The 55,214-nt window shown below is 72.2% G+C and carries 58 protein-coding genes and 1 pseudogene (2 of these 59 only partly in view); 34 read left to right on the top strand and 25 right to left on the bottom strand.

The window, feature by feature from the left end; all coding sequences use genetic code 11:
* The 3 genes from MUY22_RS37440 to MUY22_RS37430 form a co-directional block, all read right to left on the bottom strand.
* Positions 1-255, bottom strand: partial view of a ParA family protein gene (locus tag MUY22_RS37440; RefSeq protein WP_247051905.1) — the start only. 681 nt of this gene lie to the left of the window's left edge; the window shows 255 of its 936 coding nt (coding positions 1-255); the start codon lies at positions 253-255; its stop codon lies beyond the left edge, outside the window.
* A gap of 64 nt (positions 256-319) precedes the next feature.
* Entirely contained in the window at positions 320-1,111 is a 792-nt protein-coding gene (locus MUY22_RS37435) for a thioesterase family protein (protein ID WP_247051904.1), read from the bottom strand.
* A complete protein-coding gene (locus MUY22_RS37430) occupies positions 1,111-2,028 on the bottom strand; it encodes a RecB family exonuclease (RefSeq protein ID WP_247051903.1) in 918 nt (305 codons plus the stop codon). The genes MUY22_RS37435 and MUY22_RS37430 overlap by 1 nt, the downstream gene beginning before the upstream one ends.
* 202 nt (positions 2,029-2,230) lie before the next feature.
* Here MUY22_RS37430 and MUY22_RS37425 point away from each other — a divergent pair, with 202 nt between their 5' ends.
* The gene (locus MUY22_RS37425; RefSeq protein ID WP_247051902.1) at positions 2,231-3,385 is read left to right on the top strand and encodes a site-2 protease family protein; all 1,155 of its coding nucleotides are present in this window, start codon (positions 2,231-2,233) and stop codon (positions 3,383-3,385) included.
* A gap of 77 nt (positions 3,386-3,462) precedes the next feature.
* Positions 3,463-4,293 (top strand): tRNA (adenine-N1)-methyltransferase, encoded by an 831-nt coding sequence (locus MUY22_RS37420; protein ID WP_247051901.1) that lies wholly within the window; start codon positions 3,463-3,465, stop codon positions 4,291-4,293.
* Between the two features lies 1 nt (position 4,294).
* Here MUY22_RS37420 and MUY22_RS37415 read toward each other — a convergent pair whose 3' ends face one another.
* Together MUY22_RS37415 and MUY22_RS37410 are read right to left on the bottom strand one after the other, a co-directional pair.
* Positions 4,295-4,744, bottom strand: coding sequence for a hypothetical protein (locus MUY22_RS37415; RefSeq protein WP_247051900.1), 450 nt, complete (start codon positions 4,742-4,744; stop codon positions 4,295-4,297).
* A 13-nt stretch (positions 4,745-4,757) separates the two neighbouring features.
* Positions 4,758-5,627, bottom strand: a complete 870-nt coding sequence (locus tag MUY22_RS37410; protein WP_247051899.1) for a hypothetical protein — start codon at positions 5,625-5,627, stop codon at positions 4,758-4,760.
* Positions 5,628-5,988: 361 nt separating this feature from the next.
* On the opposite strand from MUY22_RS37410, the gene arc reads away from it, so the two are divergent.
* A complete protein-coding gene (gene arc / locus MUY22_RS37405) occupies positions 5,989-7,791 on the top strand; it encodes a proteasome ATPase (RefSeq protein WP_247051898.1) in 1,803 nt (600 codons plus the stop codon).
* 58 nt (positions 7,792-7,849) lie between these two features.
* Here arc and MUY22_RS37400 read toward each other — a convergent pair whose 3' ends face one another.
* Positions 7,850-8,776, bottom strand: a complete 927-nt coding sequence (locus MUY22_RS37400) for a DMT family transporter (protein WP_247051897.1) — start codon at positions 8,774-8,776, stop codon at positions 7,850-7,852.
* Between the two features lie 97 nt (positions 8,777-8,873).
* On the opposite strand from MUY22_RS37400, the pseudogene MUY22_RS37395 reads away from it, so the two are divergent.
* Positions 8,874-9,733: pseudogene (locus MUY22_RS37395) on the top strand (DUF3626 domain-containing protein).
* On the opposite strand, the gene MUY22_RS37390 reads toward MUY22_RS37395, so the two are convergent.
* A complete protein-coding gene (locus MUY22_RS37390; protein WP_247051896.1) occupies positions 9,710-10,606 on the bottom strand; it encodes a TIGR03620 family F420-dependent LLM class oxidoreductase in 897 nt (298 codons plus the stop codon). The pseudogene MUY22_RS37395 and the gene MUY22_RS37390 sit on opposite strands and share 24 nt — an antisense overlap.
* A gap of 66 nt (positions 10,607-10,672) precedes the next feature.
* Complete coding sequence (locus MUY22_RS37385; RefSeq protein WP_247051895.1) at positions 10,673-11,008, bottom strand: helix-turn-helix transcriptional regulator; 336 nt, start codon at positions 11,006-11,008, stop codon at positions 10,673-10,675.
* 91 nt (positions 11,009-11,099) lie between these two features.
* On the opposite strand from MUY22_RS37385, the gene MUY22_RS37380 reads away from it, so the two are divergent.
* From MUY22_RS37380 to MUY22_RS37370, 3 genes are all read left to right on the top strand, one after another.
* On the top strand, positions 11,100-11,438 hold the full coding sequence (locus MUY22_RS37380; protein WP_247051894.1) for a hypothetical protein: 339 nt from the start codon (positions 11,100-11,102) through the stop codon (positions 11,436-11,438).
* Entirely contained in the window at positions 11,435-12,385 is a 951-nt protein-coding gene (locus MUY22_RS37375) for an aldo/keto reductase (RefSeq protein ID WP_247051893.1), read from the top strand. The genes MUY22_RS37380 and MUY22_RS37375 overlap by 4 nt, the downstream gene beginning before the upstream one ends.
* A 68-nt stretch (positions 12,386-12,453) precedes the next feature.
* A complete protein-coding gene (locus MUY22_RS37370) occupies positions 12,454-13,062 on the top strand; it encodes a hypothetical protein (RefSeq protein ID WP_247051892.1) in 609 nt (202 codons plus the stop codon).
* Here MUY22_RS37370 and MUY22_RS37365 read toward each other — a convergent pair.
* A complete protein-coding gene (locus tag MUY22_RS37365) occupies positions 13,053-13,571 on the bottom strand; it encodes an NUDIX hydrolase (RefSeq protein ID WP_247051891.1) in 519 nt (172 codons plus the stop codon). The two genes, MUY22_RS37370 and MUY22_RS37365, sit on opposite strands and share 10 nt — an antisense overlap.
* 42 nt (positions 13,572-13,613) lie before the next feature.
* On the opposite strand from MUY22_RS37365, the gene dop reads away from it, so the two are divergent.
* The 4 genes from dop to prcA all read left to right on the top strand — a co-directional run bounded on the left by dop (position 13,614) and on the right by prcA (position 17,265).
* On the top strand, positions 13,614-15,116 hold the full coding sequence (dop, locus tag MUY22_RS37360) for a depupylase/deamidase Dop (protein WP_247051890.1): 1,503 nt from the start codon (positions 13,614-13,616) through the stop codon (positions 15,114-15,116).
* A gap of 86 nt (positions 15,117-15,202) precedes the next feature.
* Entirely contained in the window at positions 15,203-15,397 is a 195-nt protein-coding gene (locus MUY22_RS37355; RefSeq protein ID WP_013226725.1) for a ubiquitin-like protein Pup, read from the top strand.
* A 145-nt stretch (positions 15,398-15,542) separates the two neighbouring features.
* Entirely contained in the window at positions 15,543-16,397 is an 855-nt protein-coding gene (gene prcB, locus MUY22_RS37350; RefSeq protein ID WP_247051889.1) for a proteasome subunit beta, read from the top strand.
* 58 nt (positions 16,398-16,455) lie between these two features.
* Complete coding sequence (gene prcA, locus MUY22_RS37345; RefSeq protein ID WP_247051888.1) at positions 16,456-17,265, top strand: proteasome subunit alpha; 810 nt, start codon at positions 16,456-16,458, stop codon at positions 17,263-17,265.
* Between the two features lie 88 nt (positions 17,266-17,353).
* On the opposite strand, the gene MUY22_RS37340 is transcribed toward prcA, so the two are convergent.
* Positions 17,354-18,538 (bottom strand): esterase family protein, encoded by a 1,185-nt coding sequence (locus MUY22_RS37340; RefSeq protein WP_247064302.1) that lies wholly within the window; start codon positions 18,536-18,538, stop codon positions 17,354-17,356.
* 129 nt (positions 18,539-18,667) lie between these two features.
* Positions 18,668-20,149: a bifunctional phosphatase PAP2/diacylglycerol kinase family protein gene (locus MUY22_RS37335; RefSeq protein ID WP_247051887.1), complete on the bottom strand. Its 1,482-nt coding sequence runs from the start codon at positions 20,147-20,149 to the stop codon at positions 18,668-18,670.
* Between the two features lie 143 nt (positions 20,150-20,292).
* Between MUY22_RS37335 and pafA the strand changes: the two genes are divergently transcribed.
* Positions 20,293-21,651: a Pup--protein ligase gene (gene pafA, locus MUY22_RS37330; protein WP_247051886.1), complete on the top strand. Its 1,359-nt coding sequence runs from the start codon at positions 20,293-20,295 to the stop codon at positions 21,649-21,651.
* A gap of 114 nt (positions 21,652-21,765) precedes the next feature.
* Entirely contained in the window at positions 21,766-22,791 is a 1,026-nt protein-coding gene (locus tag MUY22_RS37325; protein ID WP_247064300.1) for an oxidoreductase, read from the top strand.
* On the opposite strand, the gene MUY22_RS37320 is transcribed toward MUY22_RS37325, so the two are convergent.
* Both MUY22_RS37320 and MUY22_RS37315 read right to left on the bottom strand, forming a co-directional pair.
* Positions 22,788-23,486 carry an SDR family oxidoreductase gene (locus MUY22_RS37320; protein WP_247051885.1) on the bottom strand — a complete coding sequence of 233 codons (699 nt, stop codon included), beginning with the start codon at positions 23,484-23,486 and terminating at the stop codon, positions 22,788-22,790. The two genes, MUY22_RS37325 and MUY22_RS37320, sit on opposite strands and share 4 nt — an antisense overlap.
* A gap of 20 nt (positions 23,487-23,506) precedes the next feature.
* The gene (locus tag MUY22_RS37315) at positions 23,507-24,433 is read right to left on the bottom strand and encodes an NADP-dependent oxidoreductase (protein ID WP_247051884.1); all 927 of its coding nucleotides are present in this window, start codon (positions 24,431-24,433) and stop codon (positions 23,507-23,509) included.
* Between the two features lie 106 nt (positions 24,434-24,539).
* Between MUY22_RS37315 and MUY22_RS37310 the strand changes: the two genes are divergently transcribed.
* The 7 genes from MUY22_RS37310 to MUY22_RS37280 all read left to right on the top strand — a co-directional run bounded on the left by MUY22_RS37310 (position 24,540) and on the right by MUY22_RS37280 (position 29,485).
* Entirely contained in the window at positions 24,540-24,971 is a 432-nt protein-coding gene (locus tag MUY22_RS37310) for a helix-turn-helix domain-containing protein (RefSeq protein WP_247051883.1), read from the top strand.
* A gap of 10 nt (positions 24,972-24,981) precedes the next feature.
* Positions 24,982-25,974: a YafY family protein gene (locus MUY22_RS37305; protein WP_247051882.1), complete on the top strand. Its 993-nt coding sequence runs from the start codon at positions 24,982-24,984 to the stop codon at positions 25,972-25,974.
* Positions 25,971-26,951 (top strand): YafY family protein, encoded by a 981-nt coding sequence (locus tag MUY22_RS37300; protein WP_247051881.1) that lies wholly within the window; start codon positions 25,971-25,973, stop codon positions 26,949-26,951. Before MUY22_RS37305 ends, MUY22_RS37300 begins: the two co-directional genes overlap by 4 nt.
* A 9-nt stretch (positions 26,952-26,960) precedes the next feature.
* Positions 26,961-27,173: a bacteriophage holin gene (locus tag MUY22_RS37295; protein WP_247051880.1), complete on the top strand. Its 213-nt coding sequence runs from the start codon at positions 26,961-26,963 to the stop codon at positions 27,171-27,173.
* A gap of 31 nt (positions 27,174-27,204) precedes the next feature.
* Positions 27,205-27,543 (top strand): Sec-independent protein translocase subunit TatA, encoded by a 339-nt coding sequence (gene tatA / locus MUY22_RS37290; RefSeq protein ID WP_247051879.1) that lies wholly within the window; start codon positions 27,205-27,207, stop codon positions 27,541-27,543.
* A gap of 86 nt (positions 27,544-27,629) precedes the next feature.
* Positions 27,630-28,604 (top strand): twin-arginine translocase subunit TatC, encoded by a 975-nt coding sequence (gene tatC, locus MUY22_RS37285; RefSeq protein WP_247051878.1) that lies wholly within the window; start codon positions 27,630-27,632, stop codon positions 28,602-28,604.
* On the top strand, positions 28,604-29,485 hold the full coding sequence (locus tag MUY22_RS37280) for a diacylglycerol kinase family protein (RefSeq protein WP_247051877.1): 882 nt from the start codon (positions 28,604-28,606) through the stop codon (positions 29,483-29,485). Before tatC ends, MUY22_RS37280 begins: the two co-directional genes overlap by 1 nt.
* A 12-nt stretch (positions 29,486-29,497) precedes the next feature.
* Here MUY22_RS37280 and MUY22_RS37275 read toward each other — a convergent pair whose 3' ends face one another.
* A complete protein-coding gene (locus MUY22_RS37275; protein WP_247051876.1) occupies positions 29,498-30,064 on the bottom strand; it encodes a hypothetical protein in 567 nt (188 codons plus the stop codon).
* A gap of 226 nt (positions 30,065-30,290) precedes the next feature.
* Between MUY22_RS37275 and MUY22_RS37270 the strand changes: the two genes are divergently transcribed.
* From MUY22_RS37270 to MUY22_RS37250, 5 genes are all read left to right on the top strand, one after another.
* Entirely contained in the window at positions 30,291-33,068 is a 2,778-nt protein-coding gene (locus MUY22_RS37270) for an RNA helicase (protein ID WP_247051875.1), read from the top strand.
* 158 nt (positions 33,069-33,226) lie between these two features.
* On the top strand, positions 33,227-34,030 hold the full coding sequence (locus tag MUY22_RS37265) for a DUF4333 domain-containing protein (protein ID WP_247051874.1): 804 nt from the start codon (positions 33,227-33,229) through the stop codon (positions 34,028-34,030).
* A 76-nt stretch (positions 34,031-34,106) separates the two neighbouring features.
* Positions 34,107-35,309 carry a GNAT family N-acetyltransferase gene (locus MUY22_RS37260; protein WP_247051873.1) on the top strand — a complete coding sequence of 401 codons (1,203 nt, stop codon included), beginning with the start codon at positions 34,107-34,109 and terminating at the stop codon, positions 35,307-35,309.
* A gap of 25 nt (positions 35,310-35,334) precedes the next feature.
* On the top strand, positions 35,335-35,673 hold the full coding sequence (locus MUY22_RS37255) for a DUF4333 domain-containing protein (RefSeq protein ID WP_247051872.1): 339 nt from the start codon (positions 35,335-35,337) through the stop codon (positions 35,671-35,673).
* Between the two features lie 55 nt (positions 35,674-35,728).
* Positions 35,729-36,946 (top strand): GNAT family N-acetyltransferase, encoded by a 1,218-nt coding sequence (locus MUY22_RS37250; protein ID WP_247051871.1) that lies wholly within the window; start codon positions 35,729-35,731, stop codon positions 36,944-36,946.
* Here MUY22_RS37250 and MUY22_RS37245 read toward each other — a convergent pair.
* Positions 36,943-37,890 carry a 5'-3' exonuclease H3TH domain-containing protein gene (locus MUY22_RS37245; protein WP_247051870.1) on the bottom strand — a complete coding sequence of 316 codons (948 nt, stop codon included), beginning with the start codon at positions 37,888-37,890 and terminating at the stop codon, positions 36,943-36,945. The two genes, MUY22_RS37250 and MUY22_RS37245, sit on opposite strands and share 4 nt — an antisense overlap.
* Before the next feature lie 131 nt (positions 37,891-38,021).
* Between MUY22_RS37245 and MUY22_RS37240 the strand changes: the two genes are divergently transcribed.
* Genes MUY22_RS37240 through MUY22_RS37225 form a run of 4 tightly spaced genes read left to right on the top strand, consistent with a single transcriptional unit; the run spans position 38,022 to position 40,173 of the window.
* On the top strand, positions 38,022-39,164 hold the full coding sequence (locus MUY22_RS37240; protein ID WP_247051869.1) for a Xaa-Pro peptidase family protein: 1,143 nt from the start codon (positions 38,022-38,024) through the stop codon (positions 39,162-39,164).
* Positions 39,161-39,616, top strand: coding sequence for an Lrp/AsnC family transcriptional regulator (locus MUY22_RS37235; protein WP_247051868.1), 456 nt, complete (start codon positions 39,161-39,163; stop codon positions 39,614-39,616). The genes MUY22_RS37240 and MUY22_RS37235 overlap by 4 nt, the downstream gene beginning before the upstream one ends.
* Before the next feature lie 46 nt (positions 39,617-39,662).
* Positions 39,663-39,887, top strand: a complete 225-nt coding sequence (locus MUY22_RS37230) for a hypothetical protein (protein ID WP_247051867.1) — start codon at positions 39,663-39,665, stop codon at positions 39,885-39,887.
* Entirely contained in the window at positions 39,874-40,173 is a 300-nt protein-coding gene (locus MUY22_RS37225; RefSeq protein WP_247051866.1) for a hypothetical protein, read from the top strand. The genes MUY22_RS37230 and MUY22_RS37225 overlap by 14 nt, the downstream gene beginning before the upstream one ends.
* Positions 40,174-40,269: 96 nt before the next feature.
* On the opposite strand, the gene MUY22_RS37220 is transcribed toward MUY22_RS37225, so the two are convergent.
* Both MUY22_RS37220 and MUY22_RS37215 read right to left on the bottom strand, forming a co-directional pair.
* Positions 40,270-41,349, bottom strand: coding sequence for a GDSL-type esterase/lipase family protein (locus MUY22_RS37220; protein WP_247051865.1), 1,080 nt, complete (start codon positions 41,347-41,349; stop codon positions 40,270-40,272).
* Between the two features lie 59 nt (positions 41,350-41,408).
* On the bottom strand, positions 41,409-42,044 hold the full coding sequence (locus MUY22_RS37215; protein ID WP_247051864.1) for a TetR/AcrR family transcriptional regulator: 636 nt from the start codon (positions 42,042-42,044) through the stop codon (positions 41,409-41,411).
* 62 nt (positions 42,045-42,106) lie between these two features.
* Between MUY22_RS37215 and MUY22_RS37210 the strand changes: the two genes are divergently transcribed.
* Positions 42,107-42,736, top strand: a complete 630-nt coding sequence (locus tag MUY22_RS37210; RefSeq protein WP_247051863.1) for an FMN-dependent NADH-azoreductase — start codon at positions 42,107-42,109, stop codon at positions 42,734-42,736.
* On the opposite strand, the gene MUY22_RS37205 is transcribed toward MUY22_RS37210, so the two are convergent.
* On the bottom strand, positions 42,733-43,635 hold the full coding sequence (locus MUY22_RS37205; RefSeq protein WP_247051862.1) for a LysR family transcriptional regulator: 903 nt from the start codon (positions 43,633-43,635) through the stop codon (positions 42,733-42,735). The two genes, MUY22_RS37210 and MUY22_RS37205, sit on opposite strands and share 4 nt — an antisense overlap.
* Before the next feature lie 98 nt (positions 43,636-43,733).
* Here MUY22_RS37205 and MUY22_RS37200 point away from each other — a divergent pair, with 98 nt between their 5' ends.
* Complete coding sequence (locus tag MUY22_RS37200; protein ID WP_247051861.1) at positions 43,734-44,573, top strand: oxidoreductase; 840 nt, start codon at positions 43,734-43,736, stop codon at positions 44,571-44,573.
* On the opposite strand, the gene MUY22_RS37195 is transcribed toward MUY22_RS37200, so the two are convergent.
* The 3 genes from MUY22_RS37195 to MUY22_RS37185 are packed head-to-tail and all read right to left on the bottom strand — an operon-like array spanning position 44,570 to position 48,514.
* Complete coding sequence (locus MUY22_RS37195; protein WP_247064298.1) at positions 44,570-45,232, bottom strand: ABC transporter ATP-binding protein; 663 nt, start codon at positions 45,230-45,232, stop codon at positions 44,570-44,572. The genes MUY22_RS37200 and MUY22_RS37195 overlap by 4 nt on opposite strands.
* A 20-nt stretch (positions 45,233-45,252) precedes the next feature.
* Entirely contained in the window at positions 45,253-45,945 is a 693-nt protein-coding gene (locus MUY22_RS37190; RefSeq protein WP_247051860.1) for an ABC transporter ATP-binding protein, read from the bottom strand.
* Complete coding sequence (locus tag MUY22_RS37185) at positions 45,938-48,514, bottom strand: FtsX-like permease family protein (protein ID WP_247051859.1); 2,577 nt, start codon at positions 48,512-48,514, stop codon at positions 45,938-45,940. Before MUY22_RS37185 ends, MUY22_RS37190 begins: the two co-directional genes overlap by 8 nt.
* 293 nt (positions 48,515-48,807) lie before the next feature.
* On the opposite strand from MUY22_RS37185, the gene MUY22_RS37180 reads away from it, so the two are divergent.
* Positions 48,808-50,523, top strand: a complete 1,716-nt coding sequence (locus tag MUY22_RS37180; protein WP_247051858.1) for a glycosyl hydrolase family 18 protein — start codon at positions 48,808-48,810, stop codon at positions 50,521-50,523.
* Positions 50,524-50,666: 143 nt separating this feature from the next.
* Positions 50,667-51,200 (top strand): carboxymuconolactone decarboxylase family protein, encoded by a 534-nt coding sequence (locus tag MUY22_RS37175; protein WP_247051857.1) that lies wholly within the window; start codon positions 50,667-50,669, stop codon positions 51,198-51,200.
* A gap of 60 nt (positions 51,201-51,260) precedes the next feature.
* On the opposite strand, the gene MUY22_RS37170 is transcribed toward MUY22_RS37175, so the two are convergent.
* From MUY22_RS37170 to MUY22_RS37155, 4 genes are all read right to left on the bottom strand, one after another.
* Positions 51,261-52,121: a dioxygenase gene (locus MUY22_RS37170; RefSeq protein ID WP_247051856.1), complete on the bottom strand. Its 861-nt coding sequence runs from the start codon at positions 52,119-52,121 to the stop codon at positions 51,261-51,263.
* A gap of 11 nt (positions 52,122-52,132) precedes the next feature.
* Positions 52,133-52,930: a citryl-CoA lyase gene (locus tag MUY22_RS37165; protein ID WP_247051855.1), complete on the bottom strand. Its 798-nt coding sequence runs from the start codon at positions 52,928-52,930 to the stop codon at positions 52,133-52,135.
* A complete protein-coding gene (locus tag MUY22_RS37160) occupies positions 52,923-54,092 on the bottom strand; it encodes a CaiB/BaiF CoA-transferase family protein (RefSeq protein ID WP_247051854.1) in 1,170 nt (389 codons plus the stop codon). The genes MUY22_RS37165 and MUY22_RS37160 overlap by 8 nt, the downstream gene beginning before the upstream one ends.
* Positions 54,093-54,161: 69 nt before the next feature.
* Entirely contained in the window at positions 54,162-54,968 is an 807-nt protein-coding gene (locus MUY22_RS37155) for an IclR family transcriptional regulator C-terminal domain-containing protein (protein ID WP_247051853.1), read from the bottom strand.
* Between the two features lie 146 nt (positions 54,969-55,114).
* Between MUY22_RS37155 and MUY22_RS37150 the strand changes: the two genes are divergently transcribed.
* On the top strand, positions 55,115-55,214 hold the beginning of the coding sequence (locus MUY22_RS37150) for an amidohydrolase family protein (RefSeq protein WP_247051852.1). Its footprint extends 1,334 nt past the window's final position; 100 of the gene's 1,434 nt are visible here — the first part of the coding sequence; the start codon lies at positions 55,115-55,117; its stop codon lies beyond the right edge, outside the window.

Here is a 55,214-nt window from a genome sequence, read left to right as displayed (position 1 = left end):
CAGGTTGCTGCGCGGGTGCGGCACGACGAGGTCTTCGATCGGCCCCTTCCACTTCTTGGCCAGGGCTTTCGCCAGGGTCGGCGCGTCCCCGCGGACCTCGGCCAGGCCGAGCATCTCGGTCGTCGCGTGGCCCTGCGGGTCGAGGTCGACCAGCAGCACCCGCCGGCCGCGCTCGGCCAAGGCCGCCGCGGTGCCGACGCTCAGCGAGGTCTTGCCGACCCCGCCCTTCTGGTTGACCACCGAGGTGATCTGCATGCCGGAGCGCTCCTCATGTCGGTCGTTCCGCGAAGGTTATTGGATGCGGGCCCGTTGTGGTTGGCTATCCGCCCCCGGCCTGTCGCGGACGCACCATCAGCGCCTGCGCGCCGGTGGCCACCGGACCGTCGCCGTCGTGCAGGATGCTCGTCGCCGTGCCGACGCCGTGCTTGCCGACCAGCGTGACGGCGTCGAGGCCGATCCACTCGCCCGCAGGCGGCCGGCGCAGGTGCACGGTGAGCTCGGAGTTGATGAACCACCACTGCCGCGGGTCGAGGTAGTTGGACACGCCGTTGCCGGAGTCGGCGACCGCGAACAGTCGCTGCAGCCCGCTCGGCTCCTCGCCGTCGACCAGCGGGACGCGCTGGCGGGCCCACACCGCGGCCGAGCCGGGCACGTCCATGCCGCCGCGGACCGCGCGCCACTCCAGCGCGTCGAGGTAGCCGCCGTTCCAGCCCTCCGGCCAGGCCGACTCCGCCACGGTGTCCGGCGCCGGCAGCAGCGGGCCGCCGTCGGTGCTCACCGCCGCGGTGTCGGACGTCGCGATGCGCCACGCCGACGCGCGCGCGACGACCCGCTCGCTCGTCGCCAGCTCGGCCTGCAGCAGCTCCACCGACCGGCCGGGCCGCTCCACCCGGGCGCGCACCAGCAGCTCGGTCACCGGCGCCGGGCCGAGGATCTCGACGGTCACCCGCGCGAGCTCCGCGGGGTGGTGCGGTTCGACGTTTTCGAGCGCCCGCACCAGCAGCGCCGACGGCGGCCCGAAGTGCTGGGAGTCCGGGGTCCACGGCCCGGCCGTGTGCGCGGTCGCGGTGAACCGGCCCTCGCCGTGGGGGACGTAGAACGCGTCGGCCATCAGTCGGCCCGGTCCAGCGGCGTCTCTTCGCCGGCGTCGGGTTCCGGCCAGCCGGGGTACGCCGGTGGGGTGCCGCCGTACTCGGGGCAGTGCGCCTGGTGGTCGCACCAGTTGCACAGCTTGCTCTTGTTCGGCCGGAAGTCGCCGGTCTTGCCCGCCTTGAGGATGGCCTGCCAGATGGCTTCCAGGGTCCGCTCGAAGCGGATCAGCTCGGCCTCGTCCGGGGTGTAGGCCAGCGACTGGCCGTCGGTCAGGTACATCAGCTTCAGCTGGCGCGGCACGATCCCGCGCAGCCGCCACAGCACCACGGCGTAGAACTTCATCTGGAACATCGCCTTGGCTTCGCCGATTTCCCGCGGCGCGGCCCCGGTCTTGTAGTCGACGACCCGGATCTCGCCGGTGGGAGCGACGTCGACGCGGTCGATGTAGCCGCGCAGCAGCACCCCCGAGCCGAGCTCGATCTCGACGTGCAGCTCGCACGCCTCCGGTTCGAGCCGCCGCGGGTCTTCGAGGCCGAAGTAGGCGTCCAGGAGCTTCTCGGCCGACCGCAGCCAGTCGGCGTGGTCGTCCGGCTTCGCGGCGTCGAACAGCTCGGTCCACTCCGGACGGTCCTCGGACAGCTCGGTCCACGCCGGGCCCAGCAGTTCGCGGGCCTTCGGCGGCACCCGTTCGCCGGCGGGCAGCGCGAAGAGCCGTTCCAGTACCGAGTGGACGAGCGTGCCGCGCAGCTGGGCCTTCGTCGGGACCTCCGGCAGCCGGTCGACCGCGCGGAACCGGTAGAGCAGCGGGCACTGCTTGAAGTCACTGGCCCGGGACGGCGACAACGCGGGCCGCCGCCGCACCCGCGTGGCGACGGCGGAGTCCGCGGCGTCCATGGGGGTGAGCGGGTCCGTGGTGACAGTGTCGGCGTCGGGCATGGGCAGAGCGTAACGCCGGGGTCCGACAGTTCCGGCGACCGCAACGCCCGGCACCGGTACCCGTGCGGCGAACTCGCGTGCCCGGACGGTCGGTTCGCGTGCCTGGCGGGTCGGGCCGGCGGTCGGGTGGGGGTGACACGACCCGGTCGCGGGCGGGGCCGGATCACCCGCTCCTGACACCGGGGGCTCTAGGCTCTGCGGCATGGCCGCGACCAGTGAGCAGGGCACCGGGGGCTCCCGGCAGGCCGTCCTCGGCGACGGCGGCGGCCTCGTGCTGTTCCGCGTCGCCGGTGTCCCGGTGCTGCTGGCGCCGTCCTGGTGGATCGGCTCGCTGATCGTCGTCGTCCTGTACGCGCCGCTGGTCGAGCGGCTGCTCCCGGACGTCTCCACGCTGATGTCGTGGCTGCTGGCCGCGGCGTTCGCGTTGCTGCTGGGGTTGTCGGTGCTCGCCCACGAGCTCGGCCACTGCCTCGTCGCGCTGAGATTGGGCATCCCGGTGCGGCGCCTGCGGCTGTTCCTCCTCGGCGGCCTGTCCGAGGTCGCCCGCACCCCGAAACGGCCGAGCGACGAAGGCCTGGTGGCCGCGGCCGGCCCGGCGGTGTCGCTGGTGCTGGGCGGGTTCTGCGGGCTGCTGATGTTCGCCGTGCCGCCGGGCGGCGCGGTCTGGTTGCTGATCGCCGAATGCTCCGTGGCGAACCTCGCCGTCGGCGTCTTCAACCTCCTGCCCGGTCTCCCGCTCGACGGCGGGCGGCTGGTCCGCGCCGGCGTCTGGGCGGCCACCGGCATCCGCGCCAAGGGCACCCGCGCCGCGGTGGGCGGCGGCGCGGTCGTGGCGGCGGGACTGCTCGTGTGGGCCCTGTGGGGCCTCGCGACGGCGAGCCCCGACCGCTGGCTGCGCCTGGGTGTCTGCGTCGTCACGGCGTGGTTCGTCGTCCTCGGCGCGCGGTCCGAGCTGGCCGCCGAACGGCGGCGCGGCTGGCCCGAGGGCTTGGTGCTGGGCGAGCTGGTCCGGCCCGTGCTGCAGCTGCCGGCGGAGAGCCCGGTGTCGGACGCGCTGGCCGCGTCGGCGGGCCGGGGCGTAGTGCTGGTCCGCGCGGACGGCGTCGCGGCCGGGCTGCTGGACGAGGGCGCGGCGGAGCGGCTGGCGAGCACGTCGCCGCACGCGCCGGCCGAGCTGGCGGCCGAGCCGATCCGCGCCGAGACCGTCCTGCTGGCCTCCGAGCCGGGGGAGGAGATCGTCGAGCGGGTCCGCGAGACCCCGGCGTGGCAGTTCCTCGTCGTCGACGACGAAGGCCGGCCGGCGGGCGTGCTGCGCCGGGACGACCTGCGCGCCGCGCTGCACCGCCGTACCCGCTGACCCCGCGGCCCGGGCGGCCTGCGAAGATCTGTCGTCGGTCAAACGGCAAGAGGCCATTCGGGGTACTGGAGGAAGTGTTGTCGGTCAGCGGACCGTTTCGTGCGGGTGATCGGGTGCAGTTGACCGACTCGAAGGGGCGGCACTACACCCTGACGCTGGCCGACGGCGGTGAGTACCACACCCACCGCGGCGGCCTCGCCCACGACGACCTCATCGGCCGTCCCGAAGGCTCGGTCGTGACCTCGGTGGGCGGCTCGACGTACCTGGCGCTGCGCCCGCTGCTGCCGGACTACGTGCTCTCGATGCCCCGCGGCGCGCAGGTGATCTACCCGAAGGACGCCGCCCAGATCGTCATGTGGGGCGACATCTTCCCGGGCGCGCGGGTGCTCGAGGCGGGCGCCGGTTCCGGCGCGCTGACGTGCTCGCTGCTGCGCGCGGTCGGCCCGGCCGGGCAGGTGAGCTCGTACGAGATCCGCGACGACCACGCGGTGCACGCCGAGCACAACGTCGTGAAGTTCTTCGGCGAGAAGCCGGCGAACTGGACGCTGACGGTCGCGGACCTGGCCACGCACGAGGGCGAGGTCGACCGGGTCGTGCTGGACATGCTGGCCCCGTGGGACCAGCTCCCGAACGTCGCCGCGCACCTCGTCCCCGGCGGCGTGCTGACGGTCTACGTCGCGACGGTCACGCAGCTTTCGCGCGTCACGGAGTCGTTGCGCGAGCAGCAGTGCTGGACCGAGCCGGAGTCGTGGGAGACGCTGATGCGGCCGTGGCACGTGGTCAGCCTGGCGGTCCGCCCCGACCACCGCATGGTGGCGCACACGGCGTTCCTGCTGACGGCGCGCCGGCTGGCGGACGGCACGGTCTCCCCGCGCGTGTCGCGGCGCCCGGCCAAGGGCAAGGGCTGAGCTAGCCCGGCACGCACCACTTCCCGCTCTCCTTGTGCAGCGGGAACGGGGTGTCCTTCGTGCCGCCCGCGGCCTCGACGTGCACCACCGCCGTCGCCGACTCGCCGCGCAGTTCCGGGGGCTTCGGCAGGCTCGCCTTCACCTCGCCCGCCGCGTCCCACGTCCGCTGCAGCCCGGCCAGGGCCTCGGTGGTCTGCGGGCGGCAGGTGAGCTCGCCGAACGCCGCCGAGTCGTGCCGGGAGATCGCGGCGACGATCGCGTCGGCCAGCACCTTCACCGCCGCCGCGTCGACGGCGTCCGGGGGCGGGGCCGTGGACGTGCGGGCCGGCGCTGGCGGCGTGGCCGACGGCGGGGGCGTGCTGCCGGACGGTGCCACGAGCAGCAGTCCCAGCACGACACCCACGACCGCCACGCCGGCCAGGACGAGCCCGGCGGTGAGCGCGCGGTTCACCGCCGGCGCGGCCTCACGAGCCGTCCGCCTTGACGTTGGACAGGCACCAGAGACCGGACTCCTTGGCCGCCGACATCGTGCCGACCTTGGTCGCCGCGCCGTCGGTGGCCGAGTAGCGGACCGTGGACTTGTCGCCGACGTCCTTCGGGTCTTCGGTGAGCTTCACCGTCACCTTGGGGATCTGGCCGGTCGTGCCTTCGTAGACGCTGCGGCAGATGACGTCGCCGAGCGCCTTCTCGTCACCCGCGTTGTACGCGTCGATCGTCGAGGCGAACAGCTCCTGCGAGCTGGGCTTGCCGCCGGGAGCGGGGCCGCCGACCGGCTTCGTGGTCTTCGTCGACGGGCTGCTCGGCGTGGTGCTCTTCTTCGGGGTGGTCTTCGGCGCCGACGTCGGCGCCGGGGAGCTGCTGCTCGCCGGCGGCGCGGCCGTGGTGCTGTCGTCCCCGTTGAGGGCCAGCACCAGCGCCGTCACGCCACCGCCGACGACGATGACCGCGCCCACGGCGATGCCGATGATGAGCCCGGTTTTCTTCTTCTTGGGCGGCGGCCCGTCACCGAAGCCGCCACCGCCGCCGCCGTACGGGTCGTAGCCGCCGTAGTTCTGCTGGTTCGGGTCGTACCCGCCCGGCTGCTGCTGGCCCCACTGGTCCTGCTGCCCGCCGTACGGGGGCTGAGCGCCCGGCTGCGGCGGGTAACCGCCCTGCTGCGGCTGCTGGCCGTAGGGATCCGGCTGGCCGAACTGCTGCGTGCCGCCGTAGCCCGGCTGGGACTGGGGTCCGCTCTGGGGGTAGCCGCCCGGCTGCTGACCGTAGGGCCCGGGCTGCTGCCCGTAGCCGCCGGGCTGCTGGCCGTAGCCGCCCGGTTGCTGCGGCGGGTAGGTCATGTGTGATGCCCCCTAGCGTTCCCACGACGAGATTCGGCCATCCGGTGGCCGCGTCGGCCCGATGCTAGTCACCGCGCGTGCTCGCCGCGCGGTTAGGGCGCAACTGGCCGGAAATGCCCGGCTTCGGCACGGTTGGGCGTCCCGGGGACGGGGTACTCCCTGCGTGCTTGGTTCGTCCAGCTCCGGAAGACCTCGTTCCGACCCCGTGTCACGGCACACAAATGGCCCCTTGTGCTGCAGGAATGTCCGTGCTGGACCAGGTGAAGAAACCGCGACGCGCCGATCTTGTGATGCGGAAAGGCCTTTTCTTGTCGGTGATCGCCGGTACCGTGGAATGAAAAGCACTCCGAGGAGGTGCCCGATGCATCATGACCTTCCCGGAGGTCGGCGCGAGGAGGCCGACCCTTCAGCAACATCCGGAGCTGGGACGACGGCGGACGAGCAGGCAAGGCAGATCCGCTTTCTCGAAGAGGAAGTGGCGCTGCTGCGCCGCAAGCTGACCGACTCGCCGAGGCAGAACCGCGTTCTCGAACAGCGGCTCGCCGAGGCGTCGGAAAGGGTGAGCCAGCTCACCGAGCGGAACACCAAACTGGTCGAAACCCTGCGCGAAGCGCGAGGACAGCTCCTCGCTCTCCGTGAAGAGGTCGACCGGCTGGCCCAGCCACCGTCCGGGTACGGCGTGTTCGTCACGTCGTACGAGGACAACACGGTGGACGTGTTCACGGCCGGCCGGAAGATGCGGGTGTCGGTTTCGCCCGCGGTGGAGATCTCGTCGTTGCGACGCGGCCAGGCGCTGCGCCTCAACGAAGCCCTGACCGTGGTCGAGGGCGGCGACTTCGAGCGCACCGGCGAGGTGTGCGCGTTGCGCGAGGTGCTCGCACCGGACGTCGAGGGCGCCAGCCCTCGTGCGCTCGTGGTCGGGCACGCGGACGAAGAGCGGGTTGTCCTGCTCTCCGATCTGCTGGCGGAGCAGCCGCTGAAGCCCGGCGACTCGCTCCTGGTCGACTCCAAGGCCGGTTACGCGTACGAGCGCGTGCCGAAGGCGGAAGTCGAAGACCTGGTGCTGGAGGAGGTGCCCGACGTCCGCTACGAGGACATCGGTGGCCTCACCCGGCAGATCGAGCAGATCAGGGACGCGGTCGAACTGCCGTTCCTGCACGCCGACCTCTACCAGGAGTACCAGCTGCGCCCGCCGAAGGGCGTCCTGCTCTACGGCCCGCCGGGCTGCGGCAAGACGCTCATCGCCAAGGCGGTCGCGAACTCGCTGGCCAAGAAGGTGGCGGCGGCGCGGGGCGACAACGAGGACGGGAAGTCCTACTTCCTGAACATCAAGGGTCCCGAGCTGCTCAACAAGTTCGTCGGGGAGACCGAGCGGCACATCCGCTTGATCTTCCAGCGGGCGCGGGAGAAGGCCTCCGAGGGCACCCCGGTGATCGTGTTCTTCGACGAGATGGACTCGATCTTCCGGACCCGTGGATCGGGCGTTTCGTCCGATGTGGAGACCACGATCGTCCCGCAGCTGCTCTCCGAGATCGACGGTGTCGAAGGCTTGGAAAACGTCATCGTCATCGGTGCCTCGAACCGTGAGGACATGATCGACCCGGCGATCCTGCGGCCGGGCCGGCTCGACGTCAAGATCAAGATCGAGCGTCCGGACGCCGAAGGCGCGAAGGACATCTTCTCCAAGTACCTGGCCGAAGGCCTGCCGATCCACGCGGACGACCTCGCCGAGTTCGGCGGCGACGCCAAGGCGACGTTCGACGCGATGATCCAGCACACCGTCGAGCGGATGTACGAGGAGAGCGACGAGAACCGGTTCCTCGAGGTGACCTACGCCAACGGGGACAAGGAAGTCCTGTACTTCCGTGACTTCAACTCGGGCGCGATGATCCAGAACATCGTGGACCGGGCGAAGAAGTCGGCGATCAAGTCCGTGCTGGAGACCAACCAGCCCGGCCTGCGCGTGCAGCACCTGCTGGACGCGATCGTCGACGAGTTCGCGGAGAACGAGGACCTGCCGAACACCACCAACCCGGACGACTGGGCCCGGATCTCCGGCAAGAAGGGCGAGCGGATCGTGTACATCCGCACGCTCGTCACCGGGAAGAACACGGACTCGGGGCGGGCGATCGACACCGCCACGAACACCGGTCAGTACCTGTAGGGAACGAACACCCGGTGGGGCGGTCGCCGCGGCGGCCGCCCCACCGGCGTGTCCGGGGTCAGTCCCGGGCCAGCTCCGCTTCGGGCGCCGGCGACCCGGCCGTGCGGCGGACGCGCAGCCGGCCGTGCGCGGCGAGAATGCCCAGCACCACCAGGATCGCGCCGGCGGGCTGGTTCCAGCTCACCGGTTCGTCGAGCACCGCCACGCCCAGCAGTACTCCGACGATCGGTGTGAGGTAGGTCACCGACGACGCGTTCGCTGCGCCCCAGGCCGCGATGATCCGGACGTTCCAGACATAAGCCAATCCCGTGCCGAAGACGCCGAGCGCCACCATGCTCAGCACGACCGGCAGTGTCGGGTGGATCGGCGTCACCGCGATCGCCGGCGCCAGCAGTCCGAGGATGACCGTCGCCGACGCCGTCTGCCCGGCCGCGACGACGACCGGGTCCGCCCCGCGCGGCGAGACAAACCGGCGCATGTAGACGAAACACGCGCCGTAACACGTGGTGGCGCCGAGACAGGCGAGCTGCGCGGTCAGCTGGTGCGACACGTCGACGCCGTGCCACACCCCGACGATCGTGAGCACGCCCAGGAACCCGAGCAGCAGCCCGAGCACCCGCGGCGGCGTGAACCGCTCCTCGGGCAGCGCCGCCGCGGCCAGCAGCATCGTGATCAACGGCGTCGTCGCGTTGAAGATGCTCGCCAAACCGGACGAAATGTACTGCTCCGCCCACGAGAACAGCAGGAACGGCACCACGCACAGCAGCACCGACACGACGACGAGGTGGCCCCACAGCGCGAGATCGCGGGGGAGCGCCCGCCGGCGGACCAGCAGCACTGCGGCGAGCGCCAGTGCGCCCAGCGAGACCCGGGCCAGCGCGACCTGCGCGGGGGACAGGCCGTCGAGGCCCACCTTGATGAACAGGAAGCTCGCACCCCACACGGCCGCGAGCAAGCCGAACCGCACCGTGACCCCGAAACCCATGCCGCGCAGTCAAGCCGGGCGACCACCGCCGGAGCCAGCGATTTTCGGACGTCGTCGTGTGTATAACGACCTATACTGCCGGGGTAGGATCAAGCCCATGGGGGCCCAGAACCGCGAAGAACCGCCGTGGACGCGGGCGCTCGCGCACGTCGCCGGCCTGGTGTCGGGGCCGCCGCTCGCCGCGGATCTGGACGTCACCGTGCACTTCCACCCGGACCGGCTGGTGGGCGGGGTGCCGCTGCTGCGGTACCTGGCCGCCGACGGCGTCTACCGCTCGCAGTTCGAGACCGGCACGAGCAACGGCGGCTTGACCGCCCACCCGGGTGGTGACCGGTGGCGCTGGGAGCACCGGATCTTCGGCGGCGCCTACGACGACGGGCCGCCGTCGGGGCGGCCCAAGTACGGCGCGCTCAACCACCGCCGCCGCCCGGCCGGCGGCTCGGTCCGGTTCGGCTCGGCTCGGCCCACCTGCGCCTGAAGCGGGAAGTGCTGCGGCGGACGACCTTCTGCTACCCGGACAGCTTCCGCGAGCCAGCCGACTTCGGCACAGCCGAGCACCTGCCGCTGGTGCCGCTCGCCGAAGCGGCCGAGGTGGACGTCCTCGACGACTACGTCGAGGCCCACGTGCACGGCCCGCTCCGGCTGGACACCGACGTCGCGGCCCTGGTGCTGGACCCGGCGTTCCGGGGGACCGACGTCGAGGCGGCCGCCGCCGCGCTGCCGTTCCCAGCGTCGTGGCACCACGGCTTCCGGCTGTCCGTCGCGGTGCTCGCCGAGCACGCGGACTTCCGCGGCGAGGACGTCGTGCGGGCCGGCGAGCAGATCGCCGAGGACGGGTGGCTCGACGCCCGCGTCGTCGGCGACGCCGTCCGCGCCGGCACGCACGATCCGCAGACCCTCAAGCGCGTCTGGCACTGCACCGCGCGGTTCGGGCTACGCGACGACGCCGACGGGTAGCAGCGCCTCGGCCAGCCGCCGCCAGTGCGGCAGCGCGGACTGCCCGGGCTCGATCCCGACGACCTGGACGCCGACGTGGTCGGCGCCCGCGTCGAGGTGCTCCTCGAGCCGGCCGGCGATCGTGTCGAGGTCGCCCCAGAACACCAGGTCGTCGACGATCCGGTCACTGCCGCGACCGCCGTCGATGTCGGCTTCGGTGTAGCCGAGCCGCAGGAACTTGGCCACGTTGTACCGCTGCGTCAGGTACGGGTGCAGGTGCTCCCGGGCGATCTCGCGCGCCCGGGCCGGATCGGTCTCGAAGAGGACGGCGTGCTCGACGCCGAGGAACGGGCGCTCGCCCAGGATCTCGCGCGCCTGCGCCGTGTGCCGCGGCGTCACGTGGTAGGTGTGCGCGCCGGCCGAGCGGTCGCGGGCCAGTTCGAGCATCTTCGGGCCGTACGCGGCCAGGACGCGCCGCATCGGCGCGGCGGGCGCGGGATTGGTGTTCGTGGCCGTATCGATGGCGTCGAGGTAGTCGTTCATCGCCCGCAGCGGGCTGGTCGTGCCGGGGCGCCCGGCGCCGAAGCCGAGGCCGAGCAGGTGGCGGTCAGGGTAGGCGTCGGCCAGCAGCAGGGCCGCGCCGCGCGTCCACCGCGGCTCGCGGGACCAGATCTGGGCGATCCCGTTGACGACGGCCAGGCGCCGGGTCGAGGCGAGCAGGAAACCGGCGTGGGTGAGGGCTTCCCGGCCGTCGCGCTCGGGGATCCAGACCGCCCGCCAGCCGAGGTCTTCCAGCTCCTGCGCGGTGTCGCGGGCCAGGCTCGCCGGCTGGTCTTCGAAGTCGAACGTCCAGATCCCGTAGCGGCCCAGTGGCATGTTGTCGATCGCGCTCATGCATCGAAGTATCGCAGAACTTCGATATGAGTCAACCGTCGGGAACTCGCCAGGGGAGGGGAGTGGTCAGAGCGAGTGGCCGAGGACCTCGACGATCCGGGCGATCCGCTCTTCGTTACGGCGGTAGTGCGTCCACTTCCCGAGCCGGGTCGCGCGGACCAGCCCGGCGCGCTGCAGCGACGCCATGTAGGCCGAGACGGTCGACTGGGCCAGGCCGGCCTTCTCCTGGATGTGCGTCACGCACACCCCTTCTTCGACCACCATCGCCCCGCGCTGCTCGAGGAAGTTCTGCTCCGGATCCCGCAGCCACCCGAGGATCCGCAGCCGCACCGGGTTCGCGAGCGCCTTGAACACGTCGAGCAGCTGCTCGACCTCCGGCGGGGCCTCGGCGCGCGTCGTCACCTCTCCGATGGTAGATCACATCGCGACACTCCGATGCGACATCGGCGCGTGGTCCCCGGACCTCAGCGTATAACGACCTATACTTCACGCCGTGAGCGAAGAAACCGGGCGGCCGCGCGCGCCCATCACCGAAGCCGACGTCATGGCCTGGCTGGAGACGACCGCCGCCACCGTCGAAGCCGGGGAGGTGGGCCCCCAGGAGCTCATCGACATCCTCGGCGAGCTGCGCCGCGCCTCCGCGGCCTGCGCCGACGCCTCCGACTGGGCCCTGCTCGCCGCCCGCGAAGGCGGCGCCAGCCTGCGTCAGATCGCGCCGGTCTTCGGCAAGGGCTACGTCCGGGCCCCGGCCGCCCGCCTCGAGAAGCTCCACCGCCAGGCCCAGACCGCCGGCCAGTGGCTCGCCATCCTCCGGCACAAGCAGAACGGATGAGTACGCCCGTGGATCGCGTGGATCGCATCGCGCTCGGCCTGGCGGCGCTGGGCCGGCCCGCGTACATCAACCTGGGCCGGGACGGGGCGCTGCCGGCCGTGCGGGACGTCGCGTCGATGCGAGCCGCGACCTTCACGGTGCTCGACGGCGCCTACGCCGCGGGGATCCGCACCGTCGACGTCGCCCGGTCCTACGGGCGCTCGGAGGAGTTCCTCGCCGGCTGGCTCGACGAGCGCGGGCACCGCGACGTCGTCGTCTCCAGCAAGTGGGGTTACGCCTACGTCGGCGGCTGGCGGCTCGACGTCGAGGTGCACGAGGTGAAGGAGCACTCGGCGACGCGGTTCGCCGTGCAGTGGGCGGAAACCCTGGCGCTGCTGGGGGACCGGGTCAGCCTCTACCAGGTCCATTCGCTCACTGTGGACAGTCCGCTGTTCACCGACGAGCCGCTGATCGAAGCGCTGGCGGAGCTCGCGGCGAACGGCGTCGCGGTCGGGTTCTCGACGTCGGGGCCGGCGCAGGCGGCCGCGATCGAGCGGGCCTTCGCGCTGGAAGTGGCCGGGCGGCCGGTGTTCTCGTCGGTGCAGTCGACGTGGAACCTCCTGGAGCCGTCGGCGGGACCCGCGCTGGCCGCGGCGCACGCGGCCGGGAAGCGGGTGCTGGTCAAGGAAACCCTGGCCAACGGCCGGCTGGCGGTCGAGGCGCCGCGGGTGCTGCTCGACATCGCCGCGGCGCACGGGACCGGGCCGGACGCGGTCGCGGTGGCGGCGGTGCTGGCGAACGACTGGGCCGGCGCGGCGGTCATCGGCCCGGCGAGCGCGCCGCAGCTCGAGGCGAACCTGCGCGCCACCATGCTTTCGCTGAGCACCGAGGAGGAAGCCGCGCTGGCCGGGCTGGCGGAGGATGCGGGGGACTACTGGCGACACCGGTCCTCTTTGGGCTGGGACTGACCGGCTGCACTACTCTGCGCAGTCACAGTCGGACTACGGGAGGGCCGGAGCAGGTGCGTCATCGCCAGGTGGTTGCGTTGGCCGCGGTCGCGTTGGTCGGCCTCACGGGATGCGACGGCCCCGACCCGAACAACCTCGAGACGTACTACGACGATCCGGTCGCGTCGGCCACGCTGACGGCGCCCACGCCGGAAGCGCCGGCGCCGACCCCGAAGGCGGCTCCGGTCACCCAGGCGGCGCCGGACCCCGGACTGCTCGCGGAGCGGGCGCTGCTGTCCGATCAGGACGTCGCCGAAGAGGGTGTGCAGCCCGGCTCCGGCGCGGCTTCGGGCTGCCTGACGGACGACGTGTCGGCGACCAGCCGGACCGCGAGCTGGCGGTACCCGAGCGGTTCGGTGCTGCGGCACCGGGTCGCCGCCTACCCGGACGGCTCGGCCGGCGACATCGTGGCGAACGCGCAGTGCACCGGCCACACCGTGGACGTCCCGGCCCAGGCGGGCGTCGAGCGTCAGCGGGCCTGGTGCGAAGGCAAGACGTGCACCGTGCTGCTGGCGCGGGGCACGCTGGTGTCCGGGCTGACCGTCTCGGCGAGCACGGAGGCGCGGGCGATCGACGCGGCGAAGCGGCTGCTGCCCGCGATGGCGGCGAAGCTGACGGCGCCGGCAGCTCAGCCGTAGCGGCGGAACCACTCCTGGACGCCTTCGCGGCCGTCGGGGATGAACGGGAGTGCCGGTGCCGGGTCGTCGACCCAGGCGCGCAGCTCGTCGAGCGGGAGCCAGCGGCCTTCGACGATCTCTTCGGCCTGGTGGCGGATCGGGCCGTCCCAGCGGACCTCGAAGGCGAAGTTGTGGCAGCGGTTGCGGCCGTCGTCGTACACCTTCGTGAACAGCGGAACGGGTTCCACCCCGTGGACGCCGAGCTCTTCGGCCAGTTCACGGCGGGCGCACTCCGCCGGTGACTCGCCGGCGGCGACGACCCCGCCGGCCCAGCAGTCCCAGGTGGACGGGAACACGTCCTTCGTGGGGGTCCGGAGGTGCACGTAGACCGCGTTTCCGTCACCCGAACGGACCAGCACGACGCCGGCGGCGTGCCACAGGCCCTCGCGGCGGAGGCGGCTGCGCAGCGTCGAGCCGACGACGGAGCCGGCCTGGTCATAGAGGGCAACGAGTTCGTCACTGCCTGGCATGGGTGCATCGTTCCACTAGGCCTACCCCGTAGGGTGGTGGACATGCGGCGGATCATGGGAACCGAAGTCGAGTACGGCATCTCGGTGCCGGGCGACGCGACGGCGAACCCGGTACTCACCTCGACCCAGGTCGTGCTGGCCTACGCGGCCGCGGCCGACATCCCGCGAGCGCGGCGGGCCCGGTGGGACTACGAGGTGGAGTCCCCCTTGCGGGACGCGCGCGGGTTCGACCTGACCGGCCCGGGCGGGCCGGGGCACGACCCGGACGTCGAGGACCTGGGTGCGGCGAACGTCATCCTGACCAACGGCGCGCGGCTGTACGTCGACCACGCGCACCCGGAGTACTCGGCGCCCGAGGTGACGAACGCGCGTGACGCGGTCATCTGGGACAAGGCCGGCGAACGGGTGATGGAGGAGGCGGCGCTGAAAGCCGCGTCCGTGCCCGGGCAGCCCCCGCTCCAGCTGTACAAGAACAACGTCGACGGCAAGGGCGCCAGCTACGGCACGCACGAGAACTACCTGTGCGCGCGCTCGACGCCGTTCACCGCCATCATCGCCGGGCTGACGCCGTTCTTCGTGTCGCGGCAGGTCTTCACCGGGTCGGGCCGGGTCGGGATCGGGCAGCAGAGCGAAGAGGCCGGGTTCCAGCTCTCCCAGCGTGCGGACTACATCGAGGTCGAGGTCGGCCTGGAGACGACGCTGAAGCGCGGGATCATCAACACCCGCGACGAGCCGCACGCGGACGCGGACAAGTACCGGCGGCTGCACGTCATCATCGGCGACGCGAACATGTCCGAGTACTCGACCTACCTCAAGGTCGGCGCGACGGCCCTGGTGCTCGACCTGATCGAGTCCGGCATCCGGTTCGACGACCTGAAGCTGGACGAGCCGGTCAAGGCCGTGCACCAGATCAGCCACGACCCGACGCTCAAGGCGCAGGTGTCGCTGGCCAACGGCAAGAAGTACACCGGCCTGGACCTGCAGTTCGCCTACCACGAGATCGCTTCGCAGAACCTGGAGCGCACGGGCGCGGACGAGGCCGCCAAGGAGGTGCTGCGGGTCTGGGGCGAGATCCTGGACGCGCTGGCGCGGGACCCGCAGGAGTGCGCGGACCGGCTGGACTGGCCGGCGAAGCTGCGGCTGCTGGAGGGGTACCGCCAGCGGGACAGCCTCGCCTGGGGCGCGCCGCGGCTGCGCCTGGTGGACCTGCAGTACTCGGACGTGCGGCTGGCCAAGGGCCTGTACAACCGGCTGGTCACGCGGGGCTCGATGAAGCGGCTGGTGACCGAGGAAGAGGTGCTGGCCGCCGTCACGACGCCGCCGTCGGACACGCGGGCCTACTTCCGGGGCCGGGCGCTGGAGAAGTACGCGAGCTCGATCGCGGCGGCGTCCTGGGACTCGGTCATCTTCGACGTCGGCAAGGAGTCGCTGGTGCGGATCCCGACGCTGGAGCCGTTGCGCGGGACCAAGGCGCACGTCGGCAAGCTGCTGGACAACGCGGCGACGGCGGAGGAGCTGGTGGAGGCACTCACCGGTTCGGACTAGGCGGTACGCACGCGGATCGCGGCGGTGACCCCGAATGTCGGGGCCGCTGGGTAGGCTAGGAAACATCAGCCACACCGGGAGGCGAGATGGCCCAGGAAAAGATCGAAAAGCACGGCGGCGGCGACTCCGACGAGGAGTTCGACGACACCGGCGCGGCGGGTCAGGAACGGCGCGAGAAGCTCGGCGAGGACGTCGACACGATCCTCGACGAGATCGACGACGTGCTGGAGGAGAACGCCGAGGACTTCGTCCGGGCCTACGTCCAGAAGGGCGGCGAGTAGCCGCTCGGGCGTTCGCGCCCTTGCCGACCGTTCAGCCGGCGGCCGGGGGTTCCGCGTGGTGGTGACCGTGGTCCGTGCGGGCCGGGGTCGCCGAACGCGGGGCCACGGCCGCCAAGGCCCGCACAGATGGGATTTTTGAGCACGTATGGACAACACCAGGGGCATCTCGGGTCCCGCTCTGCCGGGGGCGTACTTCTCGTCGGCGACGTCGTCGTTTTCCGACTTCCTGCGGGTGCAGGCGCCGGAACTGCTTCCGGAGCGCCGGATGTCCGGTGGTGCGGGCGACCTGGGCGTGCCGCACGGGACGACGATCGTCGCGCTGACCTTCGCGAGCGGAGTGCTGATCGCGGGTGACCGGCGGGCGACGTCGGGGAACCTGATCGCGAGCCGCGACATGGAGAAGGTGCACGTCACCGACGAGTACTCGGCGGTGGGCATCGCGGGCACGGCCGGGCTGGCCGTGGAGATGGTGCGCCTCTACGCCGTGGAGCTCGCGCACTACGAGAAGATCGAGGGCGTTTCGCTGTCGCTGGACGGCAAGACGAACAAGCTGGCCGGGATGGTCAAGGCGAACCTCGAGATGGCGATGGCCGGGCTGGCCGCGATCCCGCTCTTCGTCGGGTACGACCTGGAGGCCGAGGACGCGCGGCACGCCGGCCGGATCGTCTCGTACGACGCCGCGGGCGGGCGCTACGAGGAGAACGGCGGGTACGCCGGGATCGGCTCGGGTTCGCTGTTCGCAAAGTCCGCGCTCAAGAAGCTGCACGACCCGGACGCCGACGTCGAGAACGCCACGCGGGTGGCGGTCGAGGCGCTGTACGACGCGGCGGACGACGACACCGCTTCGGGCCTGCCGGACCTGGTGCGCCGGATCTTCCCGTCCGTCGTGACGATCACCGCCGAGCACGGCGCCGTGCAGCTGCCGGAGTCGGAGACCGCCGCCGTGGCGGAGGCCGTGATCGCCGGGCGGATCGAGCGCCAGCAGCGTCGGCTGTCCTGACGCGGGCCGGAGCTGAACCAGTGAACGATGGAACACCGAAAGACCTGGAGCGCACACCGTGACGATGCCGTTGTATGCCTCTCCCGAGCAGCTGATGCGGGAGCGTTCCGAGCTGGCGCGCAAGGGCATCGCGCGCGGCCGGAGCGTGGTGGTGCTGAAGTACGCGGGCGGCGTGCTGTTCGTGGCGGAGAACCCGTCGGCGACGCTGCACAAGGTGTCCGAGATCTACGACCGGATCGGCTTCGCCGCCGTCGGGCGCTACAGCGAGTTCGAGAACCTGCGGGTCGCCGGGATCCGGCACGCGGACCTCAAGGGCTACCAGTACGACCGGCGTGACGTGAGCGCGCGGGCGCTGGCGAACGCGTACGCGGCGACGCTGGGCAGCATCTTCACCGAGCAGCTGAAGCCGTTCGAGGTGGAGGTCTGCGTGGCGGAGGTCGGGGCGAGCGCGGCGGAGGACCAGCTGTACCGGCTGACCTACGACGGCTCGATCTTCGACGAGCCGCAGTTCATCGTGATGGGCGGCCAGGCCGACAAGATCGTCACGAAGCTGAAGGAGACGTTCGAAGACGGCCTGGACCTGCAGGCGGCCCTCGGCGTGGCGGTGACGGCGTTGCGCACGCCGATCCAGCCCGCCGCAGCGACGTCGTCGTCGGCCGGTTCGTCGTCCTCTTCGTCGTCGTCGGCGGCGAGTGCGTCGGCCAACGGCAACGGCGAGACGGACCCGCCGATCAAGCTGGAGGTGGCGGTCCTGGACCGCGACCGCCCGCGGCGCGCGTTCCGCCGCCTGACGGGAACGGCGCTGGACGCGCTGCTGCCGGTGCCGGACCCCCAGGGTGACGAGCCGGAGAAGCCCGAAGGCGAGTAGTAGTTCGTGCGAAACGGGGCGTGGTCACTGACCGCGCCCCGTTTTCGCGCCGTGCCGACCGGAACGGCCAACACGCGAGGTGCGCTGCTCAGGACGCGGCGGACGGCTGCCGGAAGGTCTGGTCGGCGAAGGCCAGCAGGTACGGCAGCGTCGCCCGGGCGGTGTGCCACGTGTGGTTGAAGCCGCGTTCGGCGTGGACGACCGCCTCCTGGCCGCGGGCGTGCAGGGCGTCGGCGATGCGGTGGGCCGTCGTGACGTCGGTGGGTGCGCCGGTGCCGACGGCCAGCATCACCGAGATCGGGGCGGGGAACTTCATCGTCGGCAGGTAGCGGCGCGGGGTGTTGGCGGCGATGGCGGCCTGGTCGCCGCCGAGGACGCCGACGGAGTCGTTGAGGTCGTCGTAGGGCAGGGCGATGACCAGGGTGGCGAACTCGTCGACGTGGTGCAGCCCGATGTTGAGCGCGCCGAAACCGCCGCCGGACATGCCGCCGAGGGCGCGGTGGGCGCGGTCGGCCAGCGTGCGGTAGCGGCCGTCGATCGCCGGGACGACGGTGCGGGCGAGGTAGGTCTCCAGCTGCGGGCCGCCCGGGACGTCGAGGCACTCCCAGTCGGTGCTGGGGACGCCGGCGGTCATGTCCACGCTGACCACGATCATCGGGGCGATGACGTTGGCCTGCTGCAGGGCCTGGAGGGTGCCGGGAGCGTCGCCGGAGGTCAGCCAGTCGCGCGGGCCGCCGAACGGGTAGCCGTGGATCAGGTAGACGACGGGGTAGCGGCGGGCGGCGTTGGCCGGGTCGCCGTACCCGGCCGGCAGGATGACGTAGTTGCTGCCCGACGGCACGCCGTGCGCGGGGTCGGGGAGCGGGACGACGTCGATCGTCTGGCCGGCGGCCGCGACGCCGGTGCCGCCGTGGGGCGCTGACTCGGACTCGGATTCCGGGGCTTCCCGGTCGTCGTCGAGCAGGCGGCCGGCCAGGTTGACGACGCCGGGGCCGCGCTGGAGCAGGCGGGCGAGGTCGTCGGCGGTGCGCACGTACCCGACGTAGCTGTTGACCGCCGTGACCGCCGCCAGCAGCAGGAGGACGCCGACGGCGGTGAACCCCCAGCGGCGGACGCGGCGCCGGTGCGCGAGCGCGATCACGGCGGCGAACACCGCCACCGCGGCGGTGGCGAAGGCGAGCCAGATGAACGGCGATTCGAACGGCCCGAGGTCACGGGCGCGGGCGGTGATGTCGCCCGGCAGCACCGGATCCACCGCGACCTGCGGCGTCATCCGCGCCGCGCCGGGTGCCACCGCATCGAAACCCCACTCGTCCCCTGGCTGCGGGCAGGAGGGCCCGCATCTCGATCTTGACGCTAGCCAGGGGACGCTGTGGGTTCGTTGAGAGAAAGTAAACGAAGATTAAAGACGGTAGATGGTGAGCGCGCTGGGGCGGGACTTGAAGCGGAACCGGTTGCCGAGCGGGCCGACCTCGCCGTCGGTGGCGACGCGGCGGTGGCCGTCGAGCAGCTCGACGTCCAGCTCGGCGACGTCGAGCTCCTGGTAGACGTGGCTGGCCGCGAGGCTGCGGGTGACCATCGCCAGCAGGAACCGGGCACGGGAGTAGGGCAGGTCGGCGCGCAGGTAGCGGACGTCGAGCAGGCCGGTGTCGAGGGCGGGCCGCCTGCTGGGGGCGAACCCCTTCGGCGCGTACGTGCCGTTGCCCACGAACAGCAGCCAGACCTGGGTGAGCTTGCCGTTGAGCCGGACGGTCAGCGGCTTGGCGTTGCGCAGCGTGCGGGTCAGCGCGATCGCGGCCGAGGGCCACTTCGGGTGCTTTTCCTGCAGCTTCTCGCGCAGCCGGACCATCTCCGGGTAACCGCCGAGGCTCGCGGTGTTGACGAACCAGCGGTGCGCCGGGCCGTCGGGCCCGTCGACCTCGACCTCGCCGAGGTCGATGCCGACGGCGTTGCCGACGTCGGTGGCCGCGTCGGCGTCGGGCATCGAGCGGACGCCGATGTCGCGGGCGAAGTGGTTCAGCGTGCCGGCGGGGATCAGGGCGAGCGGCAGGTCCCGCTCGGCGGCGACCGAGGCGACCGCCGCGACGGTCCCGTCACCACCCGCGACGCCGAGGGCGCGGATGGTGCCGCGGGCGTCGATCTCGGCCTCGAGCTGGCCCCGCAGGTCCTGCTCGAAGTCGGGGTAGAGGATCTCGGCCTTCGGCCAGGCGAAGCGGACGTCGGCGGTCGGGTCCTGCCCGTTCACCCCGGAATGCGGGTTGACCAGCACGAGCATGTCGTCGCCGTCGACCATCTCCGGGGCGTGGGCGTCGTGGGCGGAGCGGCCCGGGATGTCGTCGTGCAGCGGCCACCAGTGCCGGGTCGCCAGGCCCACGCCGGTGCCGATGGCGAGGCCGACGCCGACGTCGGAGGGCCAGTGCACGCCGGTGTGGACGCGCGAGTAGGCGACCGCGAGCGCGAGCGGCGCGACGACGAGCCCGGCGCGCGGGGACTCCATGGCCACCGCCGTCGCGAAGGCCGCCGCGGAGGCGGAGTGGCCGGAGGGGAACGACGAGGACGTCGGGCGTTTCCGCAGGCGGCGGTGCATCGGCATCTCTTCTTCGGCCGGGCGCCGGCGGGGGAAGAGCGGCTTGCCGATCAGGTTCGCGGCGGCGCTCGCGCCGGCGATGGCGACCACGCCGCGCAGCGCGCCGCGCCGGGTCGAGCCCGCGCGGACCGCCAGCCCTCCGGCCACCACCCACCAGAGGCGGGACTTGTTCGCCGACCGGGACAGGGCCATCAGCGCGTCGTCGGCCTTCGTGGCCGGCAGGCGGGCGCTGCGGCGCATCAGGGCGCGGTCGGTCCGGCCGACCCGCCGGAACGCCCGGATGAGCTGGTGTGACAAGAGGTCCGCCTTCCGCGCGACGTCAAGGGATGTGCTCCAATCGTGCCTGATTCGGGGGCTTTTCACCGTCTGTGGCCTACTGGGGGCGTGTCGACGCCCGAACGGCCCACCGTCGAGGGGGGTGCAGCGCTTACTCTGGTGGAATGCAGCGGCGGATCTTTGGCATCGAGACCGAGTTCGGGGTCACGTGCACATTCCACGGCCAGCGCAGGCTCTCGCCCGACGAGGTGGCACGCTACCTCTTCCGGCGGGTCGTCTCGTGGGGCCGTTCTTCGAACGTTTTCCTGTCGAACGGCTCCCGGCTCTACCTCGACGTCGGCTCGCACCCCGAGTACGCGACGGCGGAGTGCGACGACCTGGTCCAGCTCGTCACGCACGACAAAGCCGGCGAGCGGATCCTCGAGGACCTGCTGGTCGACGCCGAGCGGCGGCTGGCGGACGAGGGCATCGGCGGCGACATCTTCCTGTTCAAGAACAACACCGACTCGGCGGGCAACTCGTACGGCTGTCACGAGAACTACCTGGTGACCCGCGCGGGTGAGTTCTCCCGGATCGCGGACGTCCTGCTCCCGTTCCTGGTCACCCGGCAGCTCATCTGCGGCGCCGGCAAGGTGCTGCAGACCCCGCGCGGCGCGGTCTACTGCCTCTCCCAGCGTGCGGAGCACATCTGGGAAGGCGTCTCGAGCGCGACGACCCGGTCGCGCCCGATCATCAACACCCGCGACGAGCCGCACGCCGACGCCGAGCGCTACCGGCGCCTGCACGTCATCGTGGGCGACTCGAACATGGCCGAGCCGACGACGATGCTCAAGGTCGGATCGGCGAACCTGGTGCTCGAGATGATCGAGGCCGGCGTCCAGTTCCGCGACTTCACGCTGGACAACCCGATCCGGGCGATCCGCGAGATCAGCCACGACCTCACCGGCCGCCGCCAGGTGCGCCTCGCCGGCGGCCGCGAGGCCTCGGCGCTGGACATCCAGCGCGAGTACTACGCCCGCGCCGTGCAGCACCTCCAGGACAACGGCTCCAGCCCGGCGAACGACCGGGTCATCGAGCTGTGGGGCCGGGCGCTGGACGCGGTCGAGCAGCAGGACTTCGGCAAGATCGACACCGAGATCGACTGGGCGATCAAGCACCGGCTGGTCGAGCGCTACCGGCACAAGCACGACATGGACCTGTCCAGCCCGCGCATCGCCCAGCTCGACCTGGCCTACCACGACATCCGCCGGGGCCGGGGCATCTTCGACCTGCTCCAGCGCAAGGGCCTGGTCCGCCGGGTCACCGACGACGGCGAGATCGAGGCCGCCAAGGACACCCCGCCGCAGACCACCCGGGCGAAGCTGCGCGGCGACTTCATCGCCGCCGCCCAGGCCGCCGGGCGCGACTTCACCGTCGACTGGGTGCACCTGAAGCTCAACGACCAGGCCCAGCGCACCGTGCTGTGCAAGGACCCGTTCCGCTCGGTCGACGAGCGCGTCGAACGCCTGATCAGCTCGCTCTAGCCCAAAGCCGTGAAGGCCTCCTTACCGGCTCTTATGGCCGGTAAGGAGGCCTTCACGGCGTTTGACCCTACGAAAGTCGGCGGGCGGGTGCGGCAGGATCTGCCCATGCGTGTGCTGCGTGCGGTGCTTCTCGTCCTCGGTCTCCTGGTCGCGCCGGCTGTGCCCGCGTCGGCCACCGGGCACCTGCCGAAGTGGGAGCTGAGCGCCACCGGCGTCACCGCCCAGTTCCGCGGCCTGTCCGCGGTCAGCGCCCGCGTCGCCTGGGTCAGCGGCACCCAGGGCACGGTCCTGCGCACCGTCGACGGCGGCCGGAGCTGGCGGTCCGTCGGCCCGCCCGGTACCGGCACCCTCGAGTTCCGCGACATCGAGGCCTTCGACGCCGACCACGCCGTGATCCTGTCGATCGGCCCCGGCACCGACTCCCGCGTCTACCGGACCGACGACGCCGGCGCGCACTGGCGCCAGACGTTCCAGAACACCGACGCCGCCGCGTTCTACGACTGCCTGGCCTTCTTCGACCCGTGGCGCGGGCTCGCGATGAGCGACCCGGTGGACGGCAAGTTCCGGATGCAGGCCACCGTCGACGGTGGCCGCAGCTGGCGCCAGGTCCCCGACAGCGGCTTCCCGCCCGCGCTGCCCGGTGAGGCCGGGTTCGCCGCCAGCGGCCAGTGCGTCACCACCGCGGGCCCGGTCGACGCCTGGCTGGCCACCGGCGGCGGCGCCACGGCCCGCGTCCTGCACTCCGGTGACGGCGGCCGCCACTGGACGGCGTCGGACACGCCGTTGCCGAGCAGCCCGTCGGCCGGCGTGTTCGCCGTCGCCTTCCGCACCCCGTGGCAGGGCGTCGCCATCGGCGGCGACTTCGCCGCGCCGACCGCGCCCGGCCCCGCCGTCGCGCTGTCGAACGACCGCGGCCGCACCTGGCGCACCCCGGCGCAGTACCCCGCCGGGTACCGGTCCGGGCTGGCCTGGCGCGGCGGCACGGTCCTGGCCGTCGGCCCCGGCGGCAGCGACCTCAGCCCCGACGGCGGGCGGCACTGGACGTCGTTCGACACCGGCAGCTTCGACAGCGTGGACTGCACGGCGTTCGGCAGCTGCTGGGCGTCCGGCACCCAGGGCCGCGTCGCCCGGCTCGGCTAGATCACCTGCCCGGTCGGCCGGACCATGATCTCGTTGACGTCCACGTGCGGCGGCTGCTGCAGCGCGTAGAGCACCGCCCGGGCGATGTCGGCCGGCTCCAGCTTCGGCTTCTTGCGCTGCTCGTCGCTGAGGATGCCGGTGTCGGTGATGCCCGGCTGGACCAGCGTGACGCGCACGCCGGTGCCGACGGCCTCCTCGCGGATCGCCCCGGCCATCCCCGTCACCGCCCACTTCGTCACCGAGTACAGGCTCGCGTTGCGGATGTAGCGGCCCGCGACCGAGCCGGTGATCAGCAGGTGCCCGGTCGATTCCGCCAGGGCGGGCAGCGCCGCGCGGGCGGTGTAGGCCGCGCCGAGCACGTTGACGCGGACCATCTCCTCCCACGCCGTCGGGTCGGGGTCGCCGGTGCCGAAGAACGACGTCCCGACGCCGATCCCGGCGTTGGCGAAGGCCGCGTCGAGCCGGCCGAACCTCCGCACGGTCTCGGCGACGGCTCCCGAGATGGCCGGCCAGTCCGCGACGTCGGCGCCCAGCGCCAGCGCCCGGTCTTCGCCCAGCTCGGCCGCGAGGGCCGCGACGGACTCCGCCTTGCGCGCCACGAGCGCGACCTTGAAGCCGGCCGCGGCGGCCAGCCGCGCGGTCGCGGCACCCAGCCCGCGGGAGGCGCCGGTGACGAGGAGAACACGATCATCCATGTCCCCAGGCTAGGGAGGATTCACGGCGTCAGCACGAGACGGCCGCGCAGCCCGCCCGCGGCCAGCCGTTCGTGGGCGGATCGCGCGTCCGCCAGCGGCAGGACGTCCGCGACGCGCAGGGGGAGGACACCCTCGGCCGCCAGCCGGGCCAGTTCGGCCAGGCGAGGGCCGTCGGCGCGGATCCAGACACCGCGGACCCGGACGCCGCGCAGCGGGATCGGCGCGGCGCCCGCGGCGAAGGCGACGAACTCCCCGCCGCCGCGGACCGCGTCCAGCGCGTCCAGGCCGAGCAGCGCGGTGTCGAGGACGGCGTCCACCCCGCCGGGCACCAGTGCGCGCACGCGGTCGCCCAGCGCCGGCCCGCGCGGCACGAACTCGTCCGCGCCGAACGCCCTCACCTGTGCTTCGTCGGCGGTTCCGGCCACCGCGACCACCCGCAGCTTCCGCGCGTGCGCGAGGGCGACGGCGTAGCCGCCGACCGCGCCCGCCGCGCCGGTGACCAGAAGCGTCCCGGTGGTGCCGGCGAGGTCCAGCGCCTGCGCCGCGGTCAGCGCGTTGAGCGGCAGCGTCGCCGCCTCGGCGGGGGAGACGCCGGCCGGCGCGGGGGCGACGGCGGCCGCGTCGAGCACGATCTGCTCCGCGTAGGCGCCGAGCGGCGTCGCGAGCCGGTCGCGCAGCCCGATCACCGCGTCGCCCACCCGGAAACCGGCGCCCGCGCCGACGACATCGACCTCGCCGGCGACGTCCCAGCCCAGGCCGAGCACGTCCCGCGGCGGGATGATCCCGGCCTCGGTGAGCAGCCCGGACCGGGTCGCGGCGTCGACCGGGTTGACCGCGGCCGCCGCCACCCGGATCCGCACCTGGCCGGGGCCCGGCACCGGCGCCGGGACTCGGGCGGGCTCCAGCACTTCGGGACCGCCGAACCGGCGGACCACCATCGCACGCATCTTTCGCTCCTTCGCGGGTCGGATCTTCCCCGCGAACGTATGGGGAGCTACTCTCCATCGGGAAGTACGTACTCGCAGGTTCCCCACGTACCAGGAGGTTCGCCCGGTGGCCACGCGCACGGCCGAACAGCTGCGGCAGGCCGAAAAGGCCGCCTACGACGCCTACCTCGCCGCCTGCCCGACCCGGAAGCTGCTCGACGAGATCGCCGGCAAGTGGGTCAGCCTCGTCCTGGTGGCGCTCGGTGACGGCCCGATGCGCTACAGCGACCTTTCGCGGCGCATCGCCGGGGTGAGCCAGAAGATGCTCACCCAGACCCTGCGGGTGCTCGAACGCGACGGCCTGCTGCACCGCGAGGTGACCCCGTCGGTGCCCGTCCGCGTCGACTATTCCCTTACGCCGCTTGGCGAAAGCCTCCGCGCGCTGATGTCGGCGTTCAAGGACTGGGCCGAGGCCAACTTCGACGAGGTCAGCACCGCCCGCGCCGGTTACGACGCGCGTACACCGGACCTCACGATCGGGCCGGGCGGCGCGGGCTAGTCTCTACCGGGTGTCCACCGCACGCGCCGAACGGCTGGTCAATCTGGTGCTGGCCCTCCTGTCCACCCGGCAGTTCCTCACCGCCGAGCGGATTCGCGGCATCGTGCCCGGATACGGCGACGCGGCCAGCGACGACGCCTACTTCCGGATGTTCGAGCGGGACAAGACCGAGCTGCGCGAGCTCGGCATCCCCCTGGAGACCGGCCGCAACTCCGCCTTCGACGCCATCGAGGGCTACCGCATCGCCCGCCGCGACTACGAGCTCGGCGAGATCGACCTCGCCCCCGACGAAGCCGCCGCGGTCGCGCTGGCGTCCCGGCTGTGGGACTCGCCGGAGCTCACCGGGCAGGCCCAAGGCGCACTGGTGAAGCTGCGCGCCGCCGGCCTGGAGGTCGACGACCAGGCCCCGACCGTCGTCGAGCCCCGCGTGCGCGCCGAACCGGCGTTCGGGCCGCTGCTCGCGGCGGTCCAGAACGGCCAGGCCGTGCGCTTCGAATACCGGCGCAGCGGCTCGCCCGAACGCATCATGCGCACCCTCGAACCGTGGGGCGTGGTGTCGTGGAAGGCCCGCTGGTACGTCGTCGGGCACGACCGCGACCGCGGCGCCACCCGCTGCTTCCGGCTCTCCCGCGTCACCGGCCAGGTCCGGCCGGTCGGCAAGCCCGGCGCCGTGCAGCGGCCCGAAGGCGTCAACCTGCTGCAATTGGTGTCGGCCACCAGCGGCGCGTCCGAGCCCGCCCCGGTCACCACCGCGCGCCTGTGGGTCGCCGACGGCCGCGCCGCCGGGGTCCGCCGCCGCGGCACCGTCATCGGGCGCTCCAGCGTCGACGGCCAGGAGGGCGACCTCGTCGAGATCGGCCTCTACTTCCCGGAGTCGGCCGCCGACTGGATCACCGCGCAGGGCCCGGACGTCGTCGTGCTGGAGCCCGACGTCCTCGCCAAGACCGTCCAGGACCGGCTGGAAGCCGTCGTCGCCCGGCAGCAGCAGGGGAGTGTCCGATGAGCGGCTCCGGCGACCGGATGCCCCGGCTCCTGGCGCTCGTGCCCTACCTGCTGGCCCGGCCCGGCATCCGCGTGGACGAAGCGGCGCAGGACTTCGACGTCACGCCGAAGCAGCTGCGCAAGGACCTCGAGCTGCTCTGGATGTGCGGGCTGCCCGGCTACGGCCCCGGCGACCTGATCGACCTGTCCTTCGAGGGTGACACGATCGTCGTCACCCACGACGCCGGGATGAACCGCCCGCTGCGGCTCACCGGCGGCGAGGCGACCGCCCTGCTGGTCGCGCTGCGGGCGCTGGGGGAGACCCCGGGCGTGGTCGACGGCGACGCCGTCCGCCGCGCCATCGCCAAGATCGAGTCCGCCGCCGGGCAGGCCCAGCCGGCCGGGGTGGTCGTCGGCGGCGGCGTGCGCGAGGGCAAGAAGACCGCGCGGACCCGCGAGGAGGTCGCCCGGGCGCTACAGGCAGGCAAGGCGATGCGGATCCGCTACTACACCGCGTCGAAGGACCAGGTCACCGAGCGCACGGTCGACCCGATGCGGGTGCTCATCGTGCAGGCCGTCGGGTACCTGGAGGCCTGGTGCCGCCGCGCCGAGGGCGTCCGGCTGTTCCGGCTGGACCGGATCGACGAGCTGACCGTGCTCGACGAGCCGTCCCGGCCGCCGGCGCACGCCCACCCGACCGACATCTCCGACGGTGTCTTCCGCGAGCGTCCCGATCAGCGGGAGGCCGTCCTGGTCCTCGACCCGGACGCACGCTGGGTAGCCGAGTACTACCCCTGCGAAGAGCTCGACGAGCTCGACGGCGGCCGCCTGCGGATCCGGATGCGCTACGCCGACCAGTCCTGGATGGTGCGCCTCGTGCTGGGCCTGAGCGGGGAAGCGCTGGTCGAGAGCCCGGCCGACCTGGCCTCCGACGTCGGCCGCCGCGCCGCCGACGCGGTGGCCCGAGCCCGTCACCTTCCGTCAACCTGCGACCACTAGGCTGACCGCGTGCCGTACCTGCCCACCATCGTGCTCGCCGCCGTCGGCCTCCTGCTGCTCGTGCTCCTGCTGGTGCGCACCGCGCGGGTCTTGCGTGGGTTCAAGCAGACCGCGAGCATGGTGGCTACGAACACCCAGGACCGGGCCGGACTCGTCCGCGCTCGGTCGGCAGCGCTGCGCGTCGCTTTCGCGCAACGCCGCCGCAAGCCGGAAAACCAGTAACATCCCTACCAGACGCAGATAGGAGGCCACCATGCTGAACGGATTGCAGCCGTGGCATTTGATCATCCTGGTGCTCGTCGTCGTGCTGTTGTTCGGGGCCAAGAGGCTTCCCGACGCGGCCCGGTCCATCGGCAAGTCCATGAAGATCTTCAAGGCCGAGACCAAGGACCTCACCGGCGAGCACAAGGCGGCGGCGCACGAAGACGCCGAGCCGGTCGAGACCCGGCAGATCCCGGTCACGCCGGTCACGCCCGTCGTGCCCGCCGCCCCGTCGGCCACCGACCAGCAGGTCGCCGACCTGCAGCGGCAGCTCGACGAGCTGAAGAAGCAGCAGCAGGCGCCCGCCGCCGAGCAGAAGAACGCCAGCTGAGCGGGTAGTCCACCACCGGTCCCTGGTCCACGGAGCGCGCCGAGCCCGGCGCGCTCCGAAGGACACCGACGAGAACGGAAACTCCAGTGGCGGAACCCGCCTCCGGGAACGGGGAGAACCGCGGCACGAAGCGGCGCAAGCGCAGCCGCCGCGCCAACCCCGACGGCACGATGACGCTCATCGAGCACATCTACGAGTTCCGCCGTCGGCTCGGCTTCGCCCTGCTCGCCGTCGTCATCGGCGGCATCTTCGGGTTCATCTGGTTCAGCACCAAGCTGGGGCCGGTCCCGTCGCTCGGCGAGATCATGAAGGCGCCGTACTGCGCGATCCCGGCGGACCGGCGGCTCAACGGCGCCCAGGGCTGCCAGCTGCTGCAGACGGTGCCGTTCGAAGCGTTCATGATCCAGATCAAGGTCGGCGTCGCCGCCGGTGCGGTCCTGCTGGCCCCGGCCTGGCTCTACCAGATCTGGGCGTTCATCGCGCCGGGCCTGTACTCCAAGGAACGCAAGTACGCGCTGACGTTCGTGTCGTTCGCCTCGGTGCTGTTCGCCTCCGGCGCGGTGCTCGCCTACATCCTGTTCCCGCACGCGCTGCAGCTGCTGATGGGCTTCGGCCAGGGCGAGTTCATCACGGCGCTGACCGCGGACAAGTACATCTCGTTCATGCTGTCGCTGCTGGTCATCTTCGGCATCAGCTTCGAGCTGCCGCTGCTGGTGGTCATGCTCAACCGCGTCGGCGTGGTCAAGTACGTCCAGCTCAAGAAGTGGCGCCGCGGCATCGTGTTCGCGCTGTTCGTCTTCGCCGCTTTCGCCACTCCCGGCTCGGACCCGTTCTCGATGCTCGGGCTGGCCGCCGCGCTGACCGTGCTGTTCGAGATCTCGATCCAGATGTCGCGCTTCCACGACCGCAAGAAGGATCAGCTCCGGTCCGAAGAGGGCTGGGACAAGCTGGCCGACGACGAAGCCGCGCCGTTCGACTACACGCCGAGCAAGGTCGACGACGAGCCCTCCACGCCGACCGCCTCCGGTGGCCGGTCCTCCGGCACCGACGACATCACGTAGTGGGGATCCACGCCGCGCTCGCCGTGCACCCGGCCTCGGGGCACGGCGCCGCCGCCCGGATCGCGGACACGGTCGCCGCACGGCTCCGCACCGCCGTCGACCGCCTCGACGTCCTCGTGGCCAACTCGGTCGAGGAGTCTCGTGAGCTGATGCGGACGTCGCACGACGAGGGTCTCGACGTCCTGATCGTCCTCGGCGGCGACGGCGCGGCCCACCAGGGCGTCCAGTTCTGCGCGAACCACGACGTCGCGCTGGGCCTCGTCCCGGCGGGCACCGGCAACGACTTCGCCCGCGCCCTCGGTGTCCCCGGTGAGGCCATGGCCGCGGTCGACGCCCTGGTGGCGGCCCTGAAGTCCGGCGCGCGCCGGCGGATGGACCTGGGCCGCGCCGGCGACACCTGGTTCGCGACGGTGCTCTGCGCGGGGTTCGACGCGAGCGTCAACGAACGCGCCAACCGGATGCGCTGGCCGTCCGGCCCGCGCCGCTACGACCTGGCGATCCTCGCCGAGCTGGCCGCGTTCCGGTCCCGCCCGGTCGTCGTCGACACCGGCACCGAACGCCTGGAGCTCGACGCGACCCTGGTGGCCATCGGCAACACCCGCTTCTACGGCGGCGGCGTCCCGATCTGCCCGACGGCCGACCCCGAGGACGGCGTCTTCGACGTCACGGTCATCGGGCACGCGACCCGCCGCGGCCTCATTCGGATGCTCCCGGGCCTGCGCACGGGCAACCACGTCACCCACCCGGCGGTCCGCACGCTCCGGGCCCGCTCGGTGACCCTGACGGGCAACACCTGGCCCGCCTACGCCGACGGCGAGCCCCAGGGCACGGTCCCGGTGACGGTCACCTGCGTCCCCGGCGCGCTGACGGTCCTGGCTTAGTCACCTGAGCACTCAGTAGCCCCCGGCCTCGCCGACCAGCTCCCGGAACCGCGCGGGCGCCATCAACGGCCCCTGCGCCAGGTAGACGCCGCCACAGCGGTGGCAGAACCACCCCTGCTCCCACAGCGCCTGCGCGGCCGGGATCCCGGCTCGCCGTCGCCGGTACTCCCGCACCCGCCGGACGTAGAGCCAGATCAGCGTCCCGGCGCCCCCGAACACGCACACCGACGGCAGCGCGAGCAGCGCGAACCCCAGCACCAGCCCGCCGGTGCCGCCCGGGGGAGGGTCGTCGACCGCGGAGAACGGCAGCCACAGGAAGCAGCTCCCGGCCATCAGGAGCAGCACCACGCCCGCGACGAGCCCGCCGGCGCGGCGCCGGGGCGGGAACGGATCGAGCGCCCGCGCGACCCCGGTGACGGTCACCCCGGACACCTGACCGCCGGTGTAGATCACGCCGTCACCGGCCGGCACGGCGACCGTGGGGCCCTGGCCGCGGTAGTAGGAGTGCCCGCCGTAGTAGACCGCGGGCACGTGCTGGACCTGGTCCAGCTGGCCACAGCTCGGACAGGGTGCGGTCACGACGTCCTCCTCATCGCCGCTCCGACGGCGAAACCACCGGACCGGTTCCCTCGCGATCCCGGCAGTCTTGAGTGTATAACGACCTATACGTCCGGGCTGGTCGCGGGCCTCCGGCCCGCGCACGAAGAACCAAACCCGCCAAGACGGGGGACCCGGTGACCACGTCACGCCACGCCGTTGGTCACGCCGCGTGCAAACTGTCGGTGGTGTGTGGAACCCTGACGGAGTGGCCAGTAGCCCTTCTCCTTCCCCGGCCGAGGCCTATGCGGCCTCCGCACGCCGGGGGAAGCACCCTCAGCTGACCCGCTTCGCGGCGGAATCCTCCTTCGAGTTCGACGACTTCCAGATCCGTGGCTGCGAGGCCCTCGAAGGCGGCCACGGCGTGCTCGTCTGCGCGCCCACCGGGGCCGGGAAGACGATCGTCGGCGAGTTCGCCGTGCACCTGGCCATGGCCGAGGGGCGCAAGTGCTTCTACACCACGCCGATCAAGGCGTTGTCGAACCAGAAGTACGGCGACCTGGTGGCCCGGTACGGGCCGGACGCGGTGGGCCTGCTGACCGGGGACACCTCGATCAACGGCAACGCGCAGGTGGTCGTGATGACCACCGAGGTGCTGCGGAACATGCTCTACGCCGGGTCCTCGACGATCACCGACCTCGGGTACGTCGTGATGGACGAGGTGCACTACCTCGCCGACCGGTTCCGGGGCGCTGTGTGGGAAGAGGTGATCCTGCACCTGCCCGAGCACGTCCGGGTGGTCGGGTTGTCGGCGACCGTGAGCAACGCCGAGGAGTTCGGCGAGTGGCTGGTCGAGGTCCGCGGGGACACCACCGTCGTGGTGGACGAGCACCGGCCGGTGCCGCTGTGGCAGCACATGCTGGTCGGCAACCGGCTGCTGGACCTGTTCGCCGGGGAAGACGTCCACGGCCCGAACGCCGAGCTGCGCATCAACCCGACCCTGCTGCGCCGCACCGAGGAGATCGGCCGCCAGTACGCGCCGGCGGGGTTCCACGGTCCGCGGGGGGCGCGGCGGGGCGGGCCGCGGATGCCGCGGTTCCGGCCGCCGTCGCGCGTCGAGGTCGTGGAGCAGCTGGATCGGGCCGGGCTGCTGCCGGCGATCGTGTTCATCTTCTCCCGGGCCGGTTGCGAGGCCGCGGTCACGCAGTGCGTCCGGGCGGGGCTGCGGCTCAACGGGCCCGACGAGGTCGAGGAGATCCGCCGGATCATCGACGAGCGCACGTCCGGGCTGCCCGAGGGTGATCTCGGGGTGCTCGGGTACTGGGAGTGGCGGGAGGCGCTCGAGCGGGGGGTCGCCGGACACCACGCCGGGTTGCTGCCGGCGTTCAAGGAGACGGTGGAGGAGCTGTTCGTCCGCGGTCTGGTGAAGGCGGTGTTCGCCACCGAGACGCTGGCGCTCGGCATCAACATGCCCGCTCGCACCGTCGTGCTCGAACGCCTCGTCAAGTACAACGGCGAGGCGCACGTCGAGCTGACGCCGGGGGAGTACACGCAGCTCACCGGCCGGGCCGGGCGCCGGGGGATCGACGTCGAGGGCCACGCCGTGGTCTCGTGGCAGCCGGGGGTCGACCCGAAGCAGGTCGCCGGGCTCGCCTCGACGCGGACCTACCCGCTGCGGTCGTCGTTCCGGCCGGGTTACAACATGGCGGTGAACCTGGTCGCCCAGGTCGGCGCGGCGCAGGCGCGTGACCTGCTGGAGCAGTCGTTCGCGCAGTTCCAGGCCGACCGGTCGGTGGTCGGCCTGGCCCGCCGGATCGAGCGGAACAAGGAAGCCCTCAAGGGCTACACCAACGCCGTGACCGGCGACTTCGACGAGATGCTCGAGTACGTCGAGCTGCGCGCGAAGATGTCGGCGCGGGAAAAGGCCCTGTCGCGGCAGAACACCACCGTGCGGCGCGCGGACACGGCGGATTCGCTGGAGAAGCTGCGCAAGGGTGACGTCATCGCGGTGCCCGCGGGCCGGCGGGCCGGGCTCGCCGTGGTCGTGGATCCCGGGCTCGACCCGATCCGCGAGCCGCGGCCGGTCGTGGTGACCGAGGACCGGTGGTCGGGGCCGTTGTCGGTGGCGGACTTCCCGGCGCCGGTCGAGGCGCTGGGCCGGATCAAGCTGCCCAAGCACATCGAGCTGCGCTCGCCCAAGACCCGCCGGGACATCGCCACGACGTTGCGCGGTGCCGGGATTTCCTTGCCCGGCAGGCAGAAGCGGCGCGCGGGGGCCAATGAGGACGGTGAGCTGGCGGCGCTGCGGCGGGCGTTGCGGGCGCACCCGTGCCACGGGCTGGCCGAGCGGGAAGCGAACCTGCGCTGGGTGGAGCGGTACCAGCGGCTGACCGGGGAAACCGAGCAGCTGGAGCGGAAGGTCGCGGCGACGACGCACTCGCTGGCCCGCGCGTTCGACCGGATCCTCGCGTTGCTGGGGGAGCGCGGTTATCTGGGGCCGGAGTCCGCGGGTGACGGCGAGGACCGCGTCACCGAGCACGGCCGCCGGCTGACCCGGCTCTACAGCGAGTCGGATCTGCTGGCCGCGGAGTGCATCCGCAACGGCGTGTGGGAGAAGCTCGGCCCGGCCGAGCTCGCCGCCGTCGTCTCGACGCTGGTGTTCGAGGCCCGGCGTGACACGGCGGGGGAGCCGCGGCTGCCCGGCGGCGCGGTGCCCGAGGCGTGGGAGGAGACGGCGCGGCTGTGGGTGGAGCTGACCGAGGACGAGCGGCGGCACCGGCTCGACCGCACGCGGGAGCCCGACGCCGGGTTCGCGTGGCCGGTCTACCGGTGGGCGCGCGGCGAGTCGCTGGAGAAGGTGCTCACGGCGGCCGAGGCCAACGGGCAGGAGCTGTCGGCGGGTGACTTCGTGCGCTGGTCGCGCCAGGTGATCGACCTGCTCGACCAGATCCGGGACGTGCTGGGCAAGTCCGACCGGGTCGGTGCGACGGCCGCCGAGGCGGTCAAGGCGCTGCGGCGCGGTGTGGTCGCCGCGGGTGCGGCGTGAGCTCGGTGTGAGGCTTGGTCCGCCTCGGTGCGGCAGGAGAGCGTGGTCGCGTGTGCTGGGCCCGGACCTGTGGTTGGATCGGCCACGAACCGTGCGTACGCGGCTCGGCGGCGATATCGGGCTGGGCATGAGATGAACGAAGCAGGCGGAGGCAGACGATGAGCACGCCGTATGGCGGCAACGACCCACAGCAGCCCCAGTACGGGCAGCAGCCGGGCGGCGCGTACCCGCCGAGCGGCCCGCAGGAACAGCCCCAGTGGGGCCAGCAGCAGCCGCAGCAGCCGCCGTACGACCCCAACCAGCAGCAGCAATGGGGTCAGCCGCAGCAACCCCAGCAGCCGCAGCAGTGGGGTCAGCAGCCCGGCGGGTACACCCCGCCGCAGCAGCCGCAATGGGGCCAGCAGCCACCGCCGTACGGGCAGCAGCCCGGTGGCGGGTATCCGCAGAGCGGCCCGCAGGCGCAGCCCGGCTACGGCCAGCAGCCGCCCGGTGGGCAGTACCCGCAGAGCGGCCCGCAGGCCCAGCCGCAGTACGGGCAGCAGCCGCCCGGGGGACAGGGCCAGTACGACTACGGTCAGCAAGGCCAGCAGGGCCAGTATCCCGGCGCGTCCGCCGCTCCCGAGGGGGAGAAGCCGGCGAAGTCGAAGAAGGGCCTGCTGATCGGCATCGTGGTGCTGGTCGTGGTCGTCGCGGTGGTCGGCATCCTCGGTTTCGTCGCGCCCGGGTTCTTCAAGACGCAGGTCTTCAACAACACCCAGATGCAGACGGACGTGCAGAAGCTGCTGTCCGACACGTACAAGATCGACGGCGTCACCGGCGTCACCTGCCCGGCCGAGCAGAAGGTCGAGGACGGTGCGAAGTTCGAGTGCACCGCCACGATCGGCGGCAAGCCGCAGCAGATCCCGATCACGGTGAAGGGTGACGGCGGCAACTACGAGGTGTCCCCGCCGGCCACGAAGTAGCGTTTGACGTCCGGCCTAGTCCGGTCGCCGCGAATTGCGGTGGCCGGACTTCGCCGTTTCCGGAGATGATCCGGGGATGACCGACTTCGAGATCCGGACGCTGCGCGACGACGAGCACCGCGCCGCGAGCACCCTCTTCCGCGCCACCGTGCACGTGCCGCCGTCCGACGACAAGGACTGGGAACGCGCCGCGCGCGCCTACCAGTCCGGCGGCACGATCGGGGTGTTCGACCCGGATTTCATCGGCACCGCCCGGGCTTTCGACGCCGAGCTGACGGTGCCGGGTGGCGCCCGGCTGCCGATGGCCGGCGTGACGGGTGTCGGTGTCCGCGCCGACCGGACGCGCCGCGGCGTGCTGCGGGCCATGATGTCCGCTCAGCTGGCGGACTTCGCGGCACGCGGGGTGGTGTTCGCGAACCTGCTCGCTTCCGAGGCGCTCATCTACGGCCGGTACGGCTACGGCTTGGCGACGCGCAGCCGGACCTACAGCGTCGACCGGCACCGCGCGCGGTTGCGGCCGGACGCGCCCGCCACCGGGGAGGTCGAGCTGCTGGAGCTGGACGACGCCGTCGCGGCCCTGCCGGGTGTCTACGAGCGCGTCGAGCACCGGCCCGGGATGATGACCCGCCCGGAGGTGCTGTGGCGGCTCTACGAGAACCACCTCCGCCGGAGCACCGATCCGGTGAAGGCGCTCGTGCACCACGGCTCGGACGGGCCCGACGGTTACGCCCTCTACGTCGTCGGCGGCCTGCAGGCCCATCCGTGGACCAAGACCCTGGAAGTGCCGGACATGTTCGCCGGCACGCCGGCCGCGCTGGCCGGGTTGTGGCGGTTCCTGCTCGGCATCGACCTGGTGGACCGGATCGTCGCCGAGGAACGGCCGTTGGACGAGCCGGTCGAGCTGATCCTGGCCGATCACCGCCAGGGCAACGTCGATCGCGTCGAGGACGAGCACTGGCTGCGGCTCGTCGACGTCCCGAGGGCCCTGGCCGCCCGCGAGTACGGCCACGCCGCGCCGGTCGTCGTCGAGGTCACCGATCCGTTGCTGCCGGCCAACTCCGGCACCTACCGGATCACGCCGGACGGCGCCGAGCGCGCCGACGGACCGGCGGCGCTCGCCCTCGACGTCACCACGCTCGCGATGCTCTACCTCGGCACCTGGCGCGCCTCGGCGCTCGCCGACGCCGGCCGGATCGAGGTCCGCGACCCGGCCGCCCCCGCGGCCGCCGACGTCCTGTTCAGCACGCGCGTCCAGTCGTGGTGCGGTAGCTTCTTCTGAGTCCGCACCGCCGGGGGTGAGCACCGTGACCAGGCGTTTTCTCGCGTTCCTCGGGCTGTGCTGCGTGCTCTCGGGCTGCACCGCGTCAGTCCCGGCGCCGGTGCTGCCGAGCCGCAGTACCCCGGTCTCCACGAGTGCGCCGGTGAAGGTGCTCGACCCGGTCGCGGTCCGCGACGGCGTCCGGAAGATCCTCGTCGAGAGCTTCCACATCGCCGACGTCGGCGACGTGAGCTGCCCGGTCGGTCAGCCCGTCAGCGCCGGCCGCGCGTTCGTCTGCACGGCCCGGATCGGGGGGACGGCGAAGCGGGTCCCGATCACCGTGCTCGACGCGGACGGCCGCTACCGCGTCGATCCGCCGGCTTGACTGCCCGCTCTAAAAGGGGATGCCGCGTCGTGGGTGTCCCGGCATGATCGGGCGCATGACCGCCTTCGACGTCCGCCCCATCACCGAAGCCGAGCGCCGCAGCACGTTCGACCTGCTGGGCCGCTCGCTGCACAGCAACCGGATCGGCGACGAAGACTGGTCCCGCTACGGGGAGTCCTGGCCGGCCGCGCACAAGTTCGCCGCGTTCGACGGCGAGACCCCGATCGGCATCACGAGCTCCTACGACACGGAGATCGCCGTACCGGGCGGGCGCACGCTCGGCGCCGCGGCGGTCGACGGCGTTGGCGTGCGCGCCGACTGGACCCGCCGTGGGGTGTTCAGCGCGCTGATGGCCACGCAGCTGGCCGACGTCGCCGCCCGCCGGCTGCCGCTGGCCGCGTTGCACGCGAGCGAGCCGACCATCTACGGCCGCGCCGGTTACGGCTCCGCGACGCTCGGCAAGACGGCCTGGATCCCGCGGCCCGCCGCGCGCCTGCACGAACGCCTCCCGGCCACCGGGCGGGTCCGGATGCTCACCCCGGACGAGGCCGTCAAGCAGATTCCCTCGCTGTACCAGCGGATCGGGCTGCACCGGGCCGGCATGATGGCCCGCCCGGAGGGGTGGTGGGCGTTCTCGCACGACCGGCTCGTCGGTCCGGCCGGGGACCACGTCGTGGTCGTCCACAGTGGACCGGACGGGGACGACGGCTTCGCCGTGTACGGCACCGTCAACCGCCGCACCCTCGAGGCACCGGACGAGGGCGCGGTGCTGAAGGTGCGCGAACTGCACGCGGCCGACACCGCCGCGCGCGTCGCGCTCTGGCGGTTTCTGCTGTCGGTGGACCTGGTTTCCGGGGTCCGCGCCCGGTTCCGCCCGGTCGACGAGCCGCTGGCGGCGATGATGGCCGACCACCGGCACGCCCGCACGGCCGAGGTCGAGGACGACCTGTGGCTGCGCCTGATCGACGTCGGCACCGCGCTGGATGCGCGTTCCTACCGCGACGCCGCTCCGGTGGTCCTCGCTGTGACCGACCGGCAGCTGACGGCGAACACCGGGCACTACGAGGTCGGCCCGGACGGTGCCCGCCGCACCGAGGCCGCCGCTCACCTCAGCCTGGACGTCGACACCCTGGCCATGCTCTACCTGGGGGAGTGGAGCGCGTCGGCGCTGGCCGAAGCGGGCCGGATCACGGTCCACGACCCGGCGGCGACGGCCCGGGCGGACGAGCTGTTCACCACGGTCACCGCGCCGTGGTGCGGCACGTACTTCTAGGAACCGGGCAGGGCCTCGATGAGGCGGTCGACGGACTTGCCGAGGTTCCAGCGCTCGGCCAGCTCGGCGACGCGGTCCGGGTCGGCCGGCGTGGCCGGGACCTTGTCCGGGCGGGACTGCTCCACCGGCGCGTCGACCGCGACGCGGACCACCGTCGGCGCGACGGCCAGGTAGTCGGCGGCGTCGGCCAGCCGCAGCCGCGTCTTGAGCGGGACGCGGGAGTCGCTCGCCGCCGCGGCCTGCAGAAGCGCGTCGAGGGAGCCGAACTCGGTGATCAGCTTCGCCGCGGTCTTCTCGCCGATGCCGGCGACGCCGGGCAGCCCGTCCGAGGGGTCGCCGCGCATCATGGACATGTCCGCGTACGCGGGGCCGGCGCTCTCGCGGGGGACGCTGTAGCGCTCGGCGATCTCGTCGGGGCCGAGCTCCTCGGCCTTCGCCCAGCCCTTGCCGACGTAGATGACCGACGTGCGGGTCGGCTCGTCGCGCACCAGCTGGAACAGGTCGCGGTCGCCGGTGATGACCTCGACCGCGTCCTTCTTCTCCCGGTGGACCAGCGCGCCGATGACGTCGTCGGCCTCGTAGCCCGCCGCCTCGGCGGTGGCGAAGCCGAACGCCTCGAGGACCTCGAGGATGATCGGCACCTGCGGGGTCAGGGTGTCGGGCACCACTTCGACGTCGGGCGCCTGGCCCGTGGTCTCCTGGGCCACCCGGTGGGCCTTGTAGCTGGGCAGCAGGTCCGTCCGGAACTTCGGCCGCCAGTCCGCGTCCATGCAGCACACCAGCCGCGAGGGGTGCCGGTCGGTGAGGATCCGCGCGATCGTGTCGGTGAACCCGCGCACGGCGTTCACCTGGGTGCCGTCGTCGGCGCGCATCGAGTCGGGCAGGGCGAAGAACGAGCGGAAGTAGAGGCTCGCGGAGTCGAGCAGCGCAAGGGGTCCGGTCACGCGTACAGCCTGCCACGCCCCGGCGCCGCCGACCGGCATGCCACGCGCCACCCAGCACGGTCGGAGGTGGCTCCGGCATGTCGCACCACCGGGCGGATGGATCACCCGGGCGGCCCGGCTAGGCTCGCCCCATGTCGCGCCGTTCCCTCCACACGCCCGCCCCCGACGCCGCAGCCCTGCGCGCCCGCCTGGACCGCGCCCGCACCGCCGCGGCCGCCGCGGACACCGACGCCCTGCTGATCGCGCCCGGTTCCGACCTGCGCTACCTGATCGGCCAGGCCGGCGGCTCGTTCGAGCGCCTCACCACCCTCGTCGTCCCCGCCGACGGCACGCCCGCGCTGGTCGTGCCGAAGCTGGAAGCGCCCGGCTACGCCGACGTGCCGGCCGACGAGCTCGGTGTCGAACTGCTGACCTGGGTGGACGGCGAGGACCCGTACAAGCTGGTGGCCGACCGGCTCGGCAAGGCCGGCCGCGTCGCGGTCAGCGACTTCACCCCGGCCCTGCACGTGCTGGCCCTGCGCGCGGCGCTCGGCGAGGCCGAGCAGACCCTCGCCGGCCCGGTCGTGCGCGAGCTGCGGATGCGCAAGGACGCCGCCGAGATCGCGTCGCTGCGGGACGCCGGCGCGGCCATCGACCGCGTGCACGCCCGCGTCCACGAGTGGCTGCGCCCCGGCCGCACCGAGGCCGAGGTCGGCGCGGACATCACCGCGGCGATCGTCGAGGAGGGCCACGTCCGGGCGGACTTCGTGATCGTCGGTTCCGGCCCGAACGGCGCCAGCCCGCACCACGACGTCTCCGACCGCGTCATCACCAAGGGTGACGTCGTGGTCGTCGACATCGGCGGCCCGCTGCCGGCCGGCTACAACTCCGACTCCACCCGCACCTACTCGGTCGGCGCGCCGACCGACGCCGACGTCGCCGAGACCTACGCCGTGCTGCAGCGCGCCCAGGCCGCCTCGGTCGCCGCGGTGAAGCCGGGGGTCACGGCCGAGGCGGTCGACGCCGCCGCGCGCGACGTCATCACCGAGGCCGGGTTCGGCGAGTACTTCATCCACCGCACCGGGCACGGCATCGGCCTGGACGTGCACGAGGAGCCCTACATCATCGCGGGCAACACGCTGCCGCTGGAGCCGGGCATGGCCTTCAGCGTCGAGCCGGGCATCTACCAGGCGGGCCGCTGGGGCGCCCGCATCGAGGACATCGTGATCGTCACCGCCGACGGCGTCGAGTCCGTCAACAACCGGCCGCACGAACTCGTCGTGCTGGACGCATGACCACCGGTGGCCTGGAGCCGCTCGACCAGTCGATCGTCGAGGAACTCGCGGCCGACGGGCGGCGCAGCTTCACCGACCTCGCCGAACGCGTCGGGCTTTCGGTGTCGGCGGTGCACCAGCGGGTGCGCCGCCTCGAGCAGCGCGGCGTCATCCTCGGGTACACCGCGCGGCTCGACGGCGAGCAGATCGGGCTGCCGCTGACGGCCCTGATCTCGCTGACGCCCAACGACCCCGGTGCGCCCGACGACTACCCGCAGCGGATCCAGCACATCAAGGAGATCGAGTCCTGCTACTCGGTGGCCGGCGACGAGTCCTACATCCTGCTAGTCCGCGTCCAGTCGCCGCTGGCGCTGGAGGACCTGCTGCGCCGGATCCGGGAGGCCGCCAAGGTGTCCACTCGCACCACGGTGGTCCTCTCTACGCCGTTCGAGGGACGTTCGCCTACGTTCTGACACCGGCCGGGTGGCCGGGTACCGGGGGACTGGTACGGTAAAAGGTATGGCAACACGTAAGGTGACTCTTTCGCTGGACAGCGGCGCCTTGGACTTCGCCGAACGCGCCGCGAAAGCACACGGGATCTCGGTCTCGTCCTGGCTGTCGAAGGCGGCCAGGCGCGAGGCGGTACGCACGGGCTACACCCCGCAGAAGCCGGAACCGGCCGTCGCGGACTTCGACGAGGCCGAGCGCACCGCGGCGGAAAAGGATCTGCGTGCGCAGGGGTGAAGTCTGGACGTACCACCCCCCGACCGATCCGGCCCGGCAGCGCACGGTCGTGCTGCTGTCCTCGGACGGGGTGAACGAGTCCGAGCGCCCCTGGCTGCTCGGCACCGAACTGCTCGACCGCGACCCTCAAGACATCCTCGGCGTGGCGATCGACGCCCGCTACTGGGTGTCGACGCTCAACCTCACACGGCTCTACCGCCCGTGGTTCGACGAGCGCCTCGCGGAGATCGACCAGGAGGTCCAAGAGCGCATCGACATCGCCCTGCGAGCCGCCCTCGATCTTTAAGTGTATAACGCCCTATACTGCGGGGCGATGGTAAAAGACCTTACGGTCCAGTAAGCGCACACGGCACGACTCAACCCCGCTCAAGAGCAGGGAAGGTCAGCGGGCGACGACCTCCGGGGCCGCGTGGAGCTTGCCGTCCGCGCCCGCGAGGCAGGAAGCGTTGCCTTCGCGGGTGGTCATGAACTCCGTGAGGCAGTTGGCGATCGCGGTGTGGCCGGCGGCGTTGGGGTGGAACGACTCCTGCAGCGCGTGGCCCGCCCGGTCGGCTTGGCCGAGGTCGGCGAGCTGGAGCGTCAGGCGGGTGAACCATTCCGTCGCGGGATTGGCGCCGCCGCTGCACGCTTCGTGCCGCACGCCGGCCTTGGCGAGGTCCAGGAACCGGGCGCCGGTCTGCCGCGCGGCCGTTTTGAGGCCGGAGGACAGGACGCCGATGCCGGTCTGGGAGATCCAGCGCAGGTCTTCGACCCGGAACGGGCAGCCGTTGAGGCTGCGCAGGTCTTCGGGGACGTCGGGGCCGATCGGGGCGGCGTAGGACTGCAGGATCAGCTGGTAGTCCGCGGGTACGTAACCGGCTTGGGCCAGTACTTCCTTGACGTCGGAGACGGCGGCGGCGACCTTCGGAACCATCGCGTCCACTTTGGACTGCCAGCTCTGCTTGAGTGCCGTGCTGCACGGCGGGCCGCCGGGGTCGAACCACGCTTTGAAGCAGTCGGTGACCTGGTTGGAGAACTTGGGGTCGTCGTTGGCGCCGACGGCGATCACGACGGCGGCGACGCGGTGGTCCTTGACCAGGGCGGCGAGCTGTTGTGCTTGTGAGCCTTCGGTCCACTGCTTGACGCCGCCGAGGGCGACCTGTTCGGCGGGGGCGCCGGAGCAGGCGAGGTTGACGTGGGCGGTGATGCCGGGGACGGCGATCTTTTCGACGAAGGCGTTGGGGGAGCGGTGGCACCAGTCGCCGCCCTGGCCGTTGGTGGCAGGTGTGTACTGGCCGGCGCCTTCGCCGGAGGCGGTGCTGTCGCCCATGGCGACGACGGTGAGCGGGCCGGTGCCGGGCGGGCCTTGGCGGGGTTGGGGTTGTCCGGGTTGGCTTTCGGAGCCGAAGAAGGCGAAGAAACCCACGAGGAGGGCCACGCTGACGAGGACCAGCGCCCCCCAGTACCACCGAAGTCGTCGCATCACGGCTGATTCTACGGATCAGGTGATCGGAGCCGGATCAGGACACCGTGCGTGACCGGTCACTCGGGCAGCCAGGTCCGCGCCAGTCCGGCCAGTGACTTCGTCAGGGCTTCGGGGCTGAGCTGGCGGTCTCGCAGCCAGTGCCGGACCTGTTCGGCCGAGAGGGCGGCCAGGAGGACGTCGGCGGTGATGTCCGGGTCGGGGGCGCCGCCGGTGTGGAGCAGGTGCCGGCAGTGGGCGCGCCAGAGGGTGTGGGCGCCGGTGCGGAAGCGGGCGCCGGTGGTCGCGGTCTCCGAGAGGAGGACGAGGTCGAGCTGCCGGTTCAGGAGCTGGAGGTAGGCCTCGACGAACGCGGCGAGCCGGTCAGCGGGGGATGCGCCGGGGCCGAGTGGGGGTCCTCCGGTGAGGATTTGGTGCTGGAGCTGGCGTTCGCGTTCGTCGAGCAGGGCCATGGCGAGGCCGGCTTTGTCGCCGAAGCGGCGGTAGAGGGTGCCTTTGCCGACGCCGGCGGCGGCGGCGACGTCGTCCATGGTGACGGCGTCGACGCCGTGTTCGGCGAAGAGGGTTTCGGCGGCGGTGAGGGCGCGGATGCGGTTGCGGGCGGCGTCAGCGCGTTCGTGTACGGGTGCGCCGAGGATGGGGAGTTCGGTCGGCGTTGACGAAGCGGACTCTGGTCCGCTAACGTTCGAAGACATAAGCGGACTCTAGTCCGAATTCTGGTCCGGTGGAAGCCGACATCCCTCCGAGGAGCATCCTCATGCCTGATCTGCTGCACATTTCCGCGTCCCCACGTGGGGAAGAGTCCCAGTCGCTGCGGCTGGCAGCTACTTTCCTGGACACCTACCGCGAGGTCCACCCGGGCGCCGAGATCGACGAGTGGGACCTTTGGGACGGCTCGCTGCCCGAGTTCGGGCCCGCCGCGGCGCGCGCCAAGATGACGGTCTTCGGCGGTGGTACGCCGCAGGGCGTGGAGGCCGCCGCGTGGCGTGCCGCCGAACGTGCTTTCGCCCGCTTCGATGCCGCGGACCGGATCCTGTTCAGCGTGCCGATGTGGAACTCCGGGGTGCCGTACGTGCTCAAGCAGTTCGTCGACGTCGTGTCGCAGCCGGGCTGGGTGTTCGGCGTCGACCCGGCGACCGGGTACGAGCACTTGCTGGCCGGGCGGGGCAAGCGCGCTGCGGTCGTCTACACGAGCGCGGTGTGGGGTCCGGGACTCGGGCGGGAGTTCGGGGACGACTTCCAGGCGCCGTTCTTCACCGGCTGGCTGAACTGGACGGGCATCGAGGACGTCACCGAGATCCGGTTCCACCCGACGCTCACCGGTGACGTCGAGGAGCTGGGCCGGGTCGCGCACGAGGCGGCCCGTGACGCGGCGAAGGTGTTCTAGCCGGCTTGGGTGAGGTCGGTGGTGGCGGCGAGTTCGGTGGCGACGTCGGTGATGGTGTGGCGGGCGGGGTTGTCGTTGGTGGGCAGCCAGACGAGTTCGGTTCGGGCGATGTCGCCGGTGAGGGGGACGAAGGCGACGCCGGTGCGGCGGAGGCTGTGGGAGGAGCGGGTGAGCCGGGTGACGCCGACGCCGGCGGCGACGAGGCCGAGCAGTCCTTGGACGGTCGGGGCGCGCTGGACGACGTGGGGGGTGTAGCCGGCGGTGGCGAAGTCGTCGTCGTAGCTGCGGTGCCAGGGTTCCCAGCTGCTGCGTGTGGTGAGGACCCAGGGTTCGCCGGCGAGGTCGGCGAGGGTGAGTGCCGTGCGGGTGGCGAGTGGGTGGTCTTGGGGGAGGACGGCGCAGACCTCTTCGGTCATGAGGGTTTGTGAGGTGAGGTCGTCGACGAGGGGTGGGCGGGTGAAGGCCAGGTCGAAGCGGTGTTCGCGGAGGCCGTCGACGAGGTCGGCGATGGAGGCTTCGGCGGTGTGGACCTCGAGGGCGGGGAATCGTTCGCGGGCCGCGCGGACGATGGGTGGGAGCAGGTAGTTGGCGGTGGTGGTGAGGAAGGCGAGCCGGATGGTGCCGATTTCGCCGCGTACGGCGCGGCCGAGGGTCGCGACGGCGTCGTCGGCGCGGGCGAGGACTGCGCGGGCTTCGGGCAGGAAGAGTTTGCCGACGGCGGTGAGGCGGGTGCCGCGGGCGTCGCGGTCGAACAGCCGGGCGCCGAGGGTGCGTTCGAGGACGGTGATCTGCTGGGAGAGGGATTGCTGGGCGATGTGCAGGCCGGTGGCGGCGCGGGTGAAGCTGGTTTCGTCGGCGACGGCGATGAAGTAGCGCAGTTGCCGTAGCTCGGGGGTCACAGGTTTTGACTGTAGCTGTGCCAGGTGATCGGTGTTGGCGCCGTGTGCGTGATCTTCCGCAGGATGGGAGGAGGAAACGTACTGGGAGGAACACGGAGATGACGAACACCGACGGCCGCGTCTGGCTGATCACGGGCTGCTCTTCCGGCTTCGGCCGGGAGGTGGCGCTGGCCGCTCTCGCCGCCGGCGATCGGGTGCTGGCCACCGCTCGGCGGCCGGAAACCTTGAGGGACCTGGAAGTGGCGGGTGGCGAGCGGGTCCGGACGGCGGCGTTGGACGTCACCGACGCCGGTCAGGTCGACGCGGCGGTGAAGACGGCGCTGGAGACGTTCGGGCGGATCGATGTCGTGGTGAACAACGCCGGCAACGGTTCGGTCGGCGCGGTCGAGGAGCTGACGATGGCGGAGCTGCGGGGGTTGATGGAGGTGATGTTCTTCGGTGCGGTCGAGGTGACGAAGGCCGTGGTGCCGCACCTGCGGGCGCAGGGCAGCGGGACGATCGTGCAGATCAGTTCGATGGGTGGGCAGCTGTCGATGCCGGGGTTCGGGGCGTACTGCGCGGCGAAGTTCGCGTTGGAGGGGCTTTCGGAGGCGCTCGCGGCGGAGGTGGCGCCGTTCGGGGTGCGGGTGCTGATCGTCGAGCCGGGGGCGTTCCGCACCGAGTTCGGTGGTGATCGGATGCACCGTTCGCGCACGATCGACGCTTACGCGGTGTCGACGTCGGGGACGCGTGGTGCGGTCGAGGGCATGGACGGTACGCAGCCGGGTGATCCGGCGAAGGCCGCGGCGGCGATCGTGCGGGCCGTGGAGCGCGAGGACGCCCCGTTGCGGCTGGCGCTGGGCGCGGACGCCGTCGAGGCGATCCGGGGTCACCACGAGGTGTTGGCGGCGGATTTGGCCGCGTGGGAGGACGTGAGCCGTTCGACCGCGCTCAGCTAGTCCAGCAGGGCGGTGAGGACGCCGTCGAGGAGGCGGACGCGGCGGTCGGCGATGCGGTGGACTTCGTCGTCGTGGGTGGCGACGATGACGGCCGCGCCTTCGGCCGCGCAGCGGCGTAGCAGCTTCAGGACGCGGGGGGTGCTGCCGCCGTCGAGGTGGGCGGTGGGTTCGTCGGTGAGCAGGATCCGGGGGCGGCCGGCGACGGCGCGGGCGAGCGCGACGCGTTGTTGCTGGCCGAAGGAGACTTCGAGGGGGTAGCGGTCGCCGAGGTCGCCGATGCCGAGTTCGTCGAGCAGGTCGGTGACGCGGTCCTGGATGACCTGGCGTGACGGGCGGGGGATGTCGGAGCGCAGCCGCAGGGGAAGGGCGACGTTTTCGGCGATGGTGAGTTCGTTGGCGAGGCCGAGGGCCTGGGGCAGGACCGCGCAGGTGTGCCACGGCGGTGCGCCGCTGATGGGGACGCCGTCGAGGAGCACGCAGCCGGAGTCGGGGGAGTCGAACCCGCAGAGCAGGGCCAGCAGTGCGCTCTTGCCGGAGCCGGATCGGCCGGAGACGGTGACGAGTTCGCCGGCGGCGACGCGCAGTTCGAGGCCGCGCAGGACTTCGATGTCGCCGCTGGGGTGGGCGAAGCTGCGGCGCAGGCCGACGGCTTCGAGCATGGATGGTGCGGTTTCGGCGGTCACGGCTGTGGCTCCCGTTCTTCGATGCCTTCGAGGGCGCCCTTGTGCAGGCGCGCGATCCGGGCGCCGAGGTCGATGAGGCGTTCGTCGTGTGAGGCCACCAGGACCGCGAAGTCCTGGTCCACCAGGTATTGCAGGGTGTCGAGGACGAGGTCGGCCGAGGCTTCGTCGAGCTGGGACGTCGGTTCGTCGGCGAGGATGACCGTGGAGCGGGCCGCGAGGACGCAGCCGAAGGCGAGCCGTTGCTGCTGGCCGCCGGAGAGGGCGGAGATCTTCCAGCCGCCGGTGTCGTGCAGGCCGAGCTGGGCGAGGATGTCGTCGGGGCGGCAGTGGGTGCCGGCGGCTTCGGCGGCGGCGCGGAGGTTGTCGGCGACCGAGAGGTAGCCGAGCAGGTTGTCGGAGGGGTTCTGGAACACCAGGCCCAGGTGGTGGCGCCGGAGGGCGCGTCGTTCGCGGTGTTTGAGCTTGCGGACGTCGGCGCCCTGGAACGTCAGGGAGCCGCGGGCGGGTTGTTCGAACAGGCCGAGGACGCGCAGGAGGGTGGACTTCCCGGAGCCGGACGGGCCGGCGAGGACGGTCATGCCGCGGGCGGGGACGTCGATGCTGACGTCGTCGACGCCGGTGACGATGCCGGCGGGTGTCTGGTAGTCGACGCCGATGCCGCGGAGGGAGAAGATCGGTTTTTCAGGCACGGATCAGCTCCGCGGTCCGGGCGGTGCGCACCGAGCGCACCGCGATCCAGCCGGCCAGGCCGACCACGAGGACGCCGACGGCCAGCACGGTCAGGACGAACGGCAGTGGGTCGGGTAGTTCGGAGCGGGGGGCGAGGAAGGTCGCGGGGTCGAACCGCGGCACGGAGAGTCCCGCGACGGAGATTCCGCAGACCACGCCGACGACGATGGCGAGTCCGCTGAGGGCGCCGAGTTCCATGAGGTGGCTGGCGAGCAGGGTCCGTGGCCGCATGCCCATCCGCAGGACGAGGGCGCCGGCGAGGGCGTTCTGCCTTCGCCGGACTTCGACGGCGACGAGCAGTGCGAGGATCGCGACCAGGCCGAGGACGGCGCCGAGCAGGGCCACGAAGGAGAACGTCCACGAGACGACGAAGAACGGGAGGCCGTCCAGTGCGGATTCGCGGCTGACGCGGTTGGGGATGTACACCCCGGCCGAGCGCAGCGCGGTGGTGGCGTCGGCCATCGCGGTCTTGGTCAGGACGCTCCACTTGGGGATTCCGTCGAGCTGGGCGTGGCTGAGTGCGGTGCGGGACACGACGTAGCCGGGTGAGGTGCCGATCATCGGGAACACCGGCAGGTCGCCCGCGGAGACGGCGTCGGGGAGGCCGCCGGGCAGGTGGGCGGACTGGCCGGCGCGGTGCCCGACCCGGATCGCGGGTGTGCCGTGCGGGTCGGGCTGGGAGATCTTCCGCAGGAGCGCGTCGAGGTCGTCGACGGGGACGCGGTCGAGTGCGGCGGCGTTGGCGAACGTCGCGGGGTCGATCACCAGCACGACGCTGCCGGTGCCGGTGAGTTCGCCGACGATGGTGCTGGTGCCGGCCAGGGCGGCGGGCATGGCGACGGTGCCCATGCCGATCGGGCTGTCGGTGTCGAGGCGGGCGTCGCTGCCGACGAAGATCGCCGACTTGGTGGCGAGGGCGTCTTCCTGGCCGTCGGCGATGCCGATCCCGGTGGCCAGGGTGCCGATCGCGAGGGTGCCGATGACGAGCACGCCGGTCACCGGCGCGCGGGCGCCGGCCAGCCGGCGGATGGCCAGCTGCAGGGCGGGGTGGGACCAGAAGCGGGCGCGGTGGGAGGCGTGCAGGGCGAGCCACGCCAGCCGGGCGGTCAGCAGCCCGACGGTCAGGACGACGAACACCGGGTAGGTCAGGGCGAGCGGGTCGACCTGGGGTAATGGATTTCCGAGGCGTGAGCCGGTGCTGTAGCCGGCCAGGCGGGTCCAGCCGAGCCAGGCCATGCCCGCGGTCGCGAGTTCCCACGGGAAGTAGGCGAGCAGCCGTGCCCGGTTGCCCTTGCGGCGTACCCGGCCGAGTTCGAACTCGCGGTGTGCCCGGACGGCGACGACGAGGGCGAGCAGCGTCATGGAGAGCAGCAGGACGGCCGCGGCGACGATGCCGGCGCGCAGTTCGGCGTCGGAGTCGGGGGCGCCGGGTGGTCCGTAGACGCCGAGCAGGAGGCGGGCGGCGACGGCGCCGGCGGCGCCGCCGAGCAGGATCGGCAGGCCGAGTTCGGCGATGGCGAGCCAGCCGAGGGCGCCGGGGCCGCTGCCGCGGGCGGAGAGCAGGCGCAGCTGGGCGTGGCGGCGCTGGTACCACTGCAGGGCGACGCTGCCGAGGCCCGCGCAGCCGACGAGCACGCTGATCACCGCGAGCGGCAGGATCGAGACGAACACGTTGTCCTGGGCCTGGCGGGCGATCGTGACCGAGCGTTCGAAGGTCGGGACGTCGGCGGCGACGGCGGAGCCGAGGCCTTGGGCGGTGAGGTCCGCGCGGACGTCGGCGACCAGGTCCTGGGAGCGTCGCAGGAGGTCTTCGGCGCCGCTGAGGGTGGTGGGTGGCGGGACGTAGAACGAGATGTGGAAGTACTGCATGGTCGGCAGGCCGAGGGCGTGGACGGCGTTGTCGAAACTCGTGCGGTCGGTGGCGAAGACGATCGAGTCGATGGGGTCGTTGGCCAGGCGGTCCACGACGGCGCCGGACTGCTGGGAGCACCACCAGCGCGGCGGCGGGTCGAGCAGGTCGCGGTAGATGCCGGTGACCGGGGGCAGCGCGGTGCCCTGGACGCTGGGGCGGGCGCCGAGGCCGATGTGTTCGCCGTCGGCGACGACGTTGCCGAGCCACAGGCCGGGTGCGCGGGTGCCCTGCTGCAGGGTGAGGTGGTCGAGCCCGGCCTGGTCGCGGTAGCCGAGGCGGATCTTGTAGTGCGGGTCGCCGTTGAACTGGGTGCCGAGCAGGACGTTGGTGTACTGGCCGACGATCGGGGTGCCGAAGCCGTGGGCGGGGGCGTGGCGCTGGACGGCGGCGGTGACCGCGGGGATGGTCTCGACCGGGATGTTGCCCTTGCCGAAGACCGGGCCGTAGGCGTCCGGGCAGACGATGCCGGTCTGGTAGGTGACGGCCGCGCCGCCGGCCGCGGAGGCCTGCAGGACGGCGGCGGTGCCGAGGAAGCACGCCAGCAGCGAGGTCACCGCCGCCACGATCAGCGTCAGCGGGCTGGTGAGCGCGGCTTTCGGTGCCGCACGCCACGGCATGGTCACTCTGAGTTGTTCGATCTTCCCCCACATCACCCGCATGGAGGCGCACGCTACCGGCCCACCCCAGGAGACGGAACGTTTTTGTCACGATCGTTGCTCACCCGCTGTGGTCGAAGGTGTCGAAAAGGGCGGGTGCAACCAGTACGGCCATCCGGCCGGTTTAGTGGTCTAGACCTTGACTCCTGGATTGGTCTGATCCAATCCTGGGGACGTTCCCGCCGTGCGACGCCGCAGCACGGCTCCCCGCCGGCTTTGGAGCGCTCGTGCGTCGACGCAGACCTTTCTCCCGATTGTCCGTTTCTCTTGCCCTGGCGGCATTTTCCGCCGGTTCGCTGGTCGCCGCGGCCGGGACCGCCCAGGCCGCCACGCCGCTGCCCTCGCACGTCTTCGCCCCCTACTTCGAGGCGTGGACCGGCGAAAGCCCGGCTGCGCTCGCCCAGGCGTCCGGGGCCAAGCACCTGACCATGGCGTTCATCCAGGCCGCCACCAAGGGGCAGTGCACCGTCTACTGGAACGGTGACTCCGGGATGCCGATCTCGAGTGCCACCTTCGGCTCCGACATCACCACCATCCGCTCGCGCGGCGGCGACGTCATCCCGTCCTTCGGTGGCTACACCGCCGACAACACCGGCACCGAGATCGCCGACAGCTGCACCAACGTCGACTCGATCGCCGCGGCCTACGAGTCGGTGATCACCACCTACGACGTCCCGCGCCTCGACATGGACATCGAGGACAACTCGCTCACCAATTCAGCCGGCATCGACCGCCGCAACAAGGCCATCAAGAAGGTCCAGGACTGGGCCGCCGCCTCCGGCCGGCCGCTGCAGATCTCCTACACCCTGCCCACGACCACCCGCGGCCTGGCCGACAGCGGTCTCGCCGTGCTGCGCAACGCCGTCACCAACGGCACCCGCGTCGACGTCGTCAACATGATGACCTTCGACTACTACGACAACGCCGCCCACGAGATGGCCACCGACACCCAGACCTCGGCCACCGGCCTGGTCTCCCAGCTCGCGGCGCTCTACCCGGGCAAGACCCAGGCGCAGCTGTGGGCGAGCGTCGGGATCACCGAGATGATCGGCGTCGACGACTTCGGCCCCGCCGAGACGTTCACGACCGCCGACGCGGCCACCGTCTACAACTGGGCCGTCTCGAAGGGCATCAACGAGCTGTCCTTCTGGGCGCTGCAGCGGGACAACGGCGGCTGCCCGGGCGGGGCCGCGGCGGACAACTGCTCCGGCATCAGCCAGTCCCAGTGGTTCTTCAGTCACGCCTTCGAGCCGTTCACCGGCGGCACGACCGTGCCGGGCAACGACTTCTCCCTCGCCGCGAACCCGGCCTCGGCCGCGGTGAACCCGGGCGCCTCCACCTCGGCGACGGTCACCACCGCCGTCACCTCCGGCGCCGCCCAGTCCGTGGCCCTCTCGGTCTCGGGCGCACCCGCCGGCGTCACCGCGTCGGTCAGCCCCGGCTCGGTCACCGCGGGCGGCAGCGCGACGCTGTCGGTCGCGACGACCGCGGCCGCGGTCCCCGGCGTCTACCCGCTGACCGTGACCGGCGCCGGGACCGCCGGCAGCCACAGCGCGACCTTCACCCTCACCGTCAACGGCACCGTGCCGACCGGTTCGGTCGTCAACGGCGGGTTCGAGACCGGCGCGCTGAGCCCGTGGGTCGGTGCCGGCGACTCGGTCGTCGCCTCGCCCGCGCACTCGGGCACCAAGGCCCTGCAGGTGACGGCCACGGCGTCGTCGACCGGTGAGGCCGCGCAGAACATCACCCTCGCACCGAACCACGCGTACACGCTCAAGGCGTGGGTGCAGGGCAGCTACGCCTACCTCGGCGTCCGGGGCGGCGCGACCGCCAGCACCTGGACCTCGAGCAGCGGCTGGACGCAGCTGTCGGTGCCGTTCACGACCGGTGCGTCGGGCGCGGTGACGATCTACGTCCACGGCTGGTACGGCCAGGGGGCGGTCTACGCCGACGACGTCACCCTCGGCTGAGAAGGGGCGGCTCCGGTCCTCCCCGCACCTGCCCGCGAGGAGGACCGGAGCCGTTCGGCTGTACCGGGGCTGGGCAAAATGGAGGTTGGCGCGGGCCTCATCGCCGGAAAGACTGGATCTTCCGTTCGCGAGGAGGAACACACATGCCCCACATCCCGCTCGACCCGGAGCTGCCCGGGATCCGGTCGCTGATGGCCTACCGGCCCGAGACCGCGGTCCCGCTGAACCTCCTGGCCCAGACGCTCCTGCGTGGGCCGAGCAGCCTGACGGTCGGCGAGCGCGAGCTGATCGCGACGGTCGTGTCGAACGGCAACGAATGCCGCTTCTGCACCGGCAGCCACGCCGCCACCGCGGCCGAGACCATCGAAGGCGGCCGCGCGGTGGTCGACGCGGCGTGCGCCGGGATCGACGACGCGCCGGTCTCGGAGAAGCTCAAGGCCCTGCTGCGGATCGCGCTGGCCGTGCGGGAGACCGGCCGCAACGTCACCGACGAGCTCGTCGCCGCGGCCCGCGCCCAGGACGCGACGGACCTCGAACTGCACGACACCGTGCTGATCGCGGCCGCGTTCTGCATGTACAACCGCTACGTCGACGGGCTCGCCACGATCGCGCCCGAAGACCCCGCGGCCTACGAGCAGATGGGGAAGGTCCTGGCCGCCGAGGGCTACGGGCGCTGAGCAGCCCTGAAGGGCACCCTCAGGGCCGTACAAGCCATGAGGGTGCCCTTCAGGACATCGCTACGCGGGCTGCAGCACGAAGTCGTAGCGGGCTTCGATCCACGGCCCGTCGCTGTGCCCGCCGTCCGGGGTCGGGCCCGGCTCGCGCGGCTCGAACGCGACGACCAGCTCCTGCTTGGTGCCGAACACGACGTCGCTGTCGAGGTACTCGGCGCCCTCCTGGAACAGGTGCGTGATCAGCGGCTCGTACCCGGCGGCGTTGATCAGGAAGTGCACGTGCGCCGGCCGGTAGTGGCTGATGTCGGTGCCGCCGATCAGCTCGCCGACCGGGCCGTCCATCGGGATCGAGTACCCCTTCGGCGCGATCGTGCGCAGGCAGTACGACCCGTCGGCGCGGGTGGTGTACTTCGCGCGCAGCCGGGCCTCGTCGATGCCGGGGATCTGCGACTCGTACGCGCCTTCCTCGTCGGCCTGCCAGACGTCGAGGACCGCGCCGCCGACGGGGGAGCCGTCCAGCCCGGTGACGGTGCCGGTGATGTAGAGCGGCGCGCCCGGGAGACCGTCGGACATGTCGCCGCCGAACTCCTTCTCCGGTGAGCCGTCGATGTGGAACGGGCCCAGCACCGTCGCCGGCGTCGCTTTCGCGTCGAACGCGTGGTTCATCTGCACGACCAGCATGCTCAGGCCCAGCACGTCGGAGGCGAGGATGAACTCCTCGCGCTTCTCGTCGCTGATCTGCCCGGTCTCGGTGAGCCACCGCATCGCGGCCATCCACTCGGTCTCGCTCAGCCGGACTTCGCGGGCGAAGGCGTGCAGGTGCCGCACGAGCGCCGACATGAGCTCCGCGGTCCGCGGGTCGTGCGCGCTCGACCAGCGCCGCGCGGCGAGCTCGGTGATGTTGTCCTCGGTGACCAGCTGCATCGGCGTTCCTCTCAGACTTCCGGATCCGGGGCGACGGACCGGTTGTTCAGGTCCACCGACAGGAAGATGTCGTTCGCGACGGGATGGCGCAACTCCTCGGCGAGCTGCCCGATCAACCCGGCCGTGCGGGCCAGCAACGCGAACCCGCGCAGCAGCTCCAGCGGCAGCCCCAAGTCGGCCAGGGCCGCGCCGCAGACGCCCGCGCCGTTGAGCGGCAGCGTCTTGCCCAGCACCTGCGGGTGCACCCGGCCGATCGCCGCGAACAGCTCCAGGTGCGGGCCGCGCAGGCCCTCTTCGGCGGCGATCTCGAACAGCCGCGCGGTGCGCGGGTCGCCGTCCTTGTGCACGTGGTGCCCGAGCCCGGGGACGAACTTCCGTTGGGCGCGCACGCTTTCGACGGTCGTCGACGCGAGCGCGTCCCACCCGGCCTCGTCGGTGGGCTGGTCCTCGACGGTGCCGAGGACGTCGTGCAGGAACCGGCCGCAGTCCTCGGTGACGCCGAGGAAGCGCGACCCGCCGCCGAGCAGGCCCGCGGCGAGCGCGCCCTGGACCGAGTCGGGGGCCGAGAGGTAGGTCAGCCGGGTGACGATCGCGGTCGGGGTGAAGCCGTGGTCGGCGAGCGCGGCCAGGACCGCCTCGAAGACCCGCGTCTCGCCCTTGCTCGGACGTCGTTGGGTGGCGAGCCAGAACGCCAGCTCGCCGAAGCCGACCTCGCCCATCACGTCCTGGGCGAGGTCCTGGCCGAGCAGGGTGATCTTGTCGCGGCTCGACGCGCCGAGCGCCGTCTCGTACTCCGGTTTGTCAGCCATCGTCGCCCTCCTCGGGAGTGGTCAGCCACGCGCGCAGCTCGGCGCCGTGCTCGTCCAGCTCCGGCGGCGGCAGCCGGTAGGCGGCGGGGGTGGCGGAGAAGCGGATGGGGTGGCGGGTGGTCGGCACCGCGCGGTCACCCTCGCCGACCTCGACGATCGGGTCGAGCCCGAAGCGTTCGGCCATCGCGAAACCGCCGTCGATGGTGTTGATCGGCCCGCACGGCACGCCGACCTTCGTCAGCGCCTCGAACCACTCGACCGCGCCGCGGGTGGCGAGCCGCTCGATGAGCACCGGCCGGAGCTCCTCGCGGTTCTTCGTGCGGTCGGCGTTGCGGGCGAAGCGCGGGTCGTCCGGGACGTCGGGCAGGTCCAGGACTTCGCAGAGCCGGCGGAACTGGCCGTCGTTGGCCGCGGCGACGATCAGGTCGTTGTCCGCGGTGGGCAGCGGCTCGTACGGGAAGACGCTCGGGTGGGCGTTGCCCATCCGGTACGGCACCACACCCCCGGCGGCGTAGGCGGAACTGTGGTTGACCAGCCCGGTCAGCGCCGAGGACAGCAGGTTGACCTCGACGTGCTGGCCTTCGCCGGTCGCGTCGCGGTGGCGCAGCGCGGCCAGGATGCCGATGACGGCGTGGTTGCCGGCCATCACGTCGAACACCGAGATCCCGGCGCGGTAGGGCGGGCCGTCCGGGTCGCCGGTGAGGCTCATCAGCCCGGAGATCGCCTGCACCATCAGGTCGTACCCGGGCACGTGCCGGCCCTCGCCCGAGCCGAACCCGCTGATCGACGCGTACACCGATCCCGGGTTGGCGGCCCGCACGCTGGCGTAGTCGAGGCCGTACTTGGCCAGCCCGCCCGGCTTGAAGTTCTCGATCAGGATGTCCGCGCGGGCCGCCAGCTCGCGGGCGAGCACGGCGTCGGCCTCGTCGCGCAGGTCCAGGGCGATGGAGCGCTTCCCGCGGTTGATGCCGAGGTAGTAGGTGGAGACGTCGCCGCGGACCGGCGGCATCCACGTGCGGGTCTCGTCACCCTGCGGGCCTTCGACCTTGACGACCTCGGCGCCCAGGTCGGCCAGCAGCATCGTGGCGTACGGCCCGGCGAGCACCCGGGAGAAGTCCGCGACCAGCAGCCCGGTCAACGGACCGGCGGCGCTGTTGTCCACCCGAACCTCACCTTCGTGTCCGTCAGTCGGACGTATGTCCGCTCAGTTTGGGGGAGTGGCTCACGGCGGTCAAGACGCCGGGACCGTCACGTGCGGGACGTCGGCGAGCCGGGCGAAGTCGGCGCTGATGTCCCCGGCGGTCTGCAGCAGCAGCGGCAGGTGGTGCTCCAGCAGCCGCTCGACGGACGTCTCGGCGGCGTGGCAGTTGACGTTGACGCCGGCGATCACCCGGCCGGCGCCGTCCCGCAGCGGCGCGGCGACCGAGCGGATGCCCAGCGTGAGCTGCTCGTCGGTGAGCGCCCAGCCGCGGGCCCGGACCTCGCGCAGCTCGGCGTCGCGCTCGGCCCGGTCCGGCTGCCAGCGCGCGACCAGCCCGGAGCGGGTCGGCTCGGCCAGCACGGCCTCCAGCTCGTCGAGGGGCAGGGCGGCGAGCTGCACCTTGCCCAGCGACGTCGGCAGCGCCGGGAACCGCGTGCCGATCTGCACGCTGAGTCCGACGATCTTCGGCACGGCCACGCGCGCCACGTAGACGATGTCGGAGCCGTCGAGCTGGGCGATCGAGCACGACTCGTCCGTGCGCGCGACCAGGCGTTCCAGGTGCGGGCGGGCGACGTCCCACAGGCCCGCCGAGCGCACGTAGGCGACGCCGAGGTCGAGCACCCGGGGCGTCAGGGCGAAGCCGCGGCCGTCGGAACGGACGTACCCGAGCTCTTCGAGGGTCAGCAGGATCCGCCGGGCGGTCGGGCGGGCCAGGCTCGTGGCCGTGGCGACCTCGGCGAGCGTCATGGCCTGCTGGTGCGGGCGGAACGCCGTGATCACCTCGAGCCCGCGGGCGAGCGCCTCGATGAAGTCGGGACCGGTTCCCTCGCGTGGCATGCGCGACCTCCCTCTGCGGTAACCCTCACCGGCAGCGTAGCGGCGGGGATTGACAGCGGCGCGGCACTGGGCAAAAGTGACTGCGCCCACCCCATGTCCGTCCAGCGGACGAGTGTACGCAGAAGTGCGTGGAGAACGAGGCAGCGATGACGCAGCCCACCGACGGCCGGCCGGTCCTCCTGCGCGGCGGCACGGTCCTGACCCTCGACGACACCCGCCGGGTCCTCACCGGCACCGACGTCCTGG

This window comes from Amycolatopsis sp. WQ 127309 (assembly GCF_023023025.1).
Classification (GTDB): Bacteria; Actinomycetota; Actinomycetes; order Mycobacteriales; family Pseudonocardiaceae; genus Amycolatopsis.
This window is presented reverse-complemented; position numbering and strand designations above follow the sequence as displayed.

Coding starts and splice junctions, on each gene's coding strand:
- MUY22_RS37240 (WP_247051869.1), top strand. CDS start 38,022: ATGTCGCGCCGTTCCCTCCACACGCCCGCCCCCGACGCCGCAGCCCTG.
- MUY22_RS37185 (WP_247051859.1), bottom strand. CDS start 48,514: ATGCCGTGGCGTGCGGCACCGAAAGCCGCGCTCACCAGCCCGCTGACG.
- MUY22_RS37435 (WP_247051904.1), bottom strand. CDS start 1,111: ATGGCCGACGCGTTCTACGTCCCCCACGGCGAGGGCCGGTTCACCGCG.
- MUY22_RS37430 (WP_247051903.1), bottom strand. CDS start 2,028: ATGCCCGACGCCGACACTGTCACCACGGACCCGCTCACCCCCATGGAC.
- prcB (WP_247051889.1), top strand. CDS start 15,543: ATGGACAACACCAGGGGCATCTCGGGTCCCGCTCTGCCGGGGGCGTAC.
- MUY22_RS37410 (WP_247051899.1), bottom strand. CDS start 5,627: ATGACCTACCCGCCGCAGCAACCGGGCGGCTACGGCCAGCAGCCCGGC.
- MUY22_RS37250 (WP_247051871.1), top strand. CDS start 35,729: ATGACCGCCTTCGACGTCCGCCCCATCACCGAAGCCGAGCGCCGCAGC.
- MUY22_RS37200 (WP_247051861.1), top strand. CDS start 43,734: ATGACGAACACCGACGGCCGCGTCTGGCTGATCACGGGCTGCTCTTCC.
- MUY22_RS37235 (WP_247051868.1), top strand. CDS start 39,161: ATGACCACCGGTGGCCTGGAGCCGCTCGACCAGTCGATCGTCGAGGAA.
- MUY22_RS37195 (WP_247064298.1), bottom strand. CDS start 45,232: ATGCTCGAAGCCGTCGGCCTGCGCCGCAGCTTCGCCCACCCCAGCGGC.
- MUY22_RS37355 (WP_013226725.1), top strand. CDS start 15,203: ATGGCCCAGGAAAAGATCGAAAAGCACGGCGGCGGCGACTCCGACGAG.
- MUY22_RS37425 (WP_247051902.1), top strand. CDS start 2,231: ATGGCCGCGACCAGTGAGCAGGGCACCGGGGGCTCCCGGCAGGCCGTC.
- MUY22_RS37315 (WP_247051884.1), bottom strand. CDS start 24,433: ATGCGTGCGATGGTGGTCCGCCGGTTCGGCGGTCCCGAAGTGCTGGAG.
- arc (WP_247051898.1), top strand. CDS start 5,989: ATGCATCATGACCTTCCCGGAGGTCGGCGCGAGGAGGCCGACCCTTCA.
- MUY22_RS37340 (WP_247064302.1), bottom strand. CDS start 18,538: ATGACGCCGCAGGTCGCGGTGGATCCGGTGCTGCCGGGCGACATCACC.
- MUY22_RS37390 (WP_247051896.1), bottom strand. CDS start 10,606: ATGAGCGCGATCGACAACATGCCACTGGGCCGCTACGGGATCTGGACG.
- MUY22_RS37400 (WP_247051897.1), bottom strand. CDS start 8,776: ATGGGTTTCGGGGTCACGGTGCGGTTCGGCTTGCTCGCGGCCGTGTGG.
- MUY22_RS37300 (WP_247051881.1), top strand. CDS start 25,971: ATGAGCGGCTCCGGCGACCGGATGCCCCGGCTCCTGGCGCTCGTGCCC.
- MUY22_RS37155 (WP_247051853.1), bottom strand. CDS start 54,968: ATGCCACGCGAGGGAACCGGTCCCGACTTCATCGAGGCGCTCGCCCGC.
- MUY22_RS37210 (WP_247051863.1), top strand. CDS start 42,107: ATGCCTGATCTGCTGCACATTTCCGCGTCCCCACGTGGGGAAGAGTCC.
- MUY22_RS37365 (WP_247051891.1), bottom strand. CDS start 13,571: ATGCCAGGCAGTGACGAACTCGTTGCCCTCTATGACCAGGCCGGCTCC.
- MUY22_RS37230 (WP_247051867.1), top strand. CDS start 39,663: ATGGCAACACGTAAGGTGACTCTTTCGCTGGACAGCGGCGCCTTGGAC.
- MUY22_RS37375 (WP_247051893.1), top strand. CDS start 11,435: ATGAGTACGCCCGTGGATCGCGTGGATCGCATCGCGCTCGGCCTGGCG.
- MUY22_RS37170 (WP_247051856.1), bottom strand. CDS start 52,121: ATGCAGCTGGTCACCGAGGACAACATCACCGAGCTCGCCGCGCGGCGC.
- MUY22_RS37260 (WP_247051873.1), top strand. CDS start 34,107: ATGACCGACTTCGAGATCCGGACGCTGCGCGACGACGAGCACCGCGCC.
- dop (WP_247051890.1), top strand. CDS start 13,614: ATGCGGCGGATCATGGGAACCGAAGTCGAGTACGGCATCTCGGTGCCG.
- MUY22_RS37215 (WP_247051864.1), bottom strand. CDS start 42,044: ATGTCTTCGAACGTTAGCGGACCAGAGTCCGCTTCGTCAACGCCGACC.
- pafA (WP_247051886.1), top strand. CDS start 20,293: ATGCAGCGGCGGATCTTTGGCATCGAGACCGAGTTCGGGGTCACGTGC.
- MUY22_RS37175 (WP_247051857.1), top strand. CDS start 50,667: ATGCCCCACATCCCGCTCGACCCGGAGCTGCCCGGGATCCGGTCGCTG.
- tatA (WP_247051879.1), top strand. CDS start 27,205: ATGCTGAACGGATTGCAGCCGTGGCATTTGATCATCCTGGTGCTCGTC.
- MUY22_RS37220 (WP_247051865.1), bottom strand. CDS start 41,349: ATGCGACGACTTCGGTGGTACTGGGGGGCGCTGGTCCTCGTCAGCGTG.
- MUY22_RS37320 (WP_247051885.1), bottom strand. CDS start 23,486: ATGGATGATCGTGTTCTCCTCGTCACCGGCGCCTCCCGCGGGCTGGGT.
- MUY22_RS37165 (WP_247051855.1), bottom strand. CDS start 52,930: ATGGCTGACAAACCGGAGTACGAGACGGCGCTCGGCGCGTCGAGCCGC.
- MUY22_RS37265 (WP_247051874.1), top strand. CDS start 33,227: ATGAGCACGCCGTATGGCGGCAACGACCCACAGCAGCCCCAGTACGGG.